The organism is Agrobacterium sp. 22-209-1 (genome assembly GCF_053522485.1).
Genome location: NZ_JBNWCH010000018.1, coordinates 1 through 44,430, shown reverse-complemented (window position 1 = coordinate 44,430; position 44,430 = coordinate 1). Strand labels below are relative to the sequence as shown.

The window sequence follows — 44,430 nt, the reverse complement described above, 5'->3', positions numbered from 1 at the left end:
CGGGCGCGGACTTCAGGGGAGAATTTGTTCGTCGTCTTGCTTGTCATAGACCCTACTTCTCACGAGTTGGGGTCTCCGGTAAATCCGGTGCGGTTCAGATCTTCAGCACTGACACGAAGCTCACGGCTGCCATGGTCAAGACCGTAAGCAAGAAACTTGAACTTCGGAAATACGCAATCTTCAATGATCGTCGGGCTGGAGTAATTCCAGAAGAAAAGCAACAGCTTTTGGCCGTGCCGGGATAGCTTCATGCAAAAGCACTATGTTGCGGGAGAATGTCGTGCCGGACGAAGCGGAGACGATGTTAAAACCCGTTGGCACCAGGCCTTGCCATGCCGGAACGAGAGCGTTTCCCAGTCCCTGGGCCACCAGGATCGCAATTGTCTCCAGCGCATCGAGATCACAAACGACATCGGGCGAGAGATCGAAAGTCTCCATATATCTCCAAACGATGCGGCCTCCCCAGGATACGGGATCATACCGGATGAACGGTTCCCCCGCAGCATGCTTCAAGACATCAGCCGCAACTATCTCAGCCCTGGTCATGTAAACTAGTGGTTCGCTTCTGATTCTGTGGCCAACGAGTGATTTAGGCAGCGCAAAAGGCGGCTCGACAAGAATTGCGATATCGAGAGCGCCAGCGAGCAGTTGCTCGAACAGATATAGCGACGATCCCGGGACAAGCCGCAACTTCAGATCGGGAGCTTGCCGTGCCGTTTCGCGGATAAATGCAGGTAAAAGTCCGGTTAGCACCGTCGAAATCGCACCGATCTTCACCTCGCCTCTCAAATCTCCATCAAGCGCATCATCCATGAGATGAGCACTCTCCCGGACCAGAAGCCGTGCACGAGGCAGCAATGCCAGACATGTTTCGGTCGGCTGGATGGAATGCGCTCCGCGCGAGAAAAGCTTGCAGTTCAGGCTGCGTTCCAAAGCCTGGATACGTTGGCTGATCGCGGCAGGCGTCAGCTTCTCCCGGCGGGCTGCACCCGTGATAGAGCCCGTTTCTATGACAGCAAGCAGGCTTTGCAGGAAGCGAATGTCCATATAGAGATGCTTATCCTCAGAGACACAATTTCATAGTTTCACTTGCCCTACGGTAAACCTATGATGGGATCAACATCATTCTGGAGAACCGCCAATGAGATCACTTTTTCACCTCGCCTACCACGTGACCAATCTTGACGAAGCACGGAGTTTTTACGGGGATGTCCTTGGATGCGAAGAGGGGCGCAGTACGGATACCTGGGTTGATTTCGATTTCTTCGGACATCAGATTTCGCTTCATCTTGGCAAGCCCTTCGAAGTATCGCGCACAGGAAAAGTCGGCGACCACATGGTAATGATGCCCCACTTGGGCGTGGTACTGCCGCTGGAGGCATGGTTTGCGCTTGCCAACCGGCTGGAGACGGCAGGTATTGCTTTCGATATTCCGCCCGTCGTGCGTTTTGAAGGAGAACCAGGCGAACAGAGGACGATGTTCTTCTTCGATCCGAGCGGTAATCCCATCGAAGTAAAGGGTTTCAACGATTTCGACAGCGTTTTCGCCCGTTAGACCGGTTGCAGCAGCGCTTCCCAATCCGTGAGGCACTGCATAACCGCGCGGCTTTCGGCATGCCCCCCGGGGCTAGTGAAGACGGCCTCCATGACGCCGGCTGCAATCACGGCTTGCAGTCGCTTTCCCTGATAACCGGGAGTCATCTTCCGTTGCCACAGTGATGGTCTCGGCAACATTGCCCCCAAGGATATGCTCGCCCACGCCGGCAACCCACGGCCCCGTGCCGAATCTCCGTGACGCCCTGATGCCCTGATGCCCGTTACCATCAGGTTTGCAGCGCGACCGTAAGTCTGCGAAATCATGATGCTTGAAAACACACCAACGGCAAAACGCATTGCGGCAACGGCCTCGCTAATGTTGCCACTTTGCGACGACGGCTTTCGCGTGAGCGTTTCATTCCGCCCTGCACCGGGGACAAGAGTGGGAGCGTCGCTTATCTCTACCGCCCGCATCATGCTTTCGGAAATGTCACCAGTCCGGAAGTTCCCAACGGATCACTGATTCTATTACCCTCATCTGAAAATAAGCAGCCGGCATACGCGCTTTTCGCGTGACGATACGCAAAATCCTCCCGAGGGAAGTACCAGAGTCTGTTCAGTCGGCATGCAGGGCACGATCTGTCGTGCATCATATCTGTTCCCGATGATGAAAAACAGGGCAGACAGGGCCACGATCCATGCGTTGCCTTTTCGGCAAGTAATGCGGCGAATAATTGTTCTTTATTAGAACGCCTATGTTCGGCATGATCCCCTCAACGGCGGATAAGCCGTAGCACGCTACCCGCGAAGCTAGTTCTTATAAGGGGAACATACATGAGCAGTTTTTTAATGAATCGCCGCCGTTTCATTGCGAACGCCGCCATTTTGGGTGGCGCGGCGACAATGCAGAATTTTATCAGCGTTCGCGCCGGAAATGCAGTCGATATAGCCGACGTCAAAATGCAATTGGGCTGGCTTGGCTCAAACGGCGTTCTTGGCGAAGTCGTGGCGAAGAAAAAGGGGTTTTATACCGAGCAGGGTGTCAACCTTGAAATCGTACCGGGTGGCCCGAACATCGATGGTGTCGCGGGTGTGGCGTCCGGGCAGGCTGCCGTTGGCCAGACATCGTCCAGCCCGGCCGTAATGCTGGCGCGTGGCGCGGGCATTCCGATCAAGGCATTTCTCGCCGGTTATCAGAAACACCCTTTTACCTATTTCTCGACAGAGAAAAATCCGATCCGCTTGCCACAAGATATGATCGGCAAAACCATCGCCACCCAGCCGACTGCCGTTATCCTACTCCGCGCACTGCTTGCCAAAAACGGCATCGCGGAAAACAAGGTCACCATCGTCAATATGGGTTCGGATATGAACCAGCTACTGACGGGCCAGGCACAGGCGGTGACCGGCTGGAATACGAATATCAACGCCATGAAGGTGCTTGGCACGGACTCCGTACAGATGATGCTGTGGGATGCGGGCCTCAAGCTGTACGCAAACGTCTATTTCACCACCGACGACCAGATCGACAAGCACGGCGATGTTCTGGCGCGCTTCACAATGGCGACGGCAAAGGGCTGGTCCTATGCCCGCGACAACCAGGCAGAAGCGGTTGATATTCTGGTCGAGGCATTCCCTAATCTCGACAAGGCCAGCGAGCTTGAAGCTGCCGTACCGGTTCTCGGCTATTCGTTTGGCGAAACCACCAAAAAAGATGGCTGGGGGACAATGAACAAGTCGACCTGGGAACACCAGATCAAGGCTTATGCCGATCTCGGTCAGTTCAAGCAATCTGTCCCCCTACTCGATGATGTCGTGAGTTTCTCCGTACTGGAGGCAACAAGCGATTTCCGCAAGAATCTGGGCTGAGATCATGCTGGCAATAAGGACCATCCAGGAAAGCCCGACCACCGCGAAAGCGGCAATTTCCATCAGAAACGTCTCTGTGCGTTTCGGAAAAGGCCCGAGCGAGTTTACCGCTCTTTCGGATGTCTCTCTGGACATTCCGGAAGGAGGCTTCGTGACCATGCTCGGGCCGTCAGGCTGCGGAAAATCAACGCTGCTGCGCTGCATGGCCGATCTTGTACAGCCATCGCATGGGCAGATATCCGTACTTGGCCAGACTCCGCGGGCCGCACGCGGGAATAGAGATTTCGCGTTTGTTTTTCAGGACGCGACGTTGCTTCCATGGCGCAATGTGATCGACAATGTATGCCTTCCCCTTGAAGTCGGGGGAGGCAAGGCACGCGATCACGCCGACGCGCACGATTTGCTGGCAATGGTCGGTCTCGGCGGGCGCGAGAAAGCGTTGCCGCATGAGCTGTCTGGCGGCATGCGCCAGCGTGTTGCGATTGCGCGGGCGCTGGTGACCCGCCCGCGTATTCTGCTGATGGACGAGCCGTTCGGCGCACTCGACGAAATCACCCGTGACAAGCTCAATGAGGAGCTTCTACGCCTCTGGCAGGAAACGGGAACGACAATTGTCTTCGTCACCCACTCGATCCCTGAAGCCGCGTTTCTTGGCCAGAAGATTCTGATGCTGAAGGCCAACCCAGGTCGCGTAAAAGAGTTTCTGGAGGTGAACCTTCCTGCGGGACGGTCGCTGGCCATACGCGATACCATCGATTTTATTCAGGTTACCGCCCACCTGCGCACATTGCTGGAGGAATGCCTGTGAGCAATTCCATCTCGACCAGAGACACGATCGAAATACAAACCGCGTCCCGGAAGGCGATGTGGGCTGATATGACCATTGGCGTCTTTAGCCGTAACATGCCTGTCATCCTGACGACGATCGGTCTCGTCGCAGCTTGGCAAATCGGGGTGACGGCCTTCGAAGTGCCGACATTCATGGTGCCAAGTCCGTGGGAAATCGTTCTTGCCTTCAGGGACAATGGTCCCATCCTGTGGAAGAACTTTCTTCCGACATTGCTGGAAGCATCGTTGGGCTTTATTTTCGGAAACCTGGTCGCCATTCTTCTGGCTATCTGGTTCGTGCACAGCAGCGTGGCAGAACGGGCGATCTATCCGATTGCTGTCTTCATCAAGGCCATTCCAATCATAGCCCTCGCACCTATCCTGGTGCTGATCTTTGGCAACGGCATCGCGCCCAAGATCATTATCGCCGGTCTCATCTGTTTCTTTCCCACACTCGTCAACATGGTTCAGGGGCTCAAATCCGTCAGCCCGGCCATGTTGGATCTGATGCGGGTTCTGTCGGCCAACAAGCGGGAAGTCTTGTGGAAAGTTCAGCTCCCGGCATCCCTGCCCTTTCTGTTTGCCGCGCTCAAGATCGCCGCCACCAGCAGTGTCATGGGCGCGATCGTGGCGGAATGGATCGGTTCGAGTTTCGGGCTTGGCGCCCTCATCATCGAGGCCACCTATAATTTCCGCTCGCCGCTGCTTTACGCAACCGTGGTGATCGCAGCACTGACTGCGGTGGTTCTGTTCTCAATCGTATCGCTGATCGAAACAAAAGTTGTCCGGTGGAAGCCGGCTGCTGCTCACTAAAGCGGCTTATCTGGAGGCAAATGAAATGACATCGATAATTGAATTGCCAGCGCGCGGCGTAAAAGTCGTGGATCGCTCGGATGTCGTCGTGGTCGGCGGTGGCCCTGCGGGCATTTCAGCGGCCGTCTCGGCAGCACGCAATGGCGCGAGCGTGACCCTGATTGAGCGCTACCCGTATCTCGGTGGCCTCGCATCTGGCGGCATGGTGCTGGTGCTTGACGATATGGTCAATGAAACCGAAGTCACCGTGCAGGGCATCTGCGTCGAGATGATCGGGCGCATGCAAAAGCGTGGCCTTTGCGTGGTTCCGGATGAGCGTGACCGCATGATCGAATTTCGCGATACACCGGCGGCCTGGCAACGCTGGGCGCGCTGGGGCTTGTTCGATTTCCATACTCAAACCATGCCTCACCCCATCTGCTATTCCGCGGCCTTCGACCCCGATGCCTTCAAGCAGACCTCCTACGATCTGATTGCCGAGTCGGGTGTCAAACTCCGTCTGCACAGCTGGTTCTCGTCCGCTATCATGGAGGGCAACCGTATCACCGGTGTGGTTTGCCAGACCAAAGCTGGACTGGAAGCTATCTTGGGTAGTATCGTCATAGATACGACTGGCGATCTCGACGTCGCGGCCAATGCGGGTGCGGCAAACACCGAATCCGATTTTATTCTTACCACTGTGTCGCGGTGGGGTGGCGTCGACACCGATGCCGCTGAGCGTTTCGAGCGCGAGGAGCCCGAAGCATTCAAGCAGCTCGATCATGAAGCGAAACGCCTGATCGGCGGATGCTGGTCGTTCTGGTGGTTGAAAACGCCACTGCCGGGTGTCGTATGGCTGAACTGCCCGCATATGCCGAAGCTCAGCGGCCTGAAGGTTGACGACCTTACCACTGCGGAGATCGAAGGCCGCAGCCGCATCGGCCATTTGCTGGATTTTGCCCGTGAAAAAATGCCCGGCTTCGAAAATGCCTATGTGGTTGATTTTGCACCGCAAACAGGCGTGCGCCAGACGCGTCTTCTTGAAGGCTCCTATGTCGTGACAAAGGATGACGTGATGAATCGCCGGCATTTCGCAGATACGATATGCCGTGGCCGCGACTATTACACGCCCTATCGCGCCATGCTGCCAAAGGATGTGGAGCAGATGATCGTCGCAGGACGCCACTATTCGGCGACACCGCAGGCCCAGAAATCAAGCCGCGAAATCCCGCCCTGCATGGCCATGGGCGAAGCCGCAGGCGTGGCTGCAGTGGTTGCTCTTAATGCCGGTGTCGCGGCGCGACAGGCTGATATCACGAAGATCCGCAGTATGCTTCGCAATCAGGGGGCCGACCCCGGTGATATCCCCTCTGCAAATGCAAGCTATCTGGAGGCAGCAGAATGACAACTCTTCCGCTCGACGGTATCCGTGTCGTGGACTTCACGCAGGTGATGCTTGGCCCTTGCTGCACCCAGATGCTGGCCGATTATGGCGCCGACGTTATCAAGATCGAAAAGATGAAAATCGGCGATCTCTCCCGATGGTCAGTAGGGTCGGACCCGGACGGGCTGAATAATCCGGTCTTCACCTCACTGAACCGTAACAAGCGCAGCCTGTCCGTCGATCTGAAGGACAAGCAATCTTGCGATGTCGTTCGGGAACTGCTTCGCCATGCCGATGTCGTCGTGAACAATTTCCGCCCCGGCGTGATGGAGCGCATGGGTTTCGGATACGACGATCTCAAAAAGATCAATCCGAAGCTGATCTTTGCCGTTGGCACAGGCTTCGGCCTCGAAGGCCCCTATCGCCACAAGGGTGGACAGGACACCCTGGCGCAAGCAATGACCGGCGTCATGCAGCGCAAGTCAGATTATACCCATCCAACGGCGATCTATTCGACGACGATTGCCGATTATTCGGCTGGCATGCATCTCGTACAGGGCATTCTGCTGGCGCTCCTGCATCGTGAAAAAACCGGTGAAGGCCAGCAGGTTGCCGTCAGTCTGTATAGTTCGCTGATTGCCATGCAGATGCAGGAAGGCACCATGCACATGATGCGTGGCAAAGAACTCAACTGGTCGTCCTTTCCGCTCAGCGGTGTTTTCGAAACCACCGATACCGCAATCGTCATGGTCGGCGCCTTCAAGGAAAACCCGCTTCGCGATATTTGCAATGCACTTGAGATCAATGATCTCTCCTCATTGCCCGAACATGCGGATTTCGATGCCCAGGCGCAGACACGCCCCCAGTTACACGCCATTTTCCGGGCGCGTTTTGCCACGAACTCCACAGCACACTGGTTGAAGCGGCTTGAAGCCGTCGATATTCTGTGCGCGCCAGTGCGCTCACTTCCCGAAGCGCTCGAAGATGAACAGACGTTGATCAACGGCCTGATTCTGGAGGTTGGCGAAACCGCCGCTGGCCCGGTTCGTGTCATCGGCTCACCCATCGAAATGTCTGCGGCGAAGGTTTCTGTTCGTTTGCCGCCACCAAAACTTGGCGAACATAATGATGAGATCATTCATTCGCTGGGTCTGCTCACAGGAGACGCAGCGTGAGCGTTGTCTTCAATATCGAGAACCGCATCGCTCGCGTGACGATAAACCGACCCGAGCGCATGAACGCCATCGATCCGGCGACAGAGCTTGAGCTTGAGCGTATCTGGCACGACATCGAGAAACGCGACGATATCAGTTGCGTGGTGCTGACCGGTGCGGGCGAACGGGCATTTTCCGCTGGTGCAGACCTCAAGGGCGGCGCGACCGGCATCCAGAAAACCGGCCTCGAATACTGGGCCGAAAGCCGCCCGAACGGGTTTGGCGGTATCGCGTTTCGAAAAAGCCTCGATATTCCCGTCATCGCCCGCGTCAACGGTTTCGCTCTCGGCGGCGGCTTCGAGATGGTGCTGGGCTGCGATATCGTTATCGCCAGCGACACCGCCCGTTTCGGACTGCCGGAAGCCCGCGTTGGTCGCATGCCGCTGGACGGTGGAATGGTCATGCTACAGCGAAAGATTCCGTTTAACCAGGCCATGGGCGTCATGCTCACGGGTCGCCAGTTCAGCGCATCTGACATGCAGGCATTCGGGATCGTCAACGAAGTCGCCACCCCCGAAAATCTGGACGAGGCGGTGAACCGTTGGGTTGCCGACATCGTAGCCTGTGCGCCTTTGTCACTCAGGGCGATCAAACAGACGGTCAACCGCACCGGGCATCTCGTGCCTTCCGAAGCGCAGGCGCTGAGAACCCCCGCCTTGCTGAAAGCCTTGAGTAGTGAAGATGCGCAAGAAGGCGTGCTGGCATTCCAGGAGAAAAGACCCCCCGTTTGGCGAGGGTGCTGAGCGTGTTATTGATTTCCGAAATGCGCACTGATGCTGACCGGAGATAAGCATGCATGCAAGTATCCTGAAATATTTTACGGAAGTCGCGCGATCCGGCTCTATCCGAAAGGCGTCGGAAGAGTTGAACGTCGCGACATCCGCCCTGAGCCGACAAATCAAGAAGCTGGAGGATGAGCTGGGAACTCCGCTGTTCGAGCGGTTCTCCGATGGTCTCCGGCTGACCATGGCGGGTGAAATCGTGCTCCGCCATGCCCGCGAAACGTTACACGACTATTCGATCATGAGATCCGATCTTGGCGACCTGACAGGCAAGAAAACCGGACGGGTTCACATAGCCTGTCTTGACAGTCTGACAGTGCAGTTTTTGCCGGAATTGGTGCGTGGGTTCCACACACGCCACCCCGCGATCGATTTCCGCGTCCGAACAGAGAGCTACAACAACATCTTCCGGTTTTTGACAGAGGGCGACTGCGACATCGGCGTCACATTCGATCTGGCGCGACCCAACGATATCGAGTGTGTCTTCAGCGTCAAAATGCCGTTGATGGCAATCGTTGCCGCGCACCACCCGCTATCCAGACAAAAGAGCCTTACCCTACAGGAATGCGCCCAGTTTCCGCTTTTACTACAGCTCGATAACGAGGTGATGAGTTCTATGGTCGCGGTCGAACTCGGCGCACTCGATCGTGTCAGCCGGACGTTCGTGGCCACCAATAGCCAGATGATGCTGAAACCGCTGATCCTTTCGGGTGCAGGAGTGGCATTCTTCACCCCGCTTGGTTTTCTTCGTGAACTGGAGGCTGGCGAGGTTGTCGCGATCCGCATATCCGGCTCGCGCGTTAATGATATCGAGGTCGGCATCGTCACGCCACGGCGTCGACAACTGACCCGTGCGACCGAGCTGGTGATCGAGTATCTAAGCACCGAACTTGAAGAATTCACATCCAGATTAAAAGTCTACATAGGGGAATAGCCTGATGCAACTGAGCCTATTGCACGTGCCGGCCAAGGGTAACCCCACACTTGAAGACGTGCAGGACGCTTCTGTTTCAGACCGGTCAGGCGCACGCGGCGGCGACCTGATCATGCCAGCTCCGATCAACGCACATGACCACGGCTACGGCATCCGGACACTCGATTTTGCTGCATTCGATGACGCACTGGAAGTTTGGATTCCTCGGCTACGCCTGCGCCCACGCACTGACCCTTATCTGGAAGCACTCGTCGCCTTCTCCCGACTTGCTCTGAATGGCGTTGGCGGAACGATGCATTGCCACAACTCGCTGAATGCGGAAAGCCTGATCACCGAGGCCGCGCTTGTGTGCAAGGCGGCGTCGGATGTTGGCATCCGGCTTGCTCTTTCCTGTCCCATGCTCGACTTCGATCCGTGGGCCTATGGCGGCGGTCCACCGCGGCTCAGGCCTTTTATGTCGGCAGACGAATGGGACGCAGTTGAGGACACCATCCCACGCTACGCTTCGATTGCGCGCCAGCTGGAGGCTGTGGATATTGTCGCAGCCGAAAATAAAGGGGGGCTGTTTGATATCCAGTATGGACCGATCGGGCCGCAGTGGTGTTCGAATGCCCTGCTTGAAGCCATCGCAGATGCATCTTCAAACAATAACCGCCGTGTGCACATGCACCTGCTGGAAAGCCCACGGCAACGCGCCTGGCTCGACCGCCGGTTTCCGAATGGCGTCGTCAGATATCTCGATGATATTGGCTTTCTGTCTCCGCGGCTTGCCGTCGCGCATGGCGTGCAACTGACACAGGCCGAATGTGAACTGCTCGCCGAACGCGGCGTCCAACTGGTTTCGAACCCGTCTGCCAATCTCCGCCTGCGTTCAGGTATCGCACCTGCATCAGATGCGATGCGCGCCGGTCTGAAAGTCGCCATTGGTCTTGACGGAACGAGCCTGGATGATGATCAGGATCTCTGGCGTGAGATGAGACTTTTTCGCCTTCTGCAGGCAGGGTGCGACCTGGATGAGAAAATGACAGCGCAGACCACATTGAAAGCCGCCATTCATCACGCAGCACAGGTTATCAATGCACCCCCCGCCCGAGACCTTGTCTGTATCGACTATCGTGGTCTGACGCAGGACGCGATTTTCACGGATGTCGATGTGCCTGAGACGCTCATGACGCGAATGACCGGCCGGTATGCCCGAGGGCTGGTTGTCGATGGGTCGACCGTGATGAGAGATCGCAAGCTCGTCAATGTGGATTTTGATAATGCCCGCAGCGAACTCCGCGCTCAGGCAAAAGCCGATCTGCCACGGCTCGAAAAGCAGCGTGGTCTGGCAAAGTCACTCTCCGATGCGGCCCGTCGGTATTATCGTGAACAGATGGCCGGCGCATAGCTCTGCCTGAAGCCCCCTATCGTCCGAACTGCTCCACCTGCGGATGATCCATGGTGGTAGAACGCCACTTTTCCCACCCCCCGGGTGAGCCAATATTACTAATATCGGCACCGAAGAAGTCGCGGTTGATAGCCATAAAATCCATTCGACCAGCTGCGGCGTCATCCGAAAGAATGGCATCGACGGGACAGACAGACAGGCAAAGCCCGCAGTTAATGCACTCATCGGGATGAATGTAAAACATCCGGCCACCCTCATAGATACAATCCACCGGACAGACCTGCGCACAGGCTCCATCCTTGACGTCGATACAAGGCTCCGTGACGATATATGCCATTGAAATTGCTCCTTTTTGGCATAGTGTCAAAGGAATGCGTTCTTGAACAGACCAATGTTTAGCAGGCTATGTTGCCGAAATGGCAATGCCCATCCCTGCCTTTCAGCAAGTGTATGCACTGATCCAGATAGCGCTGTTTTCCTGCTGACTGCATCGCGAGCTGTGGGTTCGAGAATGGCTGTTGAGGGCCAAGCTCTTGAACTAAATCGAACCTTCGACCACTGCGCGCCGCGTTCTCTAAACGACTGATCTTTCTTATTTTCCATGTCTTAGGCCGCATTCTTGGATGCCTGTGCGATAAACAAATATCTAGATGCTCAAGTCCGGCCACATAAAAACATGAGCAATACCCCCTAGTTTAACTGCCCCGCCTAAGCTATGTGTTGCCGTCTGTGACTTGGTTGAGTTCTGCCGTGCCCGGTTGCGTCCATTTGAACCCAGTGTCGATGGCCCATTTGTGATGGTTTGGGATATTCAAGACCTGTTTGAGCGCTACTCGAAGGAGCTTCGAAGCTTCCTGCGTAACCGTGGCCTGACGGAGGACACCGCCGCAGATCTGACGCAGGACAGTTTTCTAAGGCTGATAACGGCCAAGCCGACCGCCCTGGAACACAACCCGCGCGCCTATATTTTCCAAATTTCCCGCAATGTCCTGATTGATCACCGTAGACGAGAAAGCAAGGCGCCTTTCAGCCAGGTCTCGGAGGCCAAGGCCAACGCGGTTGCCGACCCCAAGCCGTCTGCGGAAACTGTCGTCTACGACAAACAGCGTCTGGCACTCTCGGATGCAGCACTCGCGGAACTGCCCGAACGGACACGCAGGGCGTTTGAACTTTACCGGCTGGAGGAAATGACCATCGCCGAGGTCGCAGAGACGATCGGGCTTTCGACCACCCGAACCTGGTCTCTCATCCGCGAGGCCTATCGCCACATCCGCGCACGGCTGAAGGATGTCTAACATTCCGCGTCAGACTGCAGAAAAAGCCGCCTTTTCATTCGTTATCCCCTATGCGGGACCGGAAATGGCGCAGAAATCGTGTGGGGAAAAATGTCGTTGAGTGATGATGAAACCGACGAGGATCGGCTGTTCGAAGAAGCGGTGGATATACTGATCCGTATCAAGAGCGATCCGGACAATCCGGTGGCGCTTGACGTTGCAACCCGTTGGCTTGGTCGCAGCGATCTGCATCGCCAGGTTTTTGCAGAGGCGCTCGAAATCCACGGCATGACAGGCAAGCTTCTGACGGACAAACGTCGAACCGAACGCAGCAATGCCTATTCGATATCGCGTCGCACCCTTGTCGTCGGTGGTCTCCTCGGCGCTGGGGCACTAATGGCGGCCGGCTATTCCGCTCCCGGCCTGATCCTTCAGGCGCGCGCCGATGTCATCACTTCGACTGCGGAAATCAAACGCGTGGAACTTGCCGATGGCAGCATCGCGACGCTTGGGCCAGACAGTGCCATAGCCTCTCGCATCGACAGCACACGACGCGACGTCGAACTGATCCAGGGCATGGCATTTTTTGAAGTCGCCAGAGACAGCGCACGTCCATTTGCCGTTCAGATGGACACCATGATCGCCACGGCACTCGGTACCGCCTTCGATATCAGCGAAGACGGCGGCCAGTTCAATCTTTCGGTGAGCCACGGGATCGTTCGGGCCGACCTGCCGCCCGAGATCAAACGGCCAGCTATGACCTTGAATGCCGGAGACTGGCTAAGCCTTTCGACATCCGACGGAACGCTTTCCACCGGAACACGTGATGTCGGCCAGATTGGCAGTTGGCGTGACGGCATGATCGTTGTCGAAAAAGAGAAGATCACTACCGTTGTGACAAGGATCGCCCGCTGGAAACGTGGCCGGGTGCTGATTGCGGACACGGACCTGGGAATCCAGCCGGTCAGCGGTGTCTATGACCTCAGAAACCCGGATCTGGCGCTCGAAGCCGTCGTCCGACCCTATGGCGGCAAGGTCAGGGAATTATCCCCTTATCTCACCATAATTTCGGCATTCTAAAAAAACTTGAGAAAAAAGAGAAAATTTTGCGGCCCCTTCCGTTTTCTGTATCGGGGCGCCGATGAAAAAGCTTCATCGCGCCTTGAAACTGCGTATTTTGAAGGGGCACCTATGGGACTTTGGGGCAAATTGGATGTCGATTACAGGCATCGAGGTCGAGTTTCGGCAGTAACGCTGCTGTTGTCGTCGGTTGCGGCAATCGTGACGATGACGGCGGAAAAACCTGCCATCGCGCAGACCGCCGAAACGACGTACTCAATCGCACCCGGACCTTTGAACCAAGCTCTGGCTGCCTTTGGTCGCCAGTCCGGCATTCAGGTCACCTATGCCCCATCGAATGCAACAGCCAAACAGTCTCCCGGCGTCAGCGGGCGCCTGTCGGCCGATACAGCCATCGCGCGCATCCTTTCAGGCTCCGGCCTGAGCTATAGTTTCACCAATTCCAGAACAATTGTCATTTCGCCTGCGGCCGCCGGCACAGCAGATGCAGGGGGCGGCTCCACAAACCTTGCACCGATCGTCGTATCCGGCGAGAGTGCCTTCGGCCCGGTCGACGGCTATGTGGCAAGAAACGCCTCCTCGGCAATGAAGGGTGACATCTCGATCCTCGAAACGCCACAGGCGGTGTCCGTTGTGACCGCCGACCGCATCGAAGATCAGGCGGCACAGAGCGTCAACGAAGCGCTTCGCTATACTGCAGGTGTCCGATCGGAAACGAGCGGCGCGCAAATGATGGACAATCCGCTCTATCTTCGCGGCTTCCAGCAGAGCAGTCTGGAAATGTATCAGGACGGCCTTAGGTCCGTCACCCCCGGCTATTTCGGATTCTTCGCTGTCGAACCATACGGCCTTGAACGTGTCGAGGTTCTCAAGGGGCCCTCTTCCGTTCTTTATGGTCAGCAGGCTCCGGGCGGATTGATCAATGTGGTTTCCAAACGACCGACAGAAAACCCGGTCAATGAAGTCGAAGCAACGGTCGGCAGCTTCGATCATTATCAAGGCGGTTTCGATGTTGGCGGCACGACGGAAGAAAAAAACATCATGTACCGCATGGTCGGCATGGTGCGTGAGGCCGATACACAGGTCGACTACGTTGAAAACAATCGCCGCTACTTTGCCCCGAGTATCACCTGGGCGCCGAATGAGGATACCAAGCTGACCGTTCTCGGTTCCTATCAGCGCAACGAGGGAGATTTCTACGCGCAGGTTCCGGCCACCGCCGTTCTCTTGCCGAATCCGAACGGCCACATCCCATTCAGCCGGTTCCTCGGCGAACCGGATTGGGAATATGAGACATCCGAACGAACAGCGGTCGGGTACGAGTTCGAACATCGTTTCAACGATACCGTAAAGTTCGAGCAGAATTTTCGCTACACACATATGTCCAACCATCGCCAGTACCTGCAGGCCAGCGGCGCGCTGGTGGACAACCGGTTGCTCAACCGCACCTATAACCTGCGTGACATTGAAAACGACGGCATTGCCGTCGACAGCCGCTTCCGGTTCGATTTCGACACCGGTCCGATTGAACACAAGGCGATCGTCGGTCTGGATTATCTCTGGGGCACATCACGCTGGTTGGAGCAGCGCGGCACTGCAAGCGCGATCGATATCTACAACCCCGTCTACGGATCGTCCGTCAACACTAACGTCTATTCGACCAAGTCACTTTCGGACATCGACGCGTCTCAGGCAGGTCTGTACGTTCAGGATCAACTCAAGCTCGACAATCTCATTCTGACACTCGGCATGAGGCAGGACTGGGCGTGGCGCGATACGGAAAACCTCATCGCCGGAACGTCGACCAAACAAAACGATCATGCCTTCACCAAAAAGGCCGGTCTGACGTATCTCTTTGACGGCGGCATTGCGCCCTACGCCAGCTATTCCGAGTCCTTCAACCCTGTCGTCGGCACCGACAGCCTCGGCAATGTGTTCGTTCCAGAAACGGCCCAGCAATGGGAGGTTGGCATCAAGTATCAGCCAGATGGCTTTGATGGCATATTCACCGTGAGCGCCTTCGATCTCGCACGCCAGAACGTCCAGACCTACGATCCTGCCGATCCGCGCTATACCCTGCAGACCGGTGAAATCCGCGCCCGTGGTTTGGAATTCGAGGCCGTTTCCAATCTTGATAACGGCATCAGCCTCGCGGCAGCCTATACCTACACGGATGCAGAGATCACGGAAACAAAAACGGCAAGTCAGCTCGGGAACACGCCTTACCGTGTTCCCCGCCATGCGGCGTCGCTCTGGGTGAATTACGAGTTACAGCATGAAGCGCTGGAAGGTCTCAGTGTTGGTGCCGGTGTGCGCTATATCGGCGAGACCTGGGGCAATGACGATAACACCTTCAAGGTGCCGGGGTTCACACTCGTTGACCTTGCACTCCGCTATGACTTCGGCAAAAAGTTTCCGGAAGCCAAGGGGTTGAGCGCGTCGATCAACGTCAGCAACCTGTTCGACAAGTATTACGTGCCCGGATGCTTCACCAGCAACGGCTGCAACTATGGTTCGCAGAGAACCATTTTCGGCAAGCTCAGCTACCAGTGGTAAAATCCAAGTATCATCTGCAAGGTCGTATTTGCAGACGCACCGTCATTTTCGGTGCGGCGGCATTTCTTTTGCAAGGCCTTACGGCGCGCGCGGCGTCTTCTGTCGCCCCGCGCGTCGCCGCCATTGACTGGGCCGCTGCAGAAACCTTGATTGCAGTCGGGATAACGCCGATTGCGATTGCAGACCTTGCGGGGTTTCGCGCCAGTTTCGCACATCTTCCGGACACGGCCGGCACCATAGATCTGGGCTCGACCTGGGAGCCGAACTTCGAGCTTCTCGATCGCTTGAAACCTGACCTGATTTATCTTCCATCGTGGAGCAGCCTGTCACGCGCCCAGCTTGACCAAATCGCCACGGTTCGTCTTTGCGACATCCACGGTAACGGTGGCGATCCGATAGAGAAGGCCAGGAGCTTTGGCGAAAGCGTCCTCAATGAACTAACAACAATGTCAGAGCCTTCCGCGATAAGGAAACTGGAAGCGCGCCTACAACGGATCACCGGCCAAACATCACCGCAACCCGTGTTTCTTCTTAATCTGCGCAGTACCAGCCGTTTCGTAAACGTCTACGCTGCCGGCAGCCTGCCAGACAGCGCATTGATGCATGTCGGTCTGCAGAATGCCTGGCAAGGCCCCGTAAACGGCTTTGGTTTCGCCTCGATCGGAGCGGAAAAACTGCTCCAGTCTCCCGATGCGTCAATCGTGATCCTCAATCAGAACGATCGGACGACCGAGATGCTGTCGCGGCTCGAACGCAACATTTTCTGGGCGTCGATGCCGGCCGTGCGCGCGGGCCGTATTCATATCTCGCCGCCGATCTCGGTTTTCGGCGGATTGCTGTCAGCGACGACCTTTGCAGAATGGCTGGCTGATACGTTCGACAAGGCGACATAACATGGCAAAGGCACTCGAACGACGCTCCCGAATATCGTCCCCACTTCCCTTTTTCGTGCTGCTGGTCGGGTTGCTCAGCCTCCTGCTGGCAGCAATCAATCTCCAACGCGTCCTGCCCGTATCTGAGTGGCTCAATGCCCTGTCATTGCAGCAGTCGGAATCAATACAGCAGCTTCTTTTCGCCTGGGCCGCACTTCCGCGTCTGGCCGTTGCATTTCTCTGCGGGACGGCGCTTTCCCTATCGGGTCTGCTGTTCCAGCAATCTCTCCGCAATCCGCTGGCCGAGCCGACGACACTTGGAACGTCGGCGGGTGCGCAGGCAGCCTTGCTCGCATCCCTGGTATGGGCCCCCGGCCTACTCGGTATCGGCCAGGGCCCGATAGCCATAGCCGGCGCTGCACTTGCCACCGCGGGGGTATTTGGTATCTGTTTGCGCGCGGAACGATCTCCGATCGTAATCATTCTCGCGGGCCTCGTCGTCAATCTAACTCTCGGCACGATTTGCGCAATCATCATCCTTCTCTATCCGGAACGGAGCGAGGATCTCGCACAATGGCAAACCGGACGGCTGGAACAAACCGGCTGGATACCTGCGCTCTGCCTTGGTCTATGCCTGTTCCTCGGATGGGCGATCACCGCCTTTCTGTGCCGAGCCCTTCGCCTTCTCGAAATGGAGGATACGGTCGTCATTTCGCTCGGGATGAAACCAGCATGGCTGCGCGGCATATCGCTCGCCATCGCCATTATCATGTCAGGAACGGTAGTTGCCACGATCGGCACGATCGGCTTCATCGGCCTTGCAGTGCCGGCCCTTGCCCGTGCGCTCGGAGCACGGGAGTTGCGCACGCTCGTCCTTTGGGCACCTCTTCTAGGAGGCCTGCTCCTCGTGCTGGCCGATCAGATCGTGCAATTACCGGCCTTTTTGAACGGCCAATTCCCGACAGGCACATTCGCATCGCTTCTGGGTGCGCCGGTATTGCTTGTGCTTCTATCCAGAACGAGATCCCGCACGTTGCAATCAGTCGCGAGGCAGATGACATTCCCACGCGTCCTGATCAGGCCGCGGCATCTGCTCGGTATTTTTCTCATTATGGTCGCCGTGCTCGCCGTGAGCCTCGCATTTGCCCGCGGCCCGGCGGGATGGGAATGGTGCACCGATATCGAGGTGATCAAACGTTGGCGCCTCATGCGGGTCGAGGCTTCGCTCTCAGCCGGCATTCTTCTCGGCATTAGTGGTGTTCTCGTTCAGCGCGTAACAGCTAATCCGATGGCAAGCCCGGAGGTTATGGGAATATCCGCCGGCGCAACACTCGGAGCAATCGCGCTTCTTTTCGTCTCTACGACATTCACCTCGGGCGACCTATTCACTGCATGTGCCATCGGTTCGCTCCTCGTGACATCCGCGATCGTCATTCTCGCCAGACGCGCCAACTTTGCCCCAGACAGAATCATCCTGATCGGCATAGCCCTTTCTTCGATCGTCGGTGCCATAGGTTCCTTTGTGATTGCCATGGGAGGACCCGCACGCGGCCTGCTTCTGACATGGTTTTCCGGTTCGACCCATCGTGTAACGCAGGATCAGGCCATGCTCGTGGCAGCCGCCGCAACCCTGGCAATGGCCGTGGTGCCGCTGTTCAGTCGTTGCCTGGAGGTACTGGAGCTCGGAGAAGACAATGCCCGCGCTCTTGGACTGCCCGTATCGGCAACACGGGGCGCCATCATCCTCTACAGCGCAATTTCGACCGCCGCAGCGACAATCATCGTAGGGCCTGCAACCTTTGTCGGCCTCCTGGCCCCCCACATGGTGCGGCAATTCGGTATCCATCGTCCTTTGCCCCAGATCTTTGCCTCCGCTTTTACCGGAGGCGCCTTGATGCTTGTTGCCGATTGGCTCGGCCGGACGCTGATCTTTCCGTGGCAGATGCCCGCCGGGCTCCTGACCGCCCTGATCGGTGGGCCACTATTCCTCTATTCCATTCGCCAGCGACGTTGAATCCAGACCAACACTTGAAACGGGAGACCCTACTCCATGAAACAATGTTACCGCGCCGAAGTTCTCGACAAGCATTGGCTGACACCATCAATGATACGCGTTGAAATCGGCGGCGGGGATATGGCGCAGTTTCAATCGAGCGGATTTCCGGATGAATGGGTGCGGCTGGTTTTTCCAGCGGAGAACGGGAAAGTCACGATGCCTCGGCTGGTTGATGACCGTTGGCAGATGCCGACCGACCTGCCAAGGTCGCGCCTTAGACCTTACACGATCAGGCAGGTGAACGAGGAAACGGCCTCCGTTACTGTCGATTTCGTGGTCCATGACGGTGGACTGGCCTCGGATTGGGCTCGTTTGGCACGCCCGGGTGACGAGATCGGCGTCACCAGTCCGCAGGGCAAATATGCACCGCCTGACGATGCCGAATGGATAATTCTCATTGCCGACGCAACAGGATTGCCCGCGGCCGCAAGGATACTTGCCGAGAAGAAATGTAATCGCCCATGTGTCTCTCATATCGAGATCCCGGACATGCATGACGCGCTGCTCGACCTCGACGCGCTTTGCGACATGAATTGGCACACCGGATTCGGCAACATTCCAGGATCGACAAACCTGCTCGAGATCGCCCAAGCCGTTCAGCTCCCAGCGGGTATCGGATATATATGGGTTGCGGGAGAAGCAAAGGTCACGACAGCGGTCCGCCGGCTTCTATGCGACGAGCGAGGCATGCCCAAAGATTCCATCACGGCAATCGGCTATTGGATCCTGGGAAAACCGAGGGATTGAAAAGCATGAAGGTTTAGATGTGAATCGAACCGTCGGCCCCACGCGATCGTGATCGATCAGTTTACCGGCAGATACACTGGCCACTCCTGGGCACCATTGGGTACGCGAAAAATTCGAACTGTTGTCTCGGTAGTTGCGTAGGCGCAAACGTAAGGCCTAAAATTGATAAAGAATCGCCTTTCCCCGCAATTCTACCCACGCCCCCACTGGCAGAAAAGTCGAGCGAGCGACGGACGGCGGTTGCTATCCGTTCATCAATCAGAGCAGCGGCGGTAGGATTACCCTCGAAATCCACGGCCTGATCTCCTCCATCCTCGGGCAAATGGACGTGCTGGACCTGGGGGAACACCGCTTCGTCGCAGAGGTGCATGCTGATTTCATCGAGAAGCTGGAGGCTGGCGAGATAGAGACGAAGGAGAAGCAAAAAAGCTCCTCGACTCATATGAGGAGGAGCTTGATGTTAAGATCGTGGACTCGTCGAATTTACAGGATTCGGTTGCGGAGGCCTGAGCGCACAGAGACTTGTAAAATCGTTCGCCTTGTAAGGGATCGAACCGACAGCCGTAGGTTCAGGACCCATTGATTTGAAGTGGCGGCTATGATTCAGCCGGGCGTATAGGAGGCCTGACTGATGAGTAATTTGTTTTGGCTGACGGACGAGCAGTTGGCTCGTCTCCGGCCCTATTTTCCCAAGAGCCATGGCCGCCAGCGCGTTGATGGTCGACGCTTATTGAGCGGGATCATCTTTGTCAACCGCAATGGGCTCAGGTGGTGTTATGCGCCGAAGGAATACGGCCCCGCGAAGACGCTTTTGGGGCGACAGGTCGGTCCATTATACGCGGTGGGATAACGTCTGCCGGGTGTTGAAATCGCTCGGCTGGCCTATCGGCGCGCCGATAGCAACCAGCGATTGGAGTGATGGTGTGGCCGTCGCTCACGTCGATGGGGACCATTTCCTGCTCTATGACTCGGTCAATCGTCTGTTTTACGATCCAGGAGAAGTGGAGGGGCCGGCTGGGGTTACCAGCCATGGCACCCGCTACCGTCTCAGGGCAATGCGGCCGTGCCGACCCGCATCTTGATCGGGGACGGAAATGAATCGGAGGCACCGGTTTGATTCAGAAGTGTCGTTCGACCATACTGTGAACATCGCCGATCATCTGGCCATGAACTCAGAAGCAGCTAGTTCTCCAGCCATCAATCGCGTGCCAAGGCTTCTATCGGGTCCAGCTTTGCAGCGTTTCGGGCGGGAAGGAAGCCGAAGACGATTCCGATCAGGGTGGAGCAGGCGAAGGCCACAATGATGGACCCAGGAGAGAAGATCATTTTGAAGTCTGGGCTCAGTAAATTAAAAAGAGCGCTAATCCCGAGGGCGAGGATCACTCCCATGAAGCCGCCGACAAGGCAGACCATGACGGCTTCGATCAGGAACTGTGATAGGATGTCGCTGCGGCGCGCGCCAACCGCCACACGAACGCCGATCTCCTTGGTGCGTTCGGTCACGGACACCAGCATGATATTCATCACGCCGATGCCACCGACAATCAGCGAGATTACGGCGACAGACGAAATCAGCAATGTCAGGGTTTGTGTGGTGGTCTCGATAGTCTCGCGAATGGTCGCGGAGTTGGTGAGGAAGAAGTCTTTCGCCCCATGCCGACGCTCGATAAGGCGCGAAACTGCGGCCTCGACATTGCCTGGATCGACATCGTCGCTGATACGGACGGTTACGCCGTCGACGTTCGAACGACCCAGCATGCGGCCCATGACGGTTGTGTAAGGCGCATAGACGGTCAACGTATCAACCGCCGGGCCGAAGGAGTTTTCCCGTTTCGTCACACCTACGACCCTCGCCGGCATTGTGCCCAGAAGGATGACCTGCCCCACCGGGTTTACCCGGTCTGGAAAGAGGTCTCGCGCGGCGCTTGCGTCGATCACCACGTTCTGGCTGTAGGCGATAACATCCTGGGCGTCGAACAGTTGTCCGTGCGCCAGCTCAAGGCCCCGTACACGAAAGAAGTCCGCGCCAACTCCGGTGACTGACGCATTGACGGCCACGGCGGCACGCTTGACAGTTACGCTCGTCGTGACGGTTGGTGTCACGCTGTCGACATAGGGCTGGTTCTCCAGCGCTTCTGCATCGGCGGGAACCAGGGTCCGTATCTTGCCCGCTTCCAGATCGCCGAAGCCTTTACCTGCCCGCACCTCGATCGTGTTGGTGCCGAGCGAACTGATACTACTTAGGATTTGTTGCTGCGAGCCGACGCCCAGTGCCGAGATTGCCGCTACCGAGGCGATACCGATGATGATACCGAGCATGGTCAGAAGCGAGCGCATCTTGTGCGCCCATATTGCCGCGCCCGCCATACGAAAGGCCTCGGCCATCCGGTCAATTGCGCCACGCCAGCCAGCGCCCGGCGCGTGCTCGCGGATGGGACGGGCCGTCGCGGCGGATTTGGATATATTTCGCTCGTCGGAAATGATAACGCCGTCGCTGATCTCCACGACCCGATCCGCATGTTCGGCGATCTTCTTGTCGTGAGTGACGAGGATGATGGTATGCCCCTCGGCGTGAAGCTCGCGAAGGATCTTCATGACTTCGGCACCACTGTGCGTATCCAGCGCTCCGGTCGGTTCGTCGGCCAGAATTATCTCGCCGCCATTCATCAGGGCACGGGCGATCGACACCCGCTGCTGCTGGCCGCCCGAAAGCTTGCCCGGGATATTGCCCGTCCGCTCGGCGAGGCCCAGTCGGGTCAATAAGGAGATCGCTCGCTTGTGCCGGTCGGATCGGCTGCGTCCGGCATAGATGGCTGGCACCTCAACGTTGCTGGCCGCGCTGAGATCGCCAAGCAGATGATAACGCTGGAAGATGAAACCAAAACGCTCACGGCGTAGCGTCGCCAGTTCGTCCACGGACATCTTCGACGTCTCGCGCCCTTCGATCCAGTAGCTGCCGTCCGTCGGACGATCGAGGCAGCCAAGGATGTTCATCAGCGTCGACTTGCCGGAGCCAGAAGCCCCGATGATGGCCATCATCTCGCCGGCCTCGATGTCGAGGTCGACGTCTTTCAGCACCCGCACCATCTCGTCGCCAGCGGGGAAAGAGCGGGATACCCTACGTACGCGGAGCAGTGGTTCCGTCATAGCGCGCCCTACCGCTTCGCCGCGGCCAGTTGAGCCTGGCCATCCATGCGTTCGTCCGTGGATGCTCCCAAGACGATGGTCTCGCCTGCCTGAAGACCGCGAAGGATCTGGATGTCCGCGCCGTTATCGATGCCGACCTGGACCTGTCGAATCTGGACCTCGCCCATCGCGTCCAGTATGCGCACACGCGCCGTATCACCGGCCCGGCGCGCCCCTTCCACTGCACTGAGCGGAACCAGCACGGCGCCACCGACGCGGCTCAAGACGATGGACACCTGCGCCGTCATGGAGGGTCGCAGGACCCCATCCGCATTCGCCACGTCGATCAGCCCGGTGTAATAAACCGCGCCGTTGGTTGAGCCAATCCGGCTAGCGGCGCTGCTGCTCTCGTTGGCGATGGAGGCCGGGGCCGGTTCCACCTGTCGCAACTCCCCATCGAAACGGCGCTTCGGATCGCCAAGAATGCTGAACCAGACCGGCAGGCCCCGCCGTACACGCACGACGTCAGCCTCGGAGATATCCGCGCGCACCGTCATTGTGTCCAATCGTGCGATCATGACGATCGTCGGCGCGGTCTGCAGGGCATTTACGGTTTGGCCCTCGTCGGTGACGATCGCGACCACTGTGCCGGCGATTGGGGCAGTGATGCGGGTATAGTCCAGCTCTATACCCGCAGACTCCAGCGCGACCTGCGCTTGGGCGACCTGAGCGTCCAGCGATTGAACCTCAGCCCGTGCTGTGTCTCGCATCGCAACCGCAGCGTCATACTGGGCGCGCGGCGTGGAACCACCTGCCAGCAGGTCACGCTCGCGCACGAAATCCTTCTCGGCCTTCACCAGACCGGCGCTGCGCGCGGCGTGAACAGCGCGGATGTTGGCCAAAGCGGCCTCGCGGTCCCGCAAGGTGTTGCGCCGGGTCTGAGAATCGATCTCGGCCACCAATTGGCCAGCCTCGACGATGTCACCGATCTTGACAGCCAGATGCTCAATGCGACCCGACGCCTGGGCGCCGACACGCACCAGCTCGAGCGGTTCGAGAACCCCGGTCGCCAGCACCACCTCTTCAATGTCACCCGTTCGCGCCTGCGCCGTCACCAGTTCAGGCTTCGCCGGCGAACGCAAAAACAGGAGCCAGACGACCAGCATACCGACAAGGGTTGCCGCCGCCAGGATGAAATGCTTGCGGGTGATGTGCCGTGTCATGTAGTCGTAGTCCATGCTATTGAGATTTGCGGGCTTTCTCTGTCACGAGAGTTACCTGAAAATTACGGGGAGCGGTCGTCGGGCGTATCCGTTTGGCAAACGCTGTAAAACCAACCGATCGGCACAGAATGCTTGCAATGGTGATGGTGTGCCAGCGATCGCCCGCCACACATCACGCGATTGCGGACGTGCCCAGCCAACATCGACGAATTAGATGCCTTGACCCACCGGCGCAGGCGCCGGTCCCTACCGCTGCTGGAAAACGCGCTTCTCGCGCCAGCGTACGGCAAATTTGCTGCCCTTGCCTAGAGCGGACGAAAGCTCAACATAGCCGCCGTGACGGGTGACGATCTCGTTGACCATGCTGAGCCCCAGGCCCGCACCTGAGCCGTGAGGGCTGACCCGGTAGAACGGCTCGAATATACGCGACTGCTTATCCCCGGCAATTCCGCAGCCCTGATCGGCGACAGTCACGCTGCCGTCAGCCTTAATACTGACCGATATCTGTCCTCTTCCGCCTCCGTACTGGACTGCATTACGGACCAGATTGACGAATGCACGCTCCAGAGCTTCAGCATCCCCGGGAACGCACAGGTTTTCCGCATCGCTATCGAACGAAACCTCGTAACCTTCGGCGATTGCTAAAGGAGCAAGGTCAGCAACCACCTTAGACACAACGCTGTTGAGATCGACAGGTGCATTCTGCTGGGGCTTCTGCCGGTACTTCTCGGTGTCGAGAAGCTGGTTTGCGATCGCTGTAAGTCGCTTGATGGCAGTCTGCAGGTGTGTCTTATCCGCACCCGGTGAAAGCGTATCAATTCTCACCTGCAGGACAGCAATCGGCGTTCGAAGTTCATGGGCCGCGTTGACAAAGAAGCGCTCCGTCGCCTCGAATCCGCTATCGAGACGGCGCAGCGCCCTGTTGATATCGCGCACCAAACGAAGCACCTCAGTGGGCAAGCCCCGCTCTTCCACCAGGGCGCCACGTGTGTCGAGATCGATCCTGTCGAGACGCCTGGTCAGGTCGCTGAAGGACCGCAAAGCCCAGCGTGTGACAAACGGGACGCCAATCAGGGAAATGGCGACGAGGATCAGCGCCGGCACGCCGATGGCAAGGTTCCCCAACAGCACGGTCACACCATATTGGGACATCGAAACACCACCTGCAAAAATCGTTGCCTCACCGGCCTCTGTGTCGAAACGCTCCATGCGGGCGACACTCAGCGGATCGTTCAGGTCACCATGCAGCTCGACACTTCTGAACGCCCGCAGGAATGGCATGTTGTCGGCAATTTTCTCAGGAGGCGTACCGTGTGCAAGGACAATATCTTTTCCAAGGTCTGCCACGAACCAAAGGTCAGGCGCTTCTTGTATAATCTCTTTAAGCTCGGCCGTCGGAACCAGATGGGGTCGGCCATTCGGCTCGAGACGAACCGAGTCTGCGATTTCCTGAGACAGCCAGATGGACGTGATCGCCACATCGGGCTTGAGGCCAGAAAGGAGATAGAAAACCAGGCTGAGCGAGGCGATGACCGCGCAGAGCTGCAGGACAATAAAACCAAAAGTGAATCGCCAGCGAAGGGATGTGCTGGTCATCCTATTTCTGCTCATGAAGGTAGTAGCCTATGCCACGAATGTTCTTGATAACAATGTCGGCCTCCGCTTCGCCAAGCTTTCGGCGCAGGCGAGACATATTGGATTCCAGTGAGTTCGACTGGATTTCGTCGTCAAAGGAATAGACCTGCCCCTCAAGAGACGAGCGCAACACGGTACGACCGCGGTTTCTCAAAAGAGTCTCGATGATGAGCAGTTCCCTTCGGGTGAGCCCAAGCCGGACGCCGTTGACATGCACATCGCATGAAACCCGATCATAGGTGACGTTTCCTGCCGACAGGACGGACGGGCCTGCTGTCGGCACCCGCCTCAGCACAGCGCTCATTCTCGCGACCAGTTCGGGGATTTCGAAGGGCTTCGGTAAATAATCATCAGCACCGTCATTGAGCCCGGATATGCGCTCGTCGGTAGACCTCAGAGCTGAGATGATGATCGATCGCGTGTTTGAACCTGCGCCACGCAAATCCGCAAGGAAGGTACTGCCATCACCATCAGGCAGTTGCCGGTCGATAAGGACGATATCGTAATCCGCCATGGCGATCGCTTCCCGCGCCGTTGCCAGATCGCCAACCGCATCAAGAACGATGCCATGCTGCGAGAGGGCCACCCTCAAGGCATCCGTCATTTCTGGATCGTCTTCGATAAGTAGAAGTTTCATAGTCGCCTACTCAGTCAAGTCGGACTATCGTTTCCGATCATCCTTACAGCAAAACGACGGCCATTGGTCGAGATAAACTCGACGTTCGCGATGTCATGACCGTCAGATTACCGGATGTCATAAAACTGCCGCGGACGCGGAAACCGAAGAACCGGAGTTCGTCGGTATCACTCTAACCTTTGACGTGCGGCAGCCCGGCTGCAATCTCTACCGGCAGCGACCGTAATAATCCCGGTATTTGCAGCTGTAGTCGCGGCGATCCCGTTGTCCCCAGCGGTCGCGGCGGGTCCTGTCGTTACGTTCGCTGATGTTGCCTATCACAGCGCCACCCGCGCCGCCTGCGGCGGCTCCCACTGCTGCGCCTTCCCAGGTACCGCTTGCCAGCCCACCGATGATAGCACCGCTCGCCGCACCAATGCCGGCGCCCTTTTCCGTCTGGCTGCACGCGGTCAGTGCCACGCAAACGAGTACGCCCGAGATAATCTTTTTCATGCCTGTCCTTTCATTCACCGCCACGGCGGCAGTCCATCGACCGTTGAGGCAGAGACGTATGGCCGCCGAAAATTACGGGGAAGTTACACAGAACCGGCGCCGTCGACGCCTGTCGAAGGGGCAAATTCTTGTAGGACGCGCGTCTTAGCGATCACCCATTCTAAAGTGACCGCCGTCCATTTATTGGCTCCGGATTCTCGCTGTTCCTCACTGCGTTTCAGGATGAAGAGCCGAAATGACTAAGCGCAGTCCCTCGCCAACGTTCTTGCGGCGCGCAAACACGACAGTGAAACCTTGTCGGTGCAGATTAACGAGAGCGACATGCTTCGCACAATCGATGAGTTCGCCAGGACGAGATCACATTGATCGATGGTAGCCCCGAGCTAATCTTGCCTGCTCTTCAGCCGCATTGACGGTCACGTTCCCAAGCTCTGACCCGCACGCAACGCAGTGGGCCGAATGTGATGTTTCAAGTGACTTTTTCGAATACATCTGCCTCACTCTGGGTCGTGAAGGTGAACGTGACCTGTTCGCTGTCATCGTCCTGTCGGAGACCCATTGCAGTTAAAATCAAACGCGCGATCTCGTCCTGTGCTTCACGTCCCGAGCGATACGACCCCACCGCCTTCTCGATGGCGGGACCGAATACCTCGCTGATTACACCGAGGCGCATATTGTATTTCATGATGATGTCGCGGTCCTCGATGATCGCTGCCTGTTCGGCCTTTGAGATGCCGGCGTTCTCCATGGCGGTTATTGTTGCGTTGGTCGCGAGCTTGATCGGACCTTCTTCCAGCCACCGATCAACCATCTGATGGAACTGGCGCATCCGCTCGGCAGGAATTGTTCTCTGTACACTGATCGACATCCGGATTCCTTTATCAGCTTTCATGCGAATACACTTTTTGCTTCGCTTCAGCTGCGACGCGCTACCCTGATAGTCAAAACACGTCGGCAATTCCAGATGGAGTCAACACAGAACCGGTTTGTCAAGAATGTCGCATCGGGTTAAGCGGTCCATGAGCGTGAAGATGCCTCGTTCGCTCTACAAGGAAAACTTCAGGCCTTTCTTCCTACAGCACTCCCTTGAAGACCCTGCGCAAGCTGTTCCTAAACTAAAGACCTGCGTTGGTCGGCCTTAAATGAGCCGTGGTCTTCGAAGACCCCAATGGCTCCACGCTGTTGCAAGACGTACCGACTTTCAGCAAGAATTTCCCGATACCTCTGGACCTTTGCGGCGCCCATCCTGCGCAAATCGACCCTCGATGGAGGTGCTGACTGGACTGGAAAAGCTGCTTCGTTTTCCAGAAGGTCCAGCAGAAGATTACGCATGACCGCATTTGCCTCTCGCAGATTCGCCAGTTCGATAACCTTTCCGCTCGATTCAAACCGCCTTGCGATGGCCTTGTCGATTTCGATTTCGACAAGCAAAGCCTTGGCGGCGAAATACCGACAGGCAGAGAATGTTGCCGCAAGCGCGCACAACGCGAAAATAACGGAGATCATTTCGACCTCCAGCTTATCACCTGAAATCGATACTCTGTCGCCGATTTTCAATATGGATTCGGGTCACTCAGCTGAAAAATCACTCGCCGCTGAGACCAGCAACTTGTGAATTCCGAAGACGGCCCTCACTCCGAGGCTGTAACCCTCAGGCGGTCCGCCGTCCGACGTTTCGTGATCTCGTCACCATGAAAGGTAAGTCGCTTTTTTTTCAGGGTATGCGAAAGGTTCACCGTTCTCTACGACGAAACCCTTGCTATACATGCAGCTGCGCACCTGGGCGGAGCCATAGGCACCTACATAGAAACCCACGTCGCCATATGATGGGTAACGTTCGATACTGCATCTGTCGAGGGCTGCCTGATAGGTCATCTCCAGTACACGGTTACCCGTCACCGGAACGGTGCCGTAAAGATGCAATTGGGTCCGCGCTTCCGCCGCTGCCGCAGTAAAGATAACGCTTAGAACCACGCTTAAAGCCAGCTTGAGTCTCATGACGTGCCTCCAAAGAAATTATTGTGACGAGCAACGGGAATTTTGTCCTGTTTGTTCCCTCAATCAGAAGTTTCTCTACATACTGGTGGGGGCGGCTTCCGTGACGTCCCGGCCGGAAGTCTATGCCACCTTCCATTCCGCGAAGGGTCGACCCAGGCCCACGGCCACGATCGATGCTGCGTGATAACAACAGAACGTTCCGTAACGCTGGAGGGAGAGCCTCGCGAAATCGCTGGAGGCACCATCTTATCGACGACCTTGGGTCCGATTGCTTATCGAAGGAACCCATCCCGGTCGAACTCTCTCCATCCATGAAGGTCGGCTGCGCCTTCGTCGGCCTTATGACCCGCCTTGTCTCCCGGTGTCATCTTCTTTTTGAGCGATCGAGCCAGCCGCCTCTGATAGGCCGCTTTCTGTCGTTTCTCTGCCTTCGCCTCCGCGTCCTCCACCCGCCACTCTTCCACGACCCCGCGATCGAGGAGGTCCTCGACCACCTTCGGATCGAAGACATGGAAGGTGATCCGCCGGGCACGGCCGTTCAGCCGCACGGTTCTTGTCCCGGCGCTCTTGAGACGCCCATCCGCGAGCCAGCGATGTCGCTCGCTCGTCTTGATGGCGAGGATGTCCTGTATCTCTCGCGGGATCACCGGAAAAGTTTCGGCTTCCATCATCACGCCGGCCACGATCCTCGCAGCTGCGTCGAACGCGTTTTTGTCGCGGGCTGGCATCGCGAGCGTGATCTCGTTGCCCTCCAGGCTAATCGCTTTCTTCAAAGCCACCGTCAGTCGGGCCTGCATTTCCTGCAGAATGCCTTTCGCTCGAACGGACGACCCGAGCGTCATCGCAGGCGACAACACCCACGTTCTGATCAGTTCGATATCGCTCTTCTCGAGTTTCCGCATCTCTCCTAGATAGTGCCGATCTCTTTTCGTTCAACGAGGTGAACTGTTCGGCGACCGTAGATTCAAACCATCCTACGATTAGCGGAAACGCCCTGCTTAGCGAGCATGGCTCTCCGGTTAAAAACGACGAGCCTTCCGGCCAGCATGTGCTCAAGCGGCCATCGCGATATCAGCGATGATTTGCCTTGTTGTCATAACGCAGCGCAGCAGCCTCGACCTTATCGCCGTTGGCTGCTGCCCATGAGCACAGGGCCTCAAACGGTTGCCGCAGCGAATGGCCCAGCGGGGTGATCGCATATTCCACACCCACAGGCTGGGTCGGCAGGACAGTCCTCGTCACAAGACCGTTCCGCTCAAGCCTCTTTAGAGCATCGGCCAAAGCCTTGTGGGTGATGCCGTCGAGACGGCGCTTGATCTCGTTGAAGCGCGAGGGCCTGGGACAAATCACCGTCAGAATCAGGATTGTCCATTTGTCCGCGATCTTGTCGAGCACGGGGCGAACCTGCGCCATATCTCTAAGGGCGCACTGAGAGAGCGCTTCAATGTCGGTATACTCGTCCATATCTAGGCTACTTAAGGTGCGTAATTGATACCAGATATCTAACGTATATCATGCAGAGACCATCAATTGAAAGGACTTACGATGGCTCGGATGAGTAACAAGGTTGCCCTGATTGTCGGGGGCGCCAAGGGTATCGGCTTGGCAATTGCAGAGCGGCTTTCGGCCGAAGGAGCGATGGTCTTCATCACCAGTCGCCGAAGCAAAGATGCCGAAAAGGCGGCAACTGCCATCGGTCATGGTGCGGTCGGCATTGTCGCCGATGCCGCGCTTCCCGAAGATATGCGGGAGGCGGTCGAAAAAGTGAAACGGGAACACGGCCGTATCGACGCGCTGGTCTTGAATGCCGGTCTTTCTGAGCCCGCCCAGATCACGGAGATAACGCCTGAACACTTTGACCGCCACTTCGACGTCAACGTTCGAGGAATGGTCTTCGGGTTCCAGGCGGCTCTGCCGGCGATGAGGCAAGGCGGCTCGGTCGTCCTTGTCGGATCAATTGCCGATAGCGGCGGTTACACTTCCTATGGGACATATGCTGCGACCAAGGCAGCGGTGCGTTCCTATGCACGAACCTGGACGGCAGAACTGGCATCCAAAGGTATACGCGTTAACGTCGTCGCACCCGGTCCAACCGATACGGAAATGATGGCTGCGGTGCAGCCAGACATGCGCGCGGCGATTGTCGCTCCGATCCCGATGGGACGAATGGCGCGCCCCGCCGAAGTGGCTGCAGCTGCCTTGTTCCTGTTGAGCGATGAGGCGAGTTACATCGCCGGTGCCGAACTGTGCGTCGATGGTGGCCTGCGGCAAGTCTGAGCCAGAATTCGAAACGCTGTGCCCGATCTTGAATGGTCGGGTACAGCAAACACTCGACAGAAAAATCCACGGATCGCAATTTCGCTGATTACCGACCCGCCTCAGCCATCCATTGCGCTGCATCTGCACCTGCCGGTATACGCAGTGGCGCAGATGGATCGGTGGCAGCCTTCCAGATCGCTTCGGCGACGTCGCGCGCGTGGGTTACGGGGCCCTTGTCGTCCTGAACATTCCTGACGAACTGCTGCAGAAGAGGCGCATAGTCCGCATCGTCCATGCCGCGCAGGTGTGGGCGGGCACTGGCGCCGAAACTCGTTTCCGGCGAACGTCCGGGCAAAACGATGTGGACGCGAACGCCGAAGGGCTCCATTTCAATAGCAAGGGACTCGCTGAGCGCATTCACTGCGGCCTTGCTGGCGCGATAAACCCCGATGACCGGCAGCGGCTTCAGTGTCACCGATGACGTAACGTTGATAATGACGCCGGCCCGGCGACCACGCATTTGCGGGGCGATGGCCTGGATCATCGCCAGAGTGCCTATCGTGTTCGTCTGAAAGAGTGCCTGTGCTGTCTGGGATGCAGTCAGTTCGACTGGAGATGGTGCTCCGAAGCCGGCGTTATTGACGAGCACATCGATTTGACCCGTTGCCTTCGCAAGCTGTGAGATGCTGTCCGGGACGGTGACATCGAGTGCTAGAACACGCAGACGCCCGGACGCAGGGAGTAAGCTCTCGTCGGGCGTTCTCATCGTCGCGATCACGTCCCAGCCTTTTTCGAGGAACAGTTTTGCAGTTTCCAGGCCAAAACCCGAGGAACAACCGGTTATCAGAATTGCGGGCATTATTTTCTCCATAAGTGGCTGTGTCATTATGGTAGCGACCCGAAATAAGACTTTATATATTCTCACGTCCTCATTTCTTTAGTATTAGTCCCGATATGACAAGAGACCCGCTCACCGAGATCGTCACACTCCTGCAACCCGCCGCCCGGGCGTCGAAACTGGTGGAGTGCGCCGGTGCATGGCGTATACGTCGTGAGGGCACCGGCGAGCCGTTTTATTGTGCCATCATGGAAGGGCAATGCCGGGTCACTTTCGGTGGCCGACAAACGTTTATCCTGCAGGCCGGAGACTTCATTCTCGCGCCTGCTATGCGCGATCTCATCAATGAAAGCTCCAACGCCACAGCCGACTTGCCGGCGACGGTTCCTACGAAGATCAATGAGGGACATTTTCGTGTGGGACCACATGACGGCCAACCCGCACTACGAATGCGTATCGGACATTGCAGCTTCGGCACACCGGATGCAGCCCTGCTCGTTTCCCTGTTGCCGGACGTGATTCTGGTTCGGGATAAACCCCGACTTGCGACGTTGATGCAGTTGATTGACGAAGAGACGCAGGAACGGCGCGCAGCGCGCGAACCCGTTCTTGAACGACTTATTGAGGTGCTGTTGATCGAGGCACTACGGTCCTCAACCCACATCAATTCGGCACAGGGTCTTGGCAGAGGGCTTGGTGATGAGCGCCTTTCGGCGGCACTTCGGGCTATGCATGACCGTCCCGGCCATCCCTGGACCGTCGTTGATCTGGCGAAAGAGGCGGCACTCTCCCGTTCGGCATTTTTTGCGCGCTTCAGCCGAATAGTCGGAGTTGCGCCGATGGAATACCTGCTGACATGGCGTATGGCGTTGGCAAGGCAGCTCTTGCGGAGCGGTGATCTCGCAATCGAGGACGTAGCCGAACGGGTCGGATATGGATCAGCAAGTACGTTCAGCGTGGCTTTTGCCCGACGCACCGGCATCCCACCTGCTAGATACGCCCGTATGGCAGCACAGAACGGCGAGGCAGGAGAAAACCGGTTGATACGGCCACTGACAGAATTATAACAATGCAGTTGACCTATCGGTGATTTCGTTCCTGGCCCGCCTGCTGAACGGCTTCCAAAACTTCGATACCGGCAACTCCAAGCGCCATCAGTCGATTGTGTTCCGCCTCGGGCGCCGCGTAGGATTTACCATCGACTTCGATCAATCGATTTCAATTCCTGACCTTGATGCAACTCCTGTTTGCCCTGATAAGCTTGTCGCCTTCAAATATGTGAAGAACATCGGTAACGGAGGAGCGCCTGACGCCAAGCATAACAGCGAGATTCTGCAGGGCTTCGACCACGAAGAGATTTTCCTCCCCGGGGATGCCAAGAATTTTTTTCTACGCCCTCATTCTCAAGGGCCCGAACGAACAGTTCCGCGCCAGTCATGTCCAATCTCCAAAGTCACCGAGCCTTAGACGCGGTTTCAAGACACACAATTTTGTGGAGATCTCACTTGAGGAGGCTTTTGACTTCCTCGATTGCGACGTAGGCGCAATCTCCGTCCAAGCCGCCGTCCGTCGCGCCCGCAACGCCAAGTGCGCCGATCGTCTCATCGCCGGCTTTGATAGGAACACCCCCGGAAACAAAGTAACCTGAAGTATCTGTGAATGCTGCCTCATGCGGGCTGTCGATGACGTTTTCCACCATCGCGCTTGTGGGGCTGTGCAACGATACCGAGGTGACTGCCTTCTGCGCAGACGTGTTGATCGTGCGTGGATCGGCTTTCTCATAGCGTATCAGGGCGAGGAGGGCTCCAAATCGATCTGTCACCGCCGCCGACACGTTGTAACCGTCTACCGCACAAGCCGCGACCGCCATCTCAGCGATTTTGACCGCAAGCCTCGCTCTGAGGCCGGTCTCATGCTCAGTGTCGTGGCCAAGTACAGAATGGCGCCAAGCGCACCTATGGCGGTGGCCAGTAATAAGGTCTTCATGTGGGATCTCTTTGGAAATCGACCGCTGAGCGGCACCGTTGCGGCAAATTACGTCGTCGTAAGAACCACCTGGGTTATCGCGACGACGATGAATTCCCGAAATGCAATACGTCAGCAGCCCGCATGCCCGCCATAGCGGTGAGCCTGCGGATACAATACCTCAGGCCAGGGAGCAGCGAGAGATCAAAGCGACCCGCTACCCGAAGCATTATCGTCGAGCTTCTTTCTATCGGCTGCCAATCGAGAATGAAGTTGATCGATTGCGCGTTGGAAGACGGCGGGATCGTCGAGTGCCCGGGAGAGGACGATCGCTCCCTGGATGGCGAGAACGGCGTCCTCCGAGAGGAGGCGTGCCTGCTCAGCGTCACGGCCTTGCCGGACGAGCGCTGCTTGTAGAGCGTCCACCCAAGCGACGAAGTAACCTCGGATGGCTTGGGCGAATAGGTCTCGGGTATTGGTAACAGCCAAAGCGCCGACGAGACAGACGCGCCTGCCCGACCTGAAGTATTTCGCGGTTTCATCGAGCATCGCCGTGATCGCGGCATCGGCATCGTCTCCGTCTCGCAGTGGAGAATAGACGGAATCTTCAAACCATTGCTCGATTTCGACGAGCACAGCCTGGAGCATTTCCTCCTTCCCATTCGGGAAGAAGTGGTAGAGGCTGCCCTTGCCAAGACCAGTGGCCTTGCCGATCAGGGCAAGGCTCGCACCTTCGTATCCATGCTCGCGAAATACTTCGGCCAGGGCGGTGATGGCGTCGGATCTTTCAGCGACCATGCGGGCCATGATTAGAGACCCAGATCGCTGAGGCTGGCGTGGCCGTCCGGACGACGGCCGAGCGGCCAATGGAACAAGCGGTCGCTTTCAGCAATCGGCATTTCGTTGATGCATGCGTGGCGGTGCGCCATCAGGCCGTCCTCTGCGAATTCCCAGTTCTCGTTACCATATGCACGGAACCATTGACCACTGTCATCGCGATATTCGTAGGCGTAACGCACAGCGATGCGGTTGCCGGTGAACGCCCAGAGCTCCTTGATGAGGCGATATTCATGCTCCTTGTTCCACTTGCGCTCTAGAAAAGCCTGGGCTTCTTCGCGGTTGGTGGCGAATTCGACGCGGTTCCGCCAGCGGGTGTCCAATGTGTAAGCCAAAGCGACCTTGGCGGCGTCGCGGCTGTTCCAGCCGTCTTCGGCCAGACGGACTTTTTCGATAGCAGTTTCGCGTGTGAAAGGAGGGAGCGGAGGACGTGACATGTTGGTTTTCCTTTGTAAATCGTTGGTTTGTACTGTTTGGTAAACTCTTGACTGATTGGTACAGTAGCTGCGGCGATTTTGGGTGTCAACGATTTTTTGAGGCGGAGCGAGTTTTTCCCAACGGGCTTTTCCTGTCGCGTACCGAGGGCGCCGATGTCTAAATTGGCCAGACAAGAGCTGGCAGAGCGTGCGGCCGCACGCTGGTTTATTTTCGGCAAACCTCAGCCGCCTTAGGCATGTGCCGCTCGGAGAGCACCACGCGCGGTGGGCGGGGGTTTTGGTGCCGAAAGGGGTGAAGACCTAGGAAGACACTGTCCGTGCGACCAGCACATTTCTGCGGAAATTGCATCGTCATCGGACACAAAAGTAGAAATCGAAAGGTAGATGGGGGCTAACTCCGCATCTGTGCGGATTGTACCAACCGGATAGCATCGCTCCATGATCTGACGAACCACATCGCGCTCAAGCGCTTCGCCAGGGTGCTCTTCGAGCCGCAATTAGAAGAGAAAGTTTCTAAAAATTCAGTCTTCTCCGCCTTGATGAAAGTCGCACCTTCGGCCCCTCTATTTGTCATGAATTGAGAGGCAAGGGATCGGTGCCTTCTCCTAGAAGCGAAAGGTATCGTTGATAGCTGAACACCCGGCCACGCTTGCGGCCGGTAACCTCATCAACGATGCCCAATCGCTTTAGGTCGGCGAGTGCGGCGTTGACCGTTGGCGCGGACAAACCCGTCACCTGAACAATCTGGTTCGCTGTGTGAAAAGGATCCTGCTGGAAAAACGTTAATACGAAGGGTCGACCCTGCTCTACCACTCTCCATGGTGGTCCGCTCGCGATCTTCCTTGAAAAGATCGACGATCTGAATAGCTGCCTTAAACGCTTGATTGGCAGTGTCGGCGACGCCGGCTAGGAAAGTCCAGCCAAGCTTCCCAGTTTCCATGCTCACGGACCTCTTGTAATAACCGATAGTATTCTCTCCGATGGGACTTCAGATAAAGGCTGAGGAAGCAACATCCCGCCATGCGCTACGATACCAACCGGTCAATGGGCACGTTTGATGCTTCCGCCCCACTCCTCGCTTGGGGCGTAGCAAACTTGCTCACCTATACACAGTTGCCCCTACCCCGCTGATCGGATGGGCTATAGCCGTTGCCTCATCAAGGAACTTGCCTCTGATTGCAGCCGTATGTGGTTCTGGGGTCCGGCGCGGTCTGCCTACGACCGCCGTCACCCCATGTGCTGGCGATTAATATCGCGCTCCCCTCGCGCGGCTCGTGCGGGTCCGGTTGCTGCGTACGACGCGGAACAACATTCTCAAGGCGAGAGGATCGCTGCTGAAGAGGCAAGGCGTTCCAGTTTGCCCAGCGTTTGCTGACCCAGCTCCACGGCGCCGAAACCCTTCGCTTGCTGGAACTCAGCTTCCGTGCTGAACACCATGCCCAGCACAACTTTTGTCCCGCCATCCTGATCTTCGAAGGAGGCCCAGGCGTCTGCATGTTTCGGCCCGTTTTCGCCCCACAGCAGCGTATAGGCAAGCCGCTCTTCGGGCCGGATCTCGACATAGCGATGATGGTTCGGGAAGACTGTGCCGTCAGGGCCGATCATGTCAAAGACCCATTCCCCGCCGGTTCGCAGGTCAATTCTCTTCGTGCGGCAGGAAAACCCTTCAGGGCCCCACCATTGCGGTAGCGTCTTCTCGTTCATCCAGGTTTTCCAGACGATGTTGCGCGGCGCCTTTATCACTCGTTCCAGGACCATGGTTCGCCCGGCCACGCTGGCCAGATTGTTGAGACCGGCGCTGAAACCTTGTTGATAGCCATCGCGCATATCCTCGGCCAGCGAGGAAAGCTGCACCGTTACGGTCAAGCGGCTACGCTCTTCCGCAGCCTGAAAATCGGCGGTCACCAGCGCTGCCGATTGCGTTGCGCCGCCGGATGAGACCACCTCGTAATTCACGCTGCGGCGGGTTGGCTGCAGCTCCAGCCAGCCGCACTCACAGCGAATATCCGGCTGGCCGGCGACCTTGCAGAGCGACACTTCGCGCCCGCCCAGCCGGCTGTCCGCCTCCAGGAATTCCACTGTGACCGACGGCGAGGGAGAGGCCCACACCGCCCGAGCGGCGGGTGACAGCCAGACCTGCCAGAGAGCCGATAACGGAACGGCAATTTCCCGTTCGAAACTCAGCGTCGCAAAACGGTCTTGTGTGAGAGGGGGTTCGGCGCGTGCGTTTTGTTGACCCGGTTTCGTTGTCATTCGGAATCCTCCTTCATGGCCTGCATTGCAAATGCCTCCAGCCGGTCAAGCCGGCTCTCCCACACGGCCCGCTGCTCATCGAGCCATGTGCTTACCGGCTCCAGCGCTTCCGGCACGATGGCGCAAGTGCGCACCCGCCCATCCTTGGAGGTGATGATCAGCCCTGCCTCCTCCAGCACGGAAAGATGCCGCATCACCGTGGGCAGACGCAGCCCCGTGGGTGCGGACAACTCCATGACCGGTGCCGGCCCGCCGCCGAGGCGCGCAAGGATCGCCCGTCGCGTCGGATCGGCCAGAGCCTGGAAGATCAGTGAAAGTTCCTGACAATGCTTAGTCATGTTGCTAACTATCATGCTTCATCGTGACGGGGCAAGGGAAAACTTAGCAAGTTAACTAAGCTTTATCGCGAGGAATGGTCCTTGGGATGAAATGCCGATGCGCCTCCCGGCCGTTTCATTTGCGTAACCGGGCCTTTCCCCTTCAAGCGCCTTGCGTTCGGCAACGGGCAGCGGATGCAACTGGAGCGCCGGAAACAGGCCATCAAAAGTTGCAGAAAAAGATTGACTCTCGCTGCCGCCTGAGTGAGCTTCGCCGGGAAAAGACGGGGAAAACATCAAATCATCATGTCACCAGAACGCTTTAATCAATGCCTGCGGGTGATCCGCTGGACGCCGATCAATATTGCGTCCGCGCTGCAATGCGAACTTTCATGGATTGAGGCGCTGGAAGCGGGCAACGAGGAGGTTCCCGCTGGCCTGGCGACATGGCTTGAAACGCTGGCGCAGGCCCATGAGGCTCTTCCGCCTCCGTCCACCTACAGAGGAAAACGGTCGACATTCTGATACGGCCGGTAGTTTTCAGCCCTTACCCACGATTGGATTATCCGAAATGAAATATGTCATAGCAGCTCTTGGCCTGATCGCCTTCTCAAGCCCTGCCCTCGCCGCATCCTGCGAGAAGAACTTCACTGTCTCAGGCGTACCGATGGTGACGGCCGTCTCTTACAAGTCCTGGCAGGAACTGCCGAAGGCGAAAGCGCCTGCCGTGCTTCAAAAGCTGGCTCAGGCCGTGGCGGCGGAAGGTTTTTCAGGCATCCAGATCAACAAGGCGCTGTCTTCCATCGATGCGCACCAGGAGACCAGTGGCAGCGGCAGAATTCAGACGCTGCGGGTCGTGGCCCGGCAAAAGGGCGCCGCGGTGCGGATTGATGCTGTCTTCAACATTCAGGCAGGACAAATCGCGGACAAGAACGTCATCCGCGAGGGCATCTGCAATATCATCAATGGCGCGTGACGCACGGTGATGAACTGCCGCTTCGCGGTCTTGATGCCGGTGCTCACCGACATCGAGTAGTGGCGGCTGAGCGAGTGCGGCGCATCTGTGGCGTAGCGACCGTGCCGGCTGGCGCGGCGCGGGCATAGGCGGATTCATATCGTTGATGGCGATGCTTATGGTATGGCGGGCAACCCCGGAATCTGCGATGGGTGCAGACAGGGATAGTGTCCGCAGCCGGAAGCAGGCTGTGAATCGACGGGGAAAATATGCCGATCTATGAACTGGCTGCCGTGGGCGCCGCGACGTGCTGGGCGATAACCGGGCTTCTTGCCGCGGGTCCGGCGGGGCGGCTTGGCGCGCTCGCCTTCAACAGGACGCGGCAGCTTTTTGTCGCCGCTCTGCTCGGGGTCTATGTGCTCGCGTCAGGCTCCTGGCGGGAGCTTCAGCCCGAAGCATTGTCGTCGCTTCTCCTATCCGGCTTCATCGGCATTTTTGTTGGCGACACGCTGCTCTTCACCTGCCTCAACCGGCTGGGGCCGCGCCGTTCGGGAATCCTGTTTGCGCTGAATGCCCCGATCGCCGCGCTGCTGGCATGGGTGGTGCTTGGCGAGCAGCTTCCCACAAGAGCCATTGCCGGCATAGGCCTGACACTCAGCGGCGTGCTGCTGGCAATCCTCTTCGGCAAACGTAAGGCCCAGCTGCATGAATGGGAGAGCGTTAAGGGGCCTCTGTGGCTTGGCGTGCTCTTCGGCCTTCTGGCGGCGCTCAGCCAGGCGGTCGGCTCACTCATCGCACGGCCCGTGATGGCGACCGGGATCGATCCTCTTGCCGCTTCCATGCTGCGTGTCGGGGTGGCCGCCCTTTGCCTCACCGCGTTGACCATGCTGCCCATCGAAGCTGTCAGGCCCAGAGGCCCGATGACCAGAAGCCTGTTCCTGCAGACAGCGTTCACGGGCATCATTGCCCTGGCTTTCGGCATGACGCTGCTTCTCTTTGCCCTTTCCGGCGGCAAGGTCGGCATCGTCTCGACACTGTCGGCGACGACGCCGGTGATTATCCTGCCGCTTCTTTGGCTGAGAACACGGGAAATGCCGGCGCCCGGCGCATGGGCCGGCGCCGCCCTTGTCGTTGCCGGTATGGCGCTCATGTTCTGGAGATAGCTTCAAGCCGATGGGGTACGGGTGCGGAAACACATCATCCGCGTCGAGACATTTCACGCCAGGATTCTGACTGCACGGCCCCTTGCTAAACAACTTTTGCGTGCTTAAAAGGCCCAGAATATCAGTTCGTTAGAGAGGACTCACTTCGTGGAACAGGAAACCATCCAGACCGGCAAGGGACGAGGCAAGGCGCTTTGGGCGGCGGTTGCAATTATTGCCGTTGCTGCCGCAGGCGTCATCGGCGGCAAGACCTTCTACGAAGCAAAGGTGAAAGAACTTGTTGCCCGCAGCGGTGCGACGACCACTTCCATCGAGGTCGATTTTCTCGGAAAAATTCATGTTCGCGATCTGACGTTGCCGCTTGAAGATGGCAAGAATATCAAGATCGCGGCTATCGACGGACGTCCGAAACTTCCGTTTCTGGACGGCGCGCTTGATATGAAGACCATCGATATCGATGTGCCGACCGGAAAGATTTCGATGGCGCAGGCCCGCGTCGAGAATGCCGCATTCGAAAAGCCGGCACAAGCTGAAGAAAACGGCAACTCCCTGCCCCGGCGCATCGAGCGCTTCGCGGCGACAAACATCTCCACGCCGGAGGTGACGTTTACCCAGTCCGTCGCGACCACCGAGCAAAAGACCGTTTACAGGAACCTTGCTTTCTCTGGGATCACCGGCGGTCGCATTGCCCGATACTCTATCGACAATGGCAGCTACGACATCAAGATGCAGCTTCCCGACAGCGAAGGCGCGATAAAGGACAAGCATATGGTTGTGTCGACCGGCGCAATCGCCGGCGAGAACATCGATGTCGCTTATCTCGCCCGGCTCTATACGGAAAAGGCCGGCCCGGACGACAAGGAAGCGAAGCCGCTCTACGGGCCGCTCTCCGTCAAGGCTGTCTCCTTTTCTGACGGAGACGGTCATTTCAGCTACGATGAAATCCGCAGCGACGGCTTTACCGCCCGGATGCCGGCCGAGCCGCTACTGGAGACCCTGAAAGTACTGACAACGACCCAAAATCCTGACGAGCTTTCACCGGAAGCGCGCCAGGCGCTTTTCGCAAAGGTTGTCTCCATTCTCGACATGGTCGGCAAAAGCGACATGCAGCTCATCGGTTTCAAGGTCGACGCACCGGATGAACAGCAAGGGGCGGCTGGCAAAAGGGTCAAGGCCACCATCGACCGTATCGACATGCAGATGGACAGCCGCAAGCTCGACTTCGGCTTGAATGGCATGTCGATCGGCGACGACGATGGCAAGATCGAAGTCGCGGAAGCAAGCCTCAAGGGCGTTGACTGGAGTTCGACGATCAAGGGAATTTCCGAGATCATCGCGCTCGACGAGACGCAGATCGAGACCTTTCAGTTTAACCGCCTGATACCGGAACTTGGCCGGGTGCGCGTCGGCGGCATCAACGTCGACATGGCCGCGCCGGAAAAGCCGGAGGAAGAAACGACGGGAACGCCTGAGCGTATCAAGTTCTCACTCAAGAATTTCGAGATGGGGCTGACCAAGCCCTTCAACGGCATCCCCACCGATATCGAGATCAGGCAGGACGAACTCACGCTTCCGATCCCCGCGGACTCGCAGGAGGAAGTTTTCGTCGAAGCCCGCAAACTGGGTCTTGAAACGCTCGCCTTCTCTTATGGCCTTGCGGCCGGCTGGGACGAACCGAACAGCAATCTGGTGATCCGCGACATCTCGCTAAGCAGCAAGGACTTCGGCAGCGTCAATTTTGCCGGTCTGGTAAGCGGCTTTACCGAAGAGTTCTTCTCCTTCGACGTCAATCGCGCGCAGGCGGCGCTCTTCGGGCTCGCCGGCCGCGAAGTGAAGCTCACGATCAAGGACGAAGGTTTGATGGAGAAGGCGATCAAGCTTTATGCCCTGCGGAACGACATGACGGAAGATCAGGTACGCGCCACTCTGACTCTGGTGGCGAGCATGATGCTGCCGCAGGTGGCCGCTGAACAGCCGAAGCTGCAAAACGCCGTGGAAGCGCTCGTGCAGTTCATCAGCAAACCCGGTACCCTGACGGTAACGGTCAAATCCACCGGCGCTAACGGTCTCGGCATTTTCGATCTGGTTGCCGCCTCCGACAACCCGATGGGGCTTCTCGACAAGGTCGATATTCAGGCAACGGCCGAATAAATCCGGCGATTTCCGCCCCTTCAGTGGCTGCACAGGCCTTAGCTAGTGCAGCCACTCGCAACTATAGGCCAGCACCGGCTCGGCAAAGCCTTTCAGCCTGTAACGATCGCTATGCACGAGGACATCAGCGCCGCCATATTCCTGGAAGGTCTTGTCCGAGATCAGTATCTGGTCGCTCTCGGCGGCGGCGCAAAGCCTTGCCGCCAATTGCACGGTCGTGCCGAAGAAATCATTGCTGTCTTCGATAGGCTCCCCGCAATCCAGACCGATACGGATGTGGATGGGCTCGCCCCTGTCGCTGTTGTAACGATGGAACTCGCGCTGGATATCGATGGCGCAATCCACCGCGAATGGCGTGGAGGAGAACACGGCCATTATGCCATCGCCGGTGTGCTTGACCTCCCGTCCCGCGCGCCGCCCCAGACAACCGCGCACGAGGGCATCGTGGGCCCGGATGAGTTCCGCCGCCATGCGATCGCCGAGGCGGGCCGTCATTTCGGTTGAGCCGACAATGTCCGTGAAAAGGATCGCGCGGTGGCCGGGGTCCATATTTTTCGAGACGGCCCCGGGTGCTACCGGATCCTGTATTCGCCCGAGAAACGCTTCCACGGCCGACAGCGCGACTTCCACCACCTCGCTGGCGACGAAGCCGTGCGCTTCGCGATGCACGCACTGCGCGGTTTCAGCGTCCGGCGCATCCATAAGGCAAAAGGCCGTGCCGCGCCTTTCATCGAACCAGTAGGTCAAAAACCTGACGCCGTACCGATCCTGGATGTTAAGATCTTTAAGATGTGCTGCGGCGATATCCGCAGCCGAAACGCCGGCAAGCTCGTGCCGGTCCATGAAGATAGGCATTGGTTTCCTCCCAAGAGTATATCGTTGCCTCCTCTGTCAGCCATTTTATGACGTCGCCGAATTGCCGTCTATCGTTCTTACGGGTGACGCCGGACAAGGCGGGAACACCGGAAAGGGCGATATTCCTTCGCCTTAGAATTTCGCAGGCTGTATGCCCGCAAGGCTTCCCGACAGCCGCAGCGACTTACCTGCGCTTGACCATGCGCCGAAGCAGGGAGCGGGATCGGACTTTATGAGGAATGAGGTGGATATCGCTGACCAGCTTTGCGCCGCCTTCGCGTCGCTCCAAGGTTATTTTCCGGCTATGGAAGGCCTCCAGTTCGGCACGATGCGCCACGCTGATGATGGTGGCGTCGGGCAATTCATCGATCACCGTCTGCATCATCCTAGGCGGCAATGACGCCCGCCACGAAATCCACGGGCGCTTCGGTGGCGATCCGCATATCTTCCGACAGCCGCGCCTCCGGATTTTGATGGTCGCCGTCGATCAGATTGAGCTGGTAATAGCGACCATTTGCGATCCATCGGGAGAGAAGCACCTTGGTCAGCCACGACCACCAGCGCCGTTGAATGCGCATCCTGACGTAAACCTGCGAGGTCACAATAAAAACGCTTCCAAGAACCAGCGGCGGAAATATGGAAGCGAGGAAGTAGATCGTCGATGCGTCCCGTTTTTCAATCGCGTCGAAAATCCCGCGATTCCAGATGTTGATGCCATATTGGAAACCGACATTGACGCCGATCATCACCAGAAGCCCGATGGAGAACGGCCACGCAAGCCCATCCCCACGGCGGCTCCAGAAACCCCGCGCGCTGATCAGGAACCGCTTCAGAAGATATCGCTTGCGAAGCTCTTCGGCCTGCTGCGGTGTCAAGCCCAAGACGGGCCCTATTTCCTCCGGCGGGAGTGGATCATCCGGTGCGTCATTGGCATGAACGTTCTCTGCACCCTTTTGGCCGGCGCCATCGACTGGTTCAGGATTTGCGTCAGCATCGGTCATGGATGGATAAACGGATGACTGTTTGAAAAGTTGCCGGCCCGGAACGGTTTGCAGTCGGGCAAGAAAGCTCCGCTGGCCCTGTCTCCGTTGCAAGGGCGAAGCATGTCGAGACCGGACGCCTTGTTTCTAGAAGGTGCGCGGGCGCCAATATCTCGTACGCACTGCCTGCCAACGTTGTGCAACGCACAAAGTTCGGAGGAATAGGCATGAAATTCGGATTTTTAGATACATATCATCCGGAAAAATTCGTCTAAAACTCTCTCAACTCAAGGAGAGAGACCATGACGGACACGACATCAGATTTTGATGGGTCAACAATTGCCCTGGAGGCCGCAGAAGAACCCGCATGGACAGCTGCGACCTGGTTCGCGGTTCTTTCGATGGCCGCCACCAGTTTTGCGCTGGTTTCGGCCGAGTTCCTGCCAGCGGGATTGTTGACGCCCATGGCGCGCGATCTCGGCATTACCGAAGGTACAGCCGGACAGGTTGTGACGGCGACAGCTTCCGTGGGCGCCGTGACGGCTTTGCTGAGCAATGTTCTCATCGGCAAACTGAACCGCAAGACCGTGCTTGTCGGTCTTAGTGCGCTGGCGATCGGCTCCAACATTCTCGCATCGGTTGCTGCCGATTTCTGGCTATTGTTGCTGGGCCGGGCCGGGCTGGGGATTGCGCTCAGCGGTTTCTGGGCGCTTTCGGTTGCGGTCGTGGCACGGCTCGTCGGCGCAAATTCGACCGGGCGCGGCATGGCTATCGTCACCCTGGGCGTTTCACTCGCCACCATTGCGGCTCCCTCCATGGGTGCCTTGATCAGCGACTGGGTGGGATGGCGCGTAGCCATGTCGATGACGGCGGGACTTGCCATCATTGCCATGCTGCTGCAGATATTCAGCCTGCCATCGCTGCCGGCAAGTACGAGCAACAGTCTTTCCGATGTTTTCCGGCTGACGCGGCGGCGCAGCGTTCAACTGGGGATG

At 57.6% G+C, this 44,430-nt stretch carries 43 protein-coding genes and 3 pseudogenes; 24 read left to right on the top strand and 22 right to left on the bottom strand.

Translation table 11 applies throughout. The annotated features are described in order from the left end of the window. Positions 1–180: 180 nt before the first annotated feature. On the bottom strand, positions 181–1,047 hold the full coding sequence (locus ACQZ48_RS23205; protein ID WP_448729544.1) for a LysR family transcriptional regulator: 867 nt from the start codon (positions 1,045–1,047) through the stop codon (positions 181–183). 94 nt (positions 1,048–1,141) lie between these two features. Here ACQZ48_RS23205 and ACQZ48_RS23200 point away from each other — a divergent pair, with 94 nt between their 5' ends. The 9 genes from ACQZ48_RS23200 to ACQZ48_RS23160 all read left to right on the top strand — a co-directional run bounded on the left by ACQZ48_RS23200 (position 1,142) and on the right by ACQZ48_RS23160 (position 10,729). Next, positions 1,142–1,555, top strand: coding sequence for a VOC family protein (locus tag ACQZ48_RS23200; protein WP_271366331.1), 414 nt, complete (start codon positions 1,142–1,144; stop codon positions 1,553–1,555). 815 nt (positions 1,556–2,370) lie between these two features. Then, positions 2,371–3,405: an ABC transporter substrate-binding protein gene (locus ACQZ48_RS23195; RefSeq protein WP_448729543.1), complete on the top strand. Its 1,035-nt coding sequence runs from the start codon at positions 2,371–2,373 to the stop codon at positions 3,403–3,405. A gap of 4 nt (positions 3,406–3,409) precedes the next feature. Continuing rightward, the gene (locus ACQZ48_RS23190; protein ID WP_137412171.1) at positions 3,410–4,213 is read left to right on the top strand and encodes an ABC transporter ATP-binding protein; all 804 of its coding nucleotides are present in this window, start codon (positions 3,410–3,412) and stop codon (positions 4,211–4,213) included. A gap of 56 nt (positions 4,214–4,269) precedes the next feature. Beyond that, positions 4,270–5,046: an ABC transporter permease gene (locus ACQZ48_RS23185; RefSeq protein ID WP_191218577.1), complete on the top strand. Its 777-nt coding sequence runs from the start codon at positions 4,270–4,272 to the stop codon at positions 5,044–5,046. A gap of 10 nt (positions 5,047–5,056) precedes the next feature. Beyond that, entirely contained in the window at positions 5,057–6,430 is a 1,374-nt protein-coding gene (locus ACQZ48_RS23180; protein WP_448729545.1) for an FAD-dependent oxidoreductase, read from the top strand. After that, a complete protein-coding gene (locus ACQZ48_RS23175) occupies positions 6,427–7,584 on the top strand; it encodes a CaiB/BaiF CoA transferase family protein (protein ID WP_448729542.1) in 1,158 nt (385 codons plus the stop codon). Before ACQZ48_RS23180 ends, ACQZ48_RS23175 begins: the two co-directional genes overlap by 4 nt. Then, complete coding sequence (locus ACQZ48_RS23170) at positions 7,581–8,366, top strand: enoyl-CoA hydratase-related protein (RefSeq protein ID WP_137412168.1); 786 nt, start codon at positions 7,581–7,583, stop codon at positions 8,364–8,366. The genes ACQZ48_RS23175 and ACQZ48_RS23170 overlap by 4 nt, the downstream gene beginning before the upstream one ends. Positions 8,367–8,415: 49 nt before the next feature. Beyond that, a complete protein-coding gene (locus ACQZ48_RS23165) occupies positions 8,416–9,339 on the top strand; it encodes a LysR family transcriptional regulator (RefSeq protein ID WP_137412167.1) in 924 nt (307 codons plus the stop codon). Positions 9,340–9,343: 4 nt separating this feature from the next. After that, positions 9,344–10,729, top strand: a complete 1,386-nt coding sequence (locus tag ACQZ48_RS23160) for an amidohydrolase family protein (protein WP_448729541.1) — start codon at positions 9,344–9,346, stop codon at positions 10,727–10,729. A 16-nt stretch (positions 10,730–10,745) separates the two neighbouring features. Here the strand turns inward: ACQZ48_RS23160 and ACQZ48_RS23155 are convergent, their stop codons facing one another. Further along, positions 10,746–11,066, bottom strand: coding sequence for a 4Fe-4S dicluster domain-containing protein (locus tag ACQZ48_RS23155; RefSeq protein WP_448729540.1), 321 nt, complete (start codon positions 11,064–11,066; stop codon positions 10,746–10,748). A gap of 460 nt (positions 11,067–11,526) precedes the next feature. Between ACQZ48_RS23155 and ACQZ48_RS23150 the strand changes: the two genes are divergently transcribed. The 7 genes and pseudogenes from ACQZ48_RS23150 to ACQZ48_RS23120 all read left to right on the top strand — a co-directional run. Continuing rightward, positions 11,527–12,024, top strand: a complete 498-nt coding sequence (locus ACQZ48_RS23150; RefSeq protein ID WP_173991727.1) for an RNA polymerase sigma factor — start codon at positions 11,527–11,529, stop codon at positions 12,022–12,024. 90 nt (positions 12,025–12,114) lie between these two features. Next, on the top strand, positions 12,115–13,083 hold the full coding sequence (locus ACQZ48_RS23145) for a FecR family protein (RefSeq protein ID WP_448729539.1): 969 nt from the start codon (positions 12,115–12,117) through the stop codon (positions 13,081–13,083). A gap of 6 nt (positions 13,084–13,089) precedes the next feature. Beyond that, a complete protein-coding gene (locus ACQZ48_RS23140; protein WP_448729538.1) occupies positions 13,090–15,639 on the top strand; it encodes a TonB-dependent siderophore receptor in 2,550 nt (849 codons plus the stop codon). Further along, positions 15,633–16,532, top strand: a complete 900-nt coding sequence (locus ACQZ48_RS23135) for an ABC transporter substrate-binding protein (RefSeq protein ID WP_448729537.1) — start codon at positions 15,633–15,635, stop codon at positions 16,530–16,532. Before ACQZ48_RS23140 ends, ACQZ48_RS23135 begins: the two co-directional genes overlap by 7 nt. 1 nt (position 16,533) lies before the next feature. After that, a complete protein-coding gene (gene fhuB, locus ACQZ48_RS23130) occupies positions 16,534–18,525 on the top strand; it encodes a Fe(3+)-hydroxamate ABC transporter permease FhuB (protein ID WP_448729536.1) in 1,992 nt (663 codons plus the stop codon). 36 nt (positions 18,526–18,561) lie between these two features. Then, complete coding sequence (locus tag ACQZ48_RS23125) at positions 18,562–19,314, top strand: siderophore-interacting protein (protein WP_269824985.1); 753 nt, start codon at positions 18,562–18,564, stop codon at positions 19,312–19,314. 631 nt (positions 19,315–19,945) lie between these two features. Further along, a pseudogene (locus tag ACQZ48_RS23120) lies at positions 19,946–20,134 on the top strand (transposase); the annotation flags it as partial. A 377-nt stretch (positions 20,135–20,511) separates the two neighbouring features. On the opposite strand, the gene ACQZ48_RS23115 reads toward ACQZ48_RS23120, so the two are convergent. The 10 genes from ACQZ48_RS23115 to ACQZ48_RS23070 form a co-directional block, all read right to left on the bottom strand. Continuing rightward, positions 20,512–22,461, bottom strand: a complete 1,950-nt coding sequence (locus ACQZ48_RS23115; protein WP_448729535.1) for a MacB family efflux pump subunit — start codon at positions 22,459–22,461, stop codon at positions 20,512–20,514. Positions 22,462–22,469: 8 nt separating this feature from the next. Continuing rightward, positions 22,470–23,678: an efflux RND transporter periplasmic adaptor subunit gene (locus ACQZ48_RS23110; protein ID WP_448729534.1), complete on the bottom strand. Its 1,209-nt coding sequence runs from the start codon at positions 23,676–23,678 to the stop codon at positions 22,470–22,472. A gap of 231 nt (positions 23,679–23,909) precedes the next feature. Then, positions 23,910–25,259: a sensor histidine kinase gene (locus ACQZ48_RS23105; protein WP_448729533.1), complete on the bottom strand. Its 1,350-nt coding sequence runs from the start codon at positions 25,257–25,259 to the stop codon at positions 23,910–23,912. A 1-nt stretch (position 25,260) separates the two neighbouring features. Then, a complete protein-coding gene (locus tag ACQZ48_RS23100) occupies positions 25,261–25,935 on the bottom strand; it encodes a response regulator transcription factor (protein WP_173991717.1) in 675 nt (224 codons plus the stop codon). A gap of 207 nt (positions 25,936–26,142) precedes the next feature. Next, positions 26,143–26,427 carry a YMGG-like glycine zipper-containing protein gene (locus ACQZ48_RS23095; protein WP_448729532.1) on the bottom strand — a complete coding sequence of 95 codons (285 nt, stop codon included), beginning with the start codon at positions 26,425–26,427 and terminating at the stop codon, positions 26,143–26,145. A 469-nt stretch (positions 26,428–26,896) separates the two neighbouring features. Next, a complete protein-coding gene (locus ACQZ48_RS23090; RefSeq protein ID WP_448729531.1) occupies positions 26,897–27,319 on the bottom strand; it encodes a hypothetical protein in 423 nt (140 codons plus the stop codon). Between the two features lie 218 nt (positions 27,320–27,537). Further along, positions 27,538–27,984, bottom strand: coding sequence for a hypothetical protein (locus tag ACQZ48_RS23085; protein ID WP_448729530.1), 447 nt, complete (start codon positions 27,982–27,984; stop codon positions 27,538–27,540). A gap of 129 nt (positions 27,985–28,113) precedes the next feature. After that, positions 28,114–28,425, bottom strand: a complete 312-nt coding sequence (locus tag ACQZ48_RS23080; protein ID WP_448729529.1) for a hypothetical protein — start codon at positions 28,423–28,425, stop codon at positions 28,114–28,116. 272 nt (positions 28,426–28,697) lie between these two features. After that, positions 28,698–29,327 (bottom strand): hypothetical protein, encoded by a 630-nt coding sequence (locus tag ACQZ48_RS23075; RefSeq protein ID WP_448729528.1) that lies wholly within the window; start codon positions 29,325–29,327, stop codon positions 28,698–28,700. A 169-nt stretch (positions 29,328–29,496) separates the two neighbouring features. After that, positions 29,497–29,889 (bottom strand): winged helix-turn-helix transcriptional regulator, encoded by a 393-nt coding sequence (locus tag ACQZ48_RS23070; RefSeq protein WP_448729527.1) that lies wholly within the window; start codon positions 29,887–29,889, stop codon positions 29,497–29,499. Between the two features lie 81 nt (positions 29,890–29,970). Here ACQZ48_RS23070 and ACQZ48_RS23065 point away from each other — a divergent pair, with 81 nt between their 5' ends. Next, entirely contained in the window at positions 29,971–30,702 is a 732-nt protein-coding gene (locus ACQZ48_RS23065; RefSeq protein WP_448729526.1) for an SDR family NAD(P)-dependent oxidoreductase, read from the top strand. A gap of 88 nt (positions 30,703–30,790) precedes the next feature. Here ACQZ48_RS23065 and ACQZ48_RS23060 read toward each other — a convergent pair whose 3' ends face one another. After that, the gene (locus tag ACQZ48_RS23060; protein WP_448729525.1) at positions 30,791–31,543 is read right to left on the bottom strand and encodes an SDR family oxidoreductase; all 753 of its coding nucleotides are present in this window, start codon (positions 31,541–31,543) and stop codon (positions 30,791–30,793) included. Between the two features lie 95 nt (positions 31,544–31,638). On the opposite strand from ACQZ48_RS23060, the gene ACQZ48_RS23055 reads away from it, so the two are divergent. Beyond that, a complete protein-coding gene (locus tag ACQZ48_RS23055) occupies positions 31,639–32,589 on the top strand; it encodes a cupin domain-containing protein (RefSeq protein ID WP_448729524.1) in 951 nt (316 codons plus the stop codon). Between the two features lie 19 nt (positions 32,590–32,608). After that, entirely contained in the window at positions 32,609–32,989 is a 381-nt protein-coding gene (locus tag ACQZ48_RS23050; protein ID WP_173991712.1) for a hypothetical protein, read from the top strand. A gap of 34 nt (positions 32,990–33,023) precedes the next feature. On the opposite strand, the gene ACQZ48_RS23045 is transcribed toward ACQZ48_RS23050, so the two are convergent. The 6 genes and pseudogenes from ACQZ48_RS23045 to ACQZ48_RS23020 all read right to left on the bottom strand — a co-directional run bounded on the left by ACQZ48_RS23045 (position 33,024) and on the right by ACQZ48_RS23020 (position 37,352). Continuing rightward, complete coding sequence (locus ACQZ48_RS23045; protein WP_448729523.1) at positions 33,024–33,392, bottom strand: GlcG/HbpS family heme-binding protein; 369 nt, start codon at positions 33,390–33,392, stop codon at positions 33,024–33,026. 299 nt (positions 33,393–33,691) lie between these two features. Further along, the gene (locus tag ACQZ48_RS23040) at positions 33,692–34,294 is read right to left on the bottom strand and encodes a TetR/AcrR family transcriptional regulator (RefSeq protein ID WP_269824969.1); all 603 of its coding nucleotides are present in this window, start codon (positions 34,292–34,294) and stop codon (positions 33,692–33,694) included. A gap of 2 nt (positions 34,295–34,296) precedes the next feature. Continuing rightward, the gene (locus tag ACQZ48_RS23035; RefSeq protein ID WP_077984391.1) at positions 34,297–34,761 is read right to left on the bottom strand and encodes a nuclear transport factor 2 family protein; all 465 of its coding nucleotides are present in this window, start codon (positions 34,759–34,761) and stop codon (positions 34,297–34,299) included. A 570-nt stretch (positions 34,762–35,331) separates the two neighbouring features. Next, a pseudogene (locus ACQZ48_RS23030) lies at positions 35,332–35,768 on the bottom strand (winged helix-turn-helix transcriptional regulator); the annotation flags it as partial. Between the two features lie 307 nt (positions 35,769–36,075). Then, the gene (locus ACQZ48_RS23025) at positions 36,076–37,014 is read right to left on the bottom strand and encodes an SRPBCC family protein (RefSeq protein ID WP_448729522.1); all 939 of its coding nucleotides are present in this window, start codon (positions 37,012–37,014) and stop codon (positions 36,076–36,078) included. Beyond that, positions 37,011–37,352 carry an ArsR/SmtB family transcription factor gene (locus ACQZ48_RS23020; protein WP_448729521.1) on the bottom strand — a complete coding sequence of 114 codons (342 nt, stop codon included), beginning with the start codon at positions 37,350–37,352 and terminating at the stop codon, positions 37,011–37,013. Before ACQZ48_RS23020 ends, ACQZ48_RS23025 begins: the two co-directional genes overlap by 4 nt. A 285-nt stretch (positions 37,353–37,637) precedes the next feature. Here ACQZ48_RS23020 and ACQZ48_RS23015 point away from each other — a divergent pair, with 285 nt between their 5' ends. From ACQZ48_RS23015 to ACQZ48_RS23000, 4 genes are all read left to right on the top strand, one after another. After that, complete coding sequence (locus tag ACQZ48_RS23015; RefSeq protein WP_003505772.1) at positions 37,638–37,856, top strand: hypothetical protein; 219 nt, start codon at positions 37,638–37,640, stop codon at positions 37,854–37,856. A 46-nt stretch (positions 37,857–37,902) separates the two neighbouring features. Next, complete coding sequence (locus ACQZ48_RS23010; RefSeq protein ID WP_003505769.1) at positions 37,903–38,307, top strand: hypothetical protein; 405 nt, start codon at positions 37,903–37,905, stop codon at positions 38,305–38,307. Between the two features lie 248 nt (positions 38,308–38,555). Then, a complete protein-coding gene (locus ACQZ48_RS23005; protein WP_077984396.1) occupies positions 38,556–39,449 on the top strand; it encodes a DMT family transporter in 894 nt (297 codons plus the stop codon). Between the two features lie 147 nt (positions 39,450–39,596). Next, a complete protein-coding gene (locus tag ACQZ48_RS23000; RefSeq protein ID WP_448729520.1) occupies positions 39,597–41,600 on the top strand; it encodes a hypothetical protein in 2,004 nt (667 codons plus the stop codon). Between the two features lie 42 nt (positions 41,601–41,642). On the opposite strand, the gene ACQZ48_RS22995 is transcribed toward ACQZ48_RS23000, so the two are convergent. From ACQZ48_RS22995 to ACQZ48_RS22985, 3 genes and pseudogenes are all read right to left on the bottom strand, one after another. Then, positions 41,643–42,455: a nickel-binding protein gene (locus ACQZ48_RS22995; RefSeq protein ID WP_448729519.1), complete on the bottom strand. Its 813-nt coding sequence runs from the start codon at positions 42,453–42,455 to the stop codon at positions 41,643–41,645. 184 nt (positions 42,456–42,639) lie between these two features. Beyond that, positions 42,640–42,828: a hypothetical protein gene (locus ACQZ48_RS22990; protein WP_269824965.1), complete on the bottom strand. Its 189-nt coding sequence runs from the start codon at positions 42,826–42,828 to the stop codon at positions 42,640–42,642. A 16-nt stretch (positions 42,829–42,844) separates the two neighbouring features. Then, positions 42,845–43,456 (bottom strand): annotated as a pseudogene (locus tag ACQZ48_RS22985) (ABC transporter ATP-binding protein/permease); the annotation flags it as partial. 281 nt (positions 43,457–43,737) lie between these two features. Here ACQZ48_RS22985 and ACQZ48_RS22980 point away from each other — a divergent pair. Further along, on the top strand, positions 43,738–44,430 hold a 693-nt coding region (locus ACQZ48_RS22980), incomplete at its 3' end, for an MFS transporter (RefSeq protein ID WP_448729518.1).

Bases quoted from the DNA above. Each gene is read 5' to 3' on its own strand.
- ACQZ48_RS23205 (WP_448729544.1), bottom strand. From the start codon at position 1,047: ATGGACATTCGCTTCCTGCAAAGCCTGCTTGCTGTCATAGAAACGGGC.
- ACQZ48_RS23200 (WP_271366331.1), top strand. From the start codon at position 1,142: ATGAGATCACTTTTTCACCTCGCCTACCACGTGACCAATCTTGACGAA.
- ACQZ48_RS23195 (WP_448729543.1), top strand. From the start codon at position 2,371: ATGAGCAGTTTTTTAATGAATCGCCGCCGTTTCATTGCGAACGCCGCC.
- ACQZ48_RS23190 (WP_137412171.1), top strand. From the start codon at position 3,410: ATGCTGGCAATAAGGACCATCCAGGAAAGCCCGACCACCGCGAAAGCG.
- ACQZ48_RS23185 (WP_191218577.1), top strand. From the start codon at position 4,270: ATGTGGGCTGATATGACCATTGGCGTCTTTAGCCGTAACATGCCTGTC.
- ACQZ48_RS23175 (WP_448729542.1), top strand. From the start codon at position 6,427: ATGACAACTCTTCCGCTCGACGGTATCCGTGTCGTGGACTTCACGCAG.
- ACQZ48_RS23165 (WP_137412167.1), top strand. From the start codon at position 8,416: ATGCATGCAAGTATCCTGAAATATTTTACGGAAGTCGCGCGATCCGGC.
- ACQZ48_RS23160 (WP_448729541.1), top strand. From the start codon at position 9,344: ATGCAACTGAGCCTATTGCACGTGCCGGCCAAGGGTAACCCCACACTT.
- ACQZ48_RS23155 (WP_448729540.1), bottom strand. From the start codon at position 11,066: ATGGCATATATCGTCACGGAGCCTTGTATCGACGTCAAGGATGGAGCC.
- ACQZ48_RS23150 (WP_173991727.1), top strand. From the start codon at position 11,527: ATGGTTTGGGATATTCAAGACCTGTTTGAGCGCTACTCGAAGGAGCTT.
- ACQZ48_RS23145 (WP_448729539.1), top strand. From the start codon at position 12,115: ATGTCGTTGAGTGATGATGAAACCGACGAGGATCGGCTGTTCGAAGAA.
- fhuB (WP_448729536.1), top strand. From the start codon at position 16,534: ATGGCAAAGGCACTCGAACGACGCTCCCGAATATCGTCCCCACTTCCC.
- ACQZ48_RS23125 (WP_269824985.1), top strand. From the start codon at position 18,562: ATGAAACAATGTTACCGCGCCGAAGTTCTCGACAAGCATTGGCTGACA.
- ACQZ48_RS23115 (WP_448729535.1), bottom strand. From the start codon at position 22,461: ATGACGGAACCACTGCTCCGCGTACGTAGGGTATCCCGCTCTTTCCCC.
- ACQZ48_RS23110 (WP_448729534.1), bottom strand. From the start codon at position 23,678: ATGGACTACGACTACATGACACGGCACATCACCCGCAAGCATTTCATC.
- ACQZ48_RS23105 (WP_448729533.1), bottom strand. From the start codon at position 25,259: ATGACCAGCACATCCCTTCGCTGGCGATTCACTTTTGGTTTTATTGTC.
- ACQZ48_RS23100 (WP_173991717.1), bottom strand. From the start codon at position 25,935: ATGAAACTTCTACTTATCGAAGACGATCCAGAAATGACGGATGCCTTG.
- ACQZ48_RS23095 (WP_448729532.1), bottom strand. From the start codon at position 26,427: ATGAAAAAGATTATCTCGGGCGTACTCGTTTGCGTGGCACTGACCGCG.
- ACQZ48_RS23090 (WP_448729531.1), bottom strand. From the start codon at position 27,319: ATGAAAGCTGATAAAGGAATCCGGATGTCGATCAGTGTACAGAGAACA.
- ACQZ48_RS23080 (WP_448729529.1), bottom strand. From the start codon at position 28,425: ATGAGACTCAAGCTGGCTTTAAGCGTGGTTCTAAGCGTTATCTTTACT.
- ACQZ48_RS23075 (WP_448729528.1), bottom strand. From the start codon at position 29,327: ATGCGGAAACTCGAGAAGAGCGATATCGAACTGATCAGAACGTGGGTG.
- ACQZ48_RS23070 (WP_448729527.1), bottom strand. From the start codon at position 29,889: ATGGACGAGTATACCGACATTGAAGCGCTCTCTCAGTGCGCCCTTAGA.
- ACQZ48_RS23065 (WP_448729526.1), top strand. From the start codon at position 29,971: ATGGCTCGGATGAGTAACAAGGTTGCCCTGATTGTCGGGGGCGCCAAG.
- ACQZ48_RS23060 (WP_448729525.1), bottom strand. From the start codon at position 31,543: ATGCCCGCAATTCTGATAACCGGTTGTTCCTCGGGTTTTGGCCTGGAA.
- ACQZ48_RS23055 (WP_448729524.1), top strand. From the start codon at position 31,639: ATGACAAGAGACCCGCTCACCGAGATCGTCACACTCCTGCAACCCGCC.
- ACQZ48_RS23045 (WP_448729523.1), bottom strand. From the start codon at position 33,392: ATGGCGGTCGCGGCTTGTGCGGTAGACGGTTACAACGTGTCGGCGGCG.
- ACQZ48_RS23040 (WP_269824969.1), bottom strand. From the start codon at position 34,294: ATGGCCCGCATGGTCGCTGAAAGATCCGACGCCATCACCGCCCTGGCC.
- ACQZ48_RS23035 (WP_077984391.1), bottom strand. From the start codon at position 34,761: ATGTCACGTCCTCCGCTCCCTCCTTTCACACGCGAAACTGCTATCGAA.
- ACQZ48_RS23025 (WP_448729522.1), bottom strand. From the start codon at position 37,014: ATGACAACGAAACCGGGTCAACAAAACGCACGCGCCGAACCCCCTCTC.
- ACQZ48_RS23020 (WP_448729521.1), bottom strand. From the start codon at position 37,352: ATGACTAAGCATTGTCAGGAACTTTCACTGATCTTCCAGGCTCTGGCC.
- ACQZ48_RS23015 (WP_003505772.1), top strand. From the start codon at position 37,638: ATGTCACCAGAACGCTTTAATCAATGCCTGCGGGTGATCCGCTGGACG.
- ACQZ48_RS23010 (WP_003505769.1), top strand. From the start codon at position 37,903: ATGAAATATGTCATAGCAGCTCTTGGCCTGATCGCCTTCTCAAGCCCT.
- ACQZ48_RS23005 (WP_077984396.1), top strand. From the start codon at position 38,556: ATGCCGATCTATGAACTGGCTGCCGTGGGCGCCGCGACGTGCTGGGCG.
- ACQZ48_RS22995 (WP_448729519.1), bottom strand. From the start codon at position 42,455: ATGCCTATCTTCATGGACCGGCACGAGCTTGCCGGCGTTTCGGCTGCG.